At 67.7% G+C, this 54774-nt stretch carries 57 protein-coding genes and 1 riboswitch (2 of these 58 only partly in view); of the genes, 36 read left to right on the top strand and 21 right to left on the bottom strand.

The genetic code is table 11. From position 1 onward, the window contains the following. The 3 genes from EYE40_RS10190 to EYE40_RS10180 all read left to right on the top strand — a co-directional run. Positions 1–534 carry the 3' end of an MFS transporter gene (locus EYE40_RS10190; RefSeq protein WP_130981837.1) on the top strand. 714 nt of this gene lie to the left of the window's left edge, so 534 of the gene's 1248 nt are visible here — the last part of the coding sequence; its start codon lies beyond the left edge, outside the window; the stop codon is at positions 532–534. 149 nt (positions 535–683) lie between these two features. After that, on the top strand, positions 684–1985 hold the full coding sequence (locus EYE40_RS10185; protein ID WP_130981836.1) for an ABC transporter substrate-binding protein: 1302 nt from the start codon (positions 684–686) through the stop codon (positions 1983–1985). Positions 1986–1994: 9 nt separating this feature from the next. Further along, positions 1995–2888, top strand: a complete 894-nt coding sequence (locus EYE40_RS10180; RefSeq protein WP_130981835.1) for a ribokinase — start codon at positions 1995–1997, stop codon at positions 2886–2888. On the opposite strand, the gene EYE40_RS10175 is transcribed toward EYE40_RS10180, so the two are convergent. Then, entirely contained in the window at positions 2881–3693 is an 813-nt protein-coding gene (locus EYE40_RS10175) for a DeoR/GlpR family DNA-binding transcription regulator (protein WP_130981834.1), read from the bottom strand. The two genes, EYE40_RS10180 and EYE40_RS10175, sit on opposite strands and share 8 nt — an antisense overlap. A gap of 100 nt (positions 3694–3793) precedes the next feature. Between EYE40_RS10175 and melA the strand changes: the two genes are divergently transcribed. Together melA and EYE40_RS10165 are read left to right on the top strand one after the other, a co-directional pair. Continuing rightward, entirely contained in the window at positions 3794–5116 is a 1323-nt protein-coding gene (melA, locus tag EYE40_RS10170) for an alpha-galactosidase (RefSeq protein WP_130981833.1), read from the top strand. Continuing rightward, entirely contained in the window at positions 5113–5958 is an 846-nt protein-coding gene (locus EYE40_RS10165; protein WP_130981832.1) for a class II fructose-bisphosphate aldolase, read from the top strand. Before melA ends, EYE40_RS10165 begins: the two co-directional genes overlap by 4 nt. Before the next feature lie 104 nt (positions 5959–6062). Here EYE40_RS10165 and EYE40_RS10160 read toward each other — a convergent pair whose 3' ends face one another. Continuing rightward, positions 6063–7127 carry an amidohydrolase family protein gene (locus EYE40_RS10160; RefSeq protein ID WP_240034787.1) on the bottom strand — a complete coding sequence of 355 codons (1065 nt, stop codon included), beginning with the start codon at positions 7125–7127 and terminating at the stop codon, positions 6063–6065. A gap of 142 nt (positions 7128–7269) precedes the next feature. Here EYE40_RS10160 and EYE40_RS10155 point away from each other — a divergent pair, with 142 nt between their 5' ends. The 10 genes from EYE40_RS10155 to EYE40_RS10110 all read left to right on the top strand — a co-directional run bounded on the left by EYE40_RS10155 (position 7270) and on the right by EYE40_RS10110 (position 18146). Next, positions 7270–8148 carry an SIS domain-containing protein gene (locus tag EYE40_RS10155; protein ID WP_130981831.1) on the top strand — a complete coding sequence of 293 codons (879 nt, stop codon included), beginning with the start codon at positions 7270–7272 and terminating at the stop codon, positions 8146–8148. 55 nt (positions 8149–8203) lie between these two features. Continuing rightward, a complete protein-coding gene (locus tag EYE40_RS10150; protein ID WP_130981830.1) occupies positions 8204–9508 on the top strand; it encodes an ABC transporter substrate-binding protein in 1305 nt (434 codons plus the stop codon). Between the two features lie 24 nt (positions 9509–9532). Further along, positions 9533–10468, top strand: coding sequence for a carbohydrate ABC transporter permease (locus tag EYE40_RS10145; protein WP_130981829.1), 936 nt, complete (start codon positions 9533–9535; stop codon positions 10466–10468). Next, positions 10468–11358, top strand: a complete 891-nt coding sequence (locus EYE40_RS10140; protein ID WP_130981828.1) for a carbohydrate ABC transporter permease — start codon at positions 10468–10470, stop codon at positions 11356–11358. The genes EYE40_RS10145 and EYE40_RS10140 overlap by 1 nt, the downstream gene beginning before the upstream one ends. After that, positions 11355–12278, top strand: a complete 924-nt coding sequence (locus EYE40_RS10135; protein WP_130981827.1) for a carbohydrate kinase family protein — start codon at positions 11355–11357, stop codon at positions 12276–12278. The genes EYE40_RS10140 and EYE40_RS10135 overlap by 4 nt, the downstream gene beginning before the upstream one ends. Further along, on the top strand, positions 12278–13192 hold the full coding sequence (locus EYE40_RS10130) for a 1-phosphofructokinase family hexose kinase (RefSeq protein ID WP_130981826.1): 915 nt from the start codon (positions 12278–12280) through the stop codon (positions 13190–13192). Before EYE40_RS10135 ends, EYE40_RS10130 begins: the two co-directional genes overlap by 1 nt. Further along, entirely contained in the window at positions 13189–14874 is a 1686-nt protein-coding gene (locus tag EYE40_RS10125; protein ID WP_130981825.1) for a hypothetical protein, read from the top strand. The genes EYE40_RS10130 and EYE40_RS10125 overlap by 4 nt, the downstream gene beginning before the upstream one ends. Positions 14875–15029: 155 nt before the next feature. Next, positions 15030–16340, top strand: coding sequence for an ABC transporter substrate-binding protein (locus tag EYE40_RS10120; protein ID WP_130981824.1), 1311 nt, complete (start codon positions 15030–15032; stop codon positions 16338–16340). Positions 16341–16459: 119 nt separating this feature from the next. Next, positions 16460–17299, top strand: a complete 840-nt coding sequence (locus EYE40_RS10115) for a carbohydrate ABC transporter permease (protein WP_240034786.1) — start codon at positions 16460–16462, stop codon at positions 17297–17299. After that, a complete protein-coding gene (locus EYE40_RS10110; RefSeq protein ID WP_240034785.1) occupies positions 17292–18146 on the top strand; it encodes a carbohydrate ABC transporter permease in 855 nt (284 codons plus the stop codon). The genes EYE40_RS10115 and EYE40_RS10110 overlap by 8 nt, the downstream gene beginning before the upstream one ends. Here EYE40_RS10110 and EYE40_RS10105 read toward each other — a convergent pair. Then, positions 18130–19560 (bottom strand): family 20 glycosylhydrolase, encoded by a 1431-nt coding sequence (locus EYE40_RS10105; RefSeq protein ID WP_130981823.1) that lies wholly within the window; start codon positions 19558–19560, stop codon positions 18130–18132. The genes EYE40_RS10110 and EYE40_RS10105 overlap by 17 nt on opposite strands. A 37-nt stretch (positions 19561–19597) precedes the next feature. Between EYE40_RS10105 and EYE40_RS10100 the strand changes: the two genes are divergently transcribed. From EYE40_RS10100 to EYE40_RS10080, 5 genes are all read left to right on the top strand, one after another. Further along, on the top strand, positions 19598–20080 hold the full coding sequence (locus EYE40_RS10100) for a glutaminase (RefSeq protein WP_130981822.1): 483 nt from the start codon (positions 19598–19600) through the stop codon (positions 20078–20080). Between the two features lie 11 nt (positions 20081–20091). Beyond that, a riboswitch (ZMP/ZTP riboswitch) is annotated at positions 20092–20187 on the top strand. An 84-nt stretch (positions 20188–20271) separates the two neighbouring features. Continuing rightward, entirely contained in the window at positions 20272–21534 is a 1263-nt protein-coding gene (gene glyA / locus EYE40_RS10095) for a serine hydroxymethyltransferase (RefSeq protein ID WP_240034784.1), read from the top strand. Further along, the gene (locus tag EYE40_RS10090) at positions 21531–22406 is read left to right on the top strand and encodes a bifunctional methylenetetrahydrofolate dehydrogenase/methenyltetrahydrofolate cyclohydrolase (RefSeq protein ID WP_130981820.1); all 876 of its coding nucleotides are present in this window, start codon (positions 21531–21533) and stop codon (positions 22404–22406) included. The genes glyA and EYE40_RS10090 overlap by 4 nt, the downstream gene beginning before the upstream one ends. Then, positions 22406–22726: a CHY zinc finger protein gene (locus EYE40_RS10085; protein ID WP_130981819.1), complete on the top strand. Its 321-nt coding sequence runs from the start codon at positions 22406–22408 to the stop codon at positions 22724–22726. The genes EYE40_RS10090 and EYE40_RS10085 overlap by 1 nt, the downstream gene beginning before the upstream one ends. Beyond that, on the top strand, positions 22719–23192 hold the full coding sequence (locus EYE40_RS10080) for a YbaK/EbsC family protein (protein WP_130981818.1): 474 nt from the start codon (positions 22719–22721) through the stop codon (positions 23190–23192). Before EYE40_RS10085 ends, EYE40_RS10080 begins: the two co-directional genes overlap by 8 nt. A gap of 68 nt (positions 23193–23260) precedes the next feature. Here EYE40_RS10080 and EYE40_RS10075 read toward each other — a convergent pair whose 3' ends face one another. Next, positions 23261–23866 carry a TetR/AcrR family transcriptional regulator gene (locus EYE40_RS10075; protein ID WP_130981817.1) on the bottom strand — a complete coding sequence of 202 codons (606 nt, stop codon included), beginning with the start codon at positions 23864–23866 and terminating at the stop codon, positions 23261–23263. A gap of 135 nt (positions 23867–24001) precedes the next feature. On the opposite strand from EYE40_RS10075, the gene EYE40_RS10070 reads away from it, so the two are divergent. Then, entirely contained in the window at positions 24002–24835 is an 834-nt protein-coding gene (locus tag EYE40_RS10070) for an alpha/beta fold hydrolase (RefSeq protein WP_130981816.1), read from the top strand. A 75-nt stretch (positions 24836–24910) separates the two neighbouring features. Here the strand turns inward: EYE40_RS10070 and galK are convergent, their stop codons facing one another. Both galK and galT read right to left on the bottom strand, forming a co-directional pair. Next, positions 24911–26071, bottom strand: a complete 1161-nt coding sequence (galK, locus tag EYE40_RS10065) for a galactokinase (protein ID WP_130981815.1) — start codon at positions 26069–26071, stop codon at positions 24911–24913. Next, a complete protein-coding gene (gene galT, locus EYE40_RS10060) occupies positions 26068–27144 on the bottom strand; it encodes a galactose-1-phosphate uridylyltransferase (RefSeq protein WP_130981814.1) in 1077 nt (358 codons plus the stop codon). Before galT ends, galK begins: the two co-directional genes overlap by 4 nt. Before the next feature lie 18 nt (positions 27145–27162). On the opposite strand from galT, the gene EYE40_RS10055 reads away from it, so the two are divergent. From EYE40_RS10055 to EYE40_RS10035, 5 genes are read left to right on the top strand one after another with little or no spacing between them, the layout of a single operon-like run. After that, positions 27163–27987 carry a DeoR/GlpR family DNA-binding transcription regulator gene (locus tag EYE40_RS10055; RefSeq protein WP_193554503.1) on the top strand — a complete coding sequence of 275 codons (825 nt, stop codon included), beginning with the start codon at positions 27163–27165 and terminating at the stop codon, positions 27985–27987. Between the two features lie 56 nt (positions 27988–28043). Beyond that, the gene (locus EYE40_RS10050) at positions 28044–29390 is read left to right on the top strand and encodes a maltokinase N-terminal cap-like domain-containing protein (protein WP_130981813.1); all 1347 of its coding nucleotides are present in this window, start codon (positions 28044–28046) and stop codon (positions 29388–29390) included. Between the two features lie 19 nt (positions 29391–29409). Further along, positions 29410–30510 carry a hypothetical protein gene (locus tag EYE40_RS10045; protein ID WP_130981812.1) on the top strand — a complete coding sequence of 367 codons (1101 nt, stop codon included), beginning with the start codon at positions 29410–29412 and terminating at the stop codon, positions 30508–30510. A 20-nt stretch (positions 30511–30530) separates the two neighbouring features. Next, on the top strand, positions 30531–31433 hold the full coding sequence (locus EYE40_RS10040) for an aldose 1-epimerase family protein (RefSeq protein ID WP_130981811.1): 903 nt from the start codon (positions 30531–30533) through the stop codon (positions 31431–31433). Continuing rightward, positions 31430–32491, top strand: coding sequence for a VIT1/CCC1 transporter family protein (locus EYE40_RS10035; protein WP_130981810.1), 1062 nt, complete (start codon positions 31430–31432; stop codon positions 32489–32491). The genes EYE40_RS10040 and EYE40_RS10035 overlap by 4 nt, the downstream gene beginning before the upstream one ends. A gap of 10 nt (positions 32492–32501) precedes the next feature. Here the strand turns inward: EYE40_RS10035 and EYE40_RS10030 are convergent, their stop codons facing one another. The 4 genes from EYE40_RS10030 to EYE40_RS10015 all read right to left on the bottom strand — a co-directional run bounded on the left by EYE40_RS10030 (position 32502) and on the right by EYE40_RS10015 (position 35181). Then, positions 32502–32780, bottom strand: a complete 279-nt coding sequence (locus EYE40_RS10030) for a hypothetical protein (protein WP_130981809.1) — start codon at positions 32778–32780, stop codon at positions 32502–32504. A 26-nt stretch (positions 32781–32806) separates the two neighbouring features. After that, the gene (locus tag EYE40_RS10025; RefSeq protein ID WP_130981808.1) at positions 32807–33148 is read right to left on the bottom strand and encodes a hypothetical protein; all 342 of its coding nucleotides are present in this window, start codon (positions 33146–33148) and stop codon (positions 32807–32809) included. Positions 33149–33235: 87 nt separating this feature from the next. After that, positions 33236–34123 carry a citrulline utilization hydrolase CtlX gene (gene ctlX / locus EYE40_RS10020; RefSeq protein WP_240034783.1) on the bottom strand — a complete coding sequence of 296 codons (888 nt, stop codon included), beginning with the start codon at positions 34121–34123 and terminating at the stop codon, positions 33236–33238. Between the two features lie 23 nt (positions 34124–34146). Further along, positions 34147–35181, bottom strand: coding sequence for an ornithine cyclodeaminase (locus tag EYE40_RS10015; protein ID WP_130981806.1), 1035 nt, complete (start codon positions 35179–35181; stop codon positions 34147–34149). Positions 35182–35283: 102 nt separating this feature from the next. Between EYE40_RS10015 and EYE40_RS10010 the strand changes: the two genes are divergently transcribed. Continuing rightward, positions 35284–35706 carry an Lrp/AsnC family transcriptional regulator gene (locus tag EYE40_RS10010; RefSeq protein WP_130981805.1) on the top strand — a complete coding sequence of 141 codons (423 nt, stop codon included), beginning with the start codon at positions 35284–35286 and terminating at the stop codon, positions 35704–35706. A gap of 38 nt (positions 35707–35744) precedes the next feature. Continuing rightward, on the top strand, positions 35745–36704 hold the full coding sequence (locus EYE40_RS10005) for a prenyltransferase/squalene oxidase repeat-containing protein (protein WP_130981804.1): 960 nt from the start codon (positions 35745–35747) through the stop codon (positions 36702–36704). A gap of 139 nt (positions 36705–36843) precedes the next feature. Here EYE40_RS10005 and EYE40_RS10000 read toward each other — a convergent pair whose 3' ends face one another. From EYE40_RS10000 to EYE40_RS09960, 9 genes are read right to left on the bottom strand one after another with little or no spacing between them, the layout of a single operon-like run. Further along, complete coding sequence (locus tag EYE40_RS10000) at positions 36844–38349, bottom strand: aldehyde dehydrogenase family protein (protein ID WP_130981803.1); 1506 nt, start codon at positions 38347–38349, stop codon at positions 36844–36846. After that, positions 38346–39542, bottom strand: a complete 1197-nt coding sequence (locus EYE40_RS09995) for a fumarylacetoacetate hydrolase family protein (protein WP_130981802.1) — start codon at positions 39540–39542, stop codon at positions 38346–38348. Before EYE40_RS09995 ends, EYE40_RS10000 begins: the two co-directional genes overlap by 4 nt. 20 nt (positions 39543–39562) lie before the next feature. Beyond that, positions 39563–40351: an enoyl-CoA hydratase/isomerase family protein gene (locus EYE40_RS09990; RefSeq protein ID WP_204742237.1), complete on the bottom strand. Its 789-nt coding sequence runs from the start codon at positions 40349–40351 to the stop codon at positions 39563–39565. Next, positions 40348–41397 (bottom strand): type 2 periplasmic-binding domain-containing protein, encoded by a 1050-nt coding sequence (locus EYE40_RS09985; protein ID WP_130981801.1) that lies wholly within the window; start codon positions 41395–41397, stop codon positions 40348–40350. Before EYE40_RS09985 ends, EYE40_RS09990 begins: the two co-directional genes overlap by 4 nt. Then, positions 41394–42593, bottom strand: a complete 1200-nt coding sequence (locus EYE40_RS09980; protein ID WP_204742236.1) for a CaiB/BaiF CoA transferase family protein — start codon at positions 42591–42593, stop codon at positions 41394–41396. The genes EYE40_RS09985 and EYE40_RS09980 overlap by 4 nt, the downstream gene beginning before the upstream one ends. A gap of 13 nt (positions 42594–42606) precedes the next feature. Continuing rightward, a complete protein-coding gene (locus tag EYE40_RS09975) occupies positions 42607–43659 on the bottom strand; it encodes a Gfo/Idh/MocA family protein (RefSeq protein ID WP_130981799.1) in 1053 nt (350 codons plus the stop codon). After that, the gene (locus EYE40_RS09970; protein WP_130981798.1) at positions 43656–44699 is read right to left on the bottom strand and encodes an MBL fold metallo-hydrolase; all 1044 of its coding nucleotides are present in this window, start codon (positions 44697–44699) and stop codon (positions 43656–43658) included. Before EYE40_RS09970 ends, EYE40_RS09975 begins: the two co-directional genes overlap by 4 nt. A 24-nt stretch (positions 44700–44723) precedes the next feature. Further along, the gene (locus EYE40_RS09965) at positions 44724–45644 is read right to left on the bottom strand and encodes a 2-hydroxyacid dehydrogenase (RefSeq protein WP_130981797.1); all 921 of its coding nucleotides are present in this window, start codon (positions 45642–45644) and stop codon (positions 44724–44726) included. Then, positions 45637–46392: a FadR/GntR family transcriptional regulator gene (locus EYE40_RS09960; protein WP_130981796.1), complete on the bottom strand. Its 756-nt coding sequence runs from the start codon at positions 46390–46392 to the stop codon at positions 45637–45639. The genes EYE40_RS09965 and EYE40_RS09960 overlap by 8 nt, the downstream gene beginning before the upstream one ends. Before the next feature lie 170 nt (positions 46393–46562). Here EYE40_RS09960 and EYE40_RS09955 point away from each other — a divergent pair, with 170 nt between their 5' ends. The 4 genes from EYE40_RS09955 (at position 46563) to EYE40_RS09940 (ending at position 50116) form a co-directional block, all read left to right on the top strand. After that, the gene (locus EYE40_RS09955; RefSeq protein WP_130981795.1) at positions 46563–47915 is read left to right on the top strand and encodes an ABC transporter substrate-binding protein; all 1353 of its coding nucleotides are present in this window, start codon (positions 46563–46565) and stop codon (positions 47913–47915) included. Positions 47916–48025: 110 nt separating this feature from the next. Next, complete coding sequence (locus EYE40_RS09950; protein ID WP_130981794.1) at positions 48026–48868, top strand: carbohydrate ABC transporter permease; 843 nt, start codon at positions 48026–48028, stop codon at positions 48866–48868. After that, entirely contained in the window at positions 48855–49781 is a 927-nt protein-coding gene (locus tag EYE40_RS09945) for a carbohydrate ABC transporter permease (RefSeq protein WP_240034782.1), read from the top strand. Before EYE40_RS09950 ends, EYE40_RS09945 begins: the two co-directional genes overlap by 14 nt. Continuing rightward, positions 49778–50116, top strand: coding sequence for an L-rhamnose mutarotase (locus EYE40_RS09940; RefSeq protein WP_130981793.1), 339 nt, complete (start codon positions 49778–49780; stop codon positions 50114–50116). The genes EYE40_RS09945 and EYE40_RS09940 overlap by 4 nt, the downstream gene beginning before the upstream one ends. Positions 50117–50130: 14 nt before the next feature. Here the strand turns inward: EYE40_RS09940 and EYE40_RS09935 are convergent, their stop codons facing one another. Further along, positions 50131–51270, bottom strand: a complete 1140-nt coding sequence (locus EYE40_RS09935; RefSeq protein WP_130981792.1) for a mandelate racemase/muconate lactonizing enzyme family protein — start codon at positions 51268–51270, stop codon at positions 50131–50133. 114 nt (positions 51271–51384) lie between these two features. Between EYE40_RS09935 and EYE40_RS09930 the strand changes: the two genes are divergently transcribed. Genes EYE40_RS09930 through EYE40_RS09915 form a run of 4 tightly spaced genes read left to right on the top strand, consistent with a single transcriptional unit; the run spans position 51385 to position 54755 of the window. Continuing rightward, entirely contained in the window at positions 51385–52227 is an 843-nt protein-coding gene (locus EYE40_RS09930) for a fumarylacetoacetate hydrolase family protein (protein ID WP_130981791.1), read from the top strand. Beyond that, a complete protein-coding gene (locus tag EYE40_RS09925) occupies positions 52224–52982 on the top strand; it encodes an SDR family NAD(P)-dependent oxidoreductase (protein WP_130981790.1) in 759 nt (252 codons plus the stop codon). Before EYE40_RS09930 ends, EYE40_RS09925 begins: the two co-directional genes overlap by 4 nt. Continuing rightward, positions 52982–53806, top strand: a complete 825-nt coding sequence (locus EYE40_RS09920; protein ID WP_130981789.1) for an amidohydrolase family protein — start codon at positions 52982–52984, stop codon at positions 53804–53806. Before EYE40_RS09925 ends, EYE40_RS09920 begins: the two co-directional genes overlap by 1 nt. Next, complete coding sequence (locus EYE40_RS09915; RefSeq protein WP_130981788.1) at positions 53799–54755, top strand: aldo/keto reductase; 957 nt, start codon at positions 53799–53801, stop codon at positions 54753–54755. Before EYE40_RS09920 ends, EYE40_RS09915 begins: the two co-directional genes overlap by 8 nt. Here the strand turns inward: EYE40_RS09915 and EYE40_RS09910 are convergent. Next, a protein-coding gene (locus EYE40_RS09910; protein WP_130981787.1) for a hypothetical protein crosses the window boundary here: on the bottom strand, positions 54743–54774 show its final stretch. Its footprint extends 187 nt past the window's final position; the window shows 32 of its 219 coding nt (coding positions 188–219); the start codon falls outside the window, past its right edge; it ends in the stop codon at positions 54743–54745. The two genes, EYE40_RS09915 and EYE40_RS09910, sit on opposite strands and share 13 nt — an antisense overlap.

Here is a 54774-nt window from a genome sequence, read left to right as displayed (position 1 = left end):
ACGGTCATGGTCGGCCAGTACAGCTTCTACACCTACTTCGCCCCGTTCTTCGTGCGTCAGGTCGGCATCGACGAGGCCTCGGTGAGTGGCGCCCTGTTCTTCTACGGCATCGTCGGCGCGCTCTCGCTGGTACTCGTCGCCCTGTGGCTCGGACGCCGCCCGCGCGCAAGCCTCATCGTCGGCATGATCGGGCTGTTCGCGGCGATCCTCACCCTCGCGCTGGTGCCGTCGTACTTCCCGGCGGCCGTCGCGGCGACGGTCGTCTGGGCGCTCACGATGGGCGTGCTGCCCCCGCTGTTGCAGACCCGCCTCCTGCACGCGACCTCTGCGCGTATCCGTGATGCCGCGAGCGCGTTCTACACCACCGCCTTCAACGTCGGTATCGGCGGAGGAGCCCTTGTCGGCGCCATCACGCTCGACACGCTGGGCCTCGAGTACCTGCCGTTCGTGTACGCGGGGATCGTGGCGCTCGCCCTCGCTCTGGTGCTCATCTCCGACGCGATCCTCGGCAGAAGGGCCGCAAACAAGCACTAGAACTGAGCGTTCTGCGCTTTTGCTTGCCCTCGCGGTGCCGCTCCCTCCACGATTACCTCACGCACCCGGGGGGATGCAGCATCCTTCGACGGTGCTGACCGGCGCGCTCGCCCGAGACCGCGCCTTCGGCTGAGCGAAGAGGCGCATTCATGAACAGGTTCACCCGTCCCATCTCCCTCCTGGCGGCCGCAGCGGCCGTCATCGCCCTGAGCGGGTGCGGCGGCAGTTCGCCCGGCGCGACGACTCTCGACAAGAACGCCGACGTCACCATCACCTGGTGGACCGGCCAGGACGAGGCCGCCCACAAGACGCTCGAGAGCCTCGCCGAGGAGTTCGAGAAGGAGCACCCGAACGTCACGATCGATCTGTCGCCGGGGGCGTCATCCACCGAGGAATTGCTGCAGAAGATGCTCGCCTCGTTCTCCGGGTACAACTACCCGGACATCTCGTACGCCTTCGGGTCGTGGTCGAGCCAGCTCGAGGGATCGAACCGCACCCTCGACATCACCGAGCGGGTTCAGGATGACGCCATCGGATGGGACGAGTTCTCGGACTCAGCCCGCCAGACGGTGCAGCCAACGGGGGAGAAGACAATCGGCTTCCCCGCGATCGTCGACAACCTCTCGCTCATCTACAACAAGACGGTCTTCGACGCGGCAGGCGTCGACTACCCGACCGAGGACTGGTCGTGGGCGGATTTCCGCTCGGCGGCCAAGCGCCTGACCGACCCCGCGACCAACACCTACGGCTACGGCTACTCGGTGCAGGGAACCGAGGAGACGACCTGGCAGTTCTGGCCGCACCTGTGGCAGGCGGGCGGCAGCATCCTCTCCGAGGATGGCACATCGGTCGAGTTCGACTCAGAGGCCGGCATCAACGCGCTTACCTTCCTGCGCGGAATGGCGGTCGACGACAAGAGCGTGTACCTCGACCAGACCGACACGAAGGCCGGCCAGCTCTTCGCCGCCGACCGCATCGGCATGATCACCTCGGGGCCGTGGCAGCTCTACGACCTCAAGGCCGCGGGCACCTCGTACGGTGTGGTGCAGCTGCCGGGAACCGGCGACGACCACCAGACCGTCTCCGGCCCCGACATCTGGGCCCTGTTCGACCACCAGGACAAGAACCGCGAGTACTGGGCTTTCGAGTTCACGCACTGGCTCACCTCAGCCGAACAGGACCAGCGGTGGAACGTGGCCATCGGCAACCTGCCGCTGCGCACCTCCGAGCTGTCCTCCGACGCCTTCGCGGAGAAGGTGAAGGAGTACCCCGGCCTCGAGGTGATGGCCGCCAACTCGCTCAATGCGAAGACCGCGCGCCCCACCATCAAGGGCTACGTGTGGATCTCCGAGTCCATCGGGCACGCCATCTCCGAGGTGCTGCAGGGCAAGGGCGATCCGAAGTCCGCTCTTGAGGCCGCCGCCGAGGAGGCGAACGGCCAGCTCAAGTAGATTTGCCGCATGACCTCACACCCGGACATCGTCGTCGTCGGCTCCATCAACCAGGACTATTTCGCCTACGTCGACGATTTCCCAGGGGCCGGCGCGACGATCCTCGCCAACGACGGGGCCTCGGGCCTCGGGGGCAAAGGAGCGAATCAGGCGATCGCGGCGCGACTCCTCGGTGCTCGGGTGGCTTTCGTTGGGGCCGTCGGCGGCGATGCCGCGGGCACCGGTGCGCTCGCGGCACTCGAGGCTGACGGGGTCGATGTGACGGGCATCCGAATTCTGAATGCCACGGGCACCGGCGCCGCCTACATCACGGTCAACGGCGCGGGTGAGAACACGATCATCGTGCACAGTGGCGCGAATGCGAGGGTTTCGGCGGATGACGTCCTCTCGCTGGGCGCCTCGGCCGTGGTGCTCGCGCAGGGGGAGCTGCCGGGTGCGGCGATCGACGCTGCCGCGCGCGCGGCGCTCGCCACGGGCGCCCGCTTCGTGCTCAATCTCGCGCCGGTGGTCGAGGTCGACCTCGACACCCTCGCGACCGCCGACCCGCTCATCGTGAACGAGGGCGAGGCCGCCGAGTTGCTCGGTGACTACAGCGACGACCTCGCGGGCGACCTCGCCGCGCGCTTCGGCATCTCGGTCGTCGTCACGCTGGGATCACGCGGAGCCGCCGTGTCCACACCTGGTCGATCCTGGATCGAGCCCTCACCGGTGCCCTCGGCGGTCGTCGACACCACGGGTGCGGGCGACGCGTTCGTCGGAGCGCTCGCGGCCGCGCTCGCCGCTGGGCGGGATCTCGCCTTCGCCGTGCGCGTGGGAGCCGCGGCCGGGTCGCACGCCGTCGAGTCGGCAGGCACCACGACGTCGTATGCGCGCGGGGTCAGTCTCGACGAGCTCGCTAGTTGACTTCTACGACCAGCACACTCACGCCGGCCGCCCGGATCTCGTCGAGCGCCGCCGGGTCCGCGGAGGAGTCGGTGACCAGCAGGTTGACCTGTTCGATCGTCGCGACCTGGGCGAGCGCGAGCCGGCCGATCTTTGAGCCGTCCGCGACGACGATCACCCGCTGCGCGTGGGTGACCATGGCGTGATTGGTGCGCGCCTCGGTCTCGTCGTGGGTCGTGACCCCGCCCTCCGCAGTGATGCCGTCCGTGCCGAGGATGGCGGTGCCGAGGTTGATCGCGTTGAAGGTGTTCTCGGCGAGCACGCCGACGAGTTCAAGTGATTCGGGTCGCAGGATGCCGCCGGTCATTACGACCTTGAGCTGCGGAAACGTGGTGACCAGCTGGGCGATCGTGAGCGAATTGGTCACGATGGTGAGTTCATTGTGCTGCGCGAGCGCCCGGGCGACGTTGGCCGCGGTCGAGCCGCCGCTGAGGGCGACGGCGTAGCGCTGCTGCGGGATGATGTCCGCGACAGCTCGGGCGATGGCACGCTTCGCGTCCGAGAACCGGGTGTCACGCAGGTTGACGGGCAGCTCGTTGCGGGAGTCGATCAGGCGCGCGCCGCCGTGGGTGCGCACGATGAGGCGCTGGTCGGCGAGATCCGCGAGATCCCGTCGCGCGGTAGCGGGGGAGATGGCGAGGGTCTCGGCGAGGTCGGACAGTCCGACGGTGCCGCGCTCGCTGAGCACATCGAGGATGGCGATCATGCGGCGCGACCGTTTGCCGGATGCGGCAGGTGTGCTCCGGGCATCGATGCTCGTGCTCATCCCAGCTTCCCCCTCGTGAATCGCGCAGTACGAATGCTCATTATGAGCTAAATCGCTCATTCTCTTGCGCGGAATGATCATTTCCTTCGATGATCATTGCATGACTCGCGTTGTATTTATAGGGGCCGGAAGCGTCGTCTTCACCAGGCAGCTCGTCACGGACCTCCTGCGCTTTCCCGACCTCCCCACGATCGACCTCGTGCTGCACGATGTGGACGCCGAGCGCCTCGACGTCGCGCGCGGAACCGCGGAGCAGGTCTCGCGCCGCCTGGGCCGTCCCGTCAACCTGACGGCGACCCTCGACCGCAGGGCTGCGCTCGACGGTGCCGACTTCGTGGTGAACATGGTGCAGGTGGGCGGGATCGCGGCCACCAAGGTGGACCTCGAGCTGCCGGCATCCTTCGGACTGCGACAGACGATCGGTGACACAACCGGCATCGGCGGCGTGTTCCGCGCGCTGCGCACTTTCCCCGTGCTGTCGCAGCTCGCCCGCGACCTGCAGGAGCTGGCACCGAACGCGTACTTCCTCAACTACACGAACCCGATGGCGATGAACATCTGGTGGCTCTCCGTGGTGTCACCCCAGCTCAAGGCGGTCGGCCTCTGCCACAGCGTCTACTGGACGGTGAACGATCTCAACGACCTGCTCGATGTACCGCTCGAGGAGACGCACTACCGCGCCGCCGGAGTCAACCACCAGGCCTGGCTCTACGAGTGGACGCACAACGGCCAGGATCTCTACCCGCTGCTGCGCGAGAAGATCGCCTCCGACCCGGAGCTCGAGCGTCGCGTGCGCGTCGAGATCTTCCGCCGCGTCGGCTACTACCCGACCGAGACGAGCGAGCACTCCTCCGAGTACCTGTCCTGGTTCCTGCGCTCCGACGAGCAGATCGAGCGATTCCGCCTCAAGCCGCTCGAGTACGTGGGCATCAGCGAGGAGAACGTGCTCGAGTTCGAGACGGCTAAGACGGCACTCGCCGCCGGCACCGACATCGAGCTGCACGAGGAGGGTGACGCGGCCGAGTACGCGCCTCAGGTCATCCACTCGATCCTCACCAACACCGAGCGCGAGATCCATGCCAACGTCGTCAACCGCGGCCTCATCTCGAATCTTCCGGATGGCGCGGTCGTCGAGGTGCCTACCACGGTCGACGCCGCAGGCATCCGACCGATCGCCGTCGGCGCCATTCCCACCCAGGGCGCGGCCCACAACCGCACCTACCTGTCCGTCGCGGAGCTCACGATCGAGGCGGCCCTCACCGGCAACCGCGACCTCGTGCGCCAGGCCATGCTCGTCGACCCGAACGCGAGCTCGACCCTGACGCCGGCAAAGCTGTGGGAACTCACGGACGCCATGTTCGACGCCCACCAGGCCGTGCTGCCCCGATCCCTCGGCGGCGACGTCGAGCTCTGGCTGCCGTGAGCCTCGCCCGCACCGCCGACCTGATCTCGGACGCCGCCGCGCGCGGACGCTCGGTTGCGGCGTTCAACGTGATCACCCTCGAACACGCGGAGGCGATCATCGATGGCGCTGCGGGAGCGGGGTCGGGCGTCATCCTGCAGTTCAGTCAGAATGCCGTGCGCTTTCACGGCGGCAATCCGCGCCCACTGCTGCTCGCCTGCAGGGAGCTGGCGTCGACCGCGTCGGTGCCCGTTTCGCTGCACCTCGACCACATTGACGACCCCGCGCTCATCGATCTCGGCATCGCGATCGCGGCCGACGTCGGCCTCAGCTCGATCATGGTGGACGCCTCGAAACTCGACTACGACGGCAACGTCGCGGCAACGGCATCCGCAGCCCGGCGCGCGCAGGCCGCCGGACTCTGGGTCGAGGCCGAGCTCGGTGAGATCGGGGGCAAGGATGGCGCACACGCGCCGGGCGTGCGCACGGATCCCGCGCAGGCTGTCGCTTTCGTCGCCGCCACGGGTGTCGACGGGCTCGCGGTCGCCGTCGGCAGCTCCCACGCCATGCGCGACCGCTCCGCTGCCCTCGACCTTGCGCTGATCGGCGTGCTGGCCGCAGCCGTGCCGGTGCCGCTTGTGCTGCACGGGTCCTCCGGGGTGTCGGATGACGCGCTCTCCGCAGCCGTCAGCGCGGGCATCCGCAAGGTGAACATCGGCACCGCCCTCAACCTGGCCGGGATGGCCGCGCTGCGGTCCGTGCTCACTGCCGACCCCTCGCTCGTGGATCCCCGTCCGGGCGCCCGCGCCTCCCGCGACGCGATGGCGGAGACCGTGGCGAGGTTCTGCGCGGCGCTCGCCTGACGCCGACGCTGGTTGAGTAGGCCGCCCGCGGCCGTATCGAAATCTGAGTTGCGCTCAACCGGGTTTCGATACGGCGCTGGAGCGCCTACTCAACCTGCGATATGTCAGAGGCCGAGCACGCGCCGCGCGTTGCCGCGGTAGACCGCCTCAAGGGTGGGCTCGTCGAGGTGCAGCGCGGAGACCGTCCAGCGGCCCTGCGGCGGGATGGGGTCGCCGGGCGCATATTCGAAGGCCTCGTCCGCCGTCTCGAGGAAGCGGAAGTGCAGCCGGAACTGCTCGGGCGAGGCCGGATAGATGTCGGTGCCGAACAGTACCCGGTCGGGGAACCGCTCGAGCAGCTGCCGGAACCGCCGCGGCTGCCGACCCAGCTCAGCCATGCGGCCGCCGATGTCGATCGTGTAGTTGGGGGCCGTGGCGAGCAGGGCTTCGACCCGGTCGAGGTCCTCGGCGGCGCATCCCGCGTGGGCGCCAATGAAGGTTGTGCCGGGGCAGGAGGCGACCAGGGTGGCGTGCGCGTCGAGCAGGCGGTCGAAGGTCGGGTGAACGGAGCGATCGCCGAACCACCACTCCTCCACCTGCAGCAGCTCGTCGAGCCGCTCGTTGTGCTCGTCGAGGGGTTCGAAGAAGGCCTTGGGGTCTGCGGTGTGGATGAGCACGGGCATCCCGAGCTCGCCGGCGTGCTGCACGACCGAGATGACGCGCGGGTCGTCGGGCAGGATGAGCGAGCCGTCCGCGTCGCGGATTGTGAGACCCAGGTTCTTCCAGATCTTGACGCCCCTGGCGCCGCGCGAGTGGCTGTCGTCGAGGGATGCGCGCAGCTCGGCCACGCCATCCCGTGTCGCCAGCAGAGCCCAGTCGAGCTGGCAGAAGGTAAGAAAGCGGCCGGGGTGTGCCCGGTCGTAGCGTTCGACGTTGGCGCTCACCTCATCGCCCCACATACCGTCGAGGTTGACGATCGTCTCGACCCCGCAGGAGTCCATCACGGCGATGAGGGCCGAGACGTCGGGGATCATCCACGCGCCGTCGCTCAGCCAACGTCCGAGGTGGTTGTGCACGTCGATCGCGGGGAACCGCGGCCTCTCGATCGGGGTGGCGGGCAGCTCCAGCTGCGAGCGCGGCGCCCACTCGGTGACGGGCATGGTGCGCAGGGTTTCCCACGATGGTCGCACGGCAACTCCTCTATTGGTGATCAATCCAAATGATCAGTTTGCACAGTTTTCTTGTCAAACGATCACTTCAGAGCCACCATTGCACCACAACTTGCATCACACGGAAACCCCCTCGGCAAGATGATCAAACGGAGAGAGCAGAATGTCGATCACCGCGACAGAAATCGCCACCCAGCCCGCAATGTGGCGTGAAGCGCTCGAAGGCGTCGATCACGCTCGCGAGCTGCTGGCTGGTCCGGGCGAGCGTGTGCTCGTCATCGGCTGCGGCACTTCGGCGTTCGTCGCCGAGTCGCTCGCCTGGCTGCGCGAGAGCGCGGCCCTCGGCGAGACCGACGCCGCCTACGCCTCCGAGCCGCGCGCCTGGCGCGACTACGACCGCGTGATCGCCCTGACCCGCTCCGGCACCACGAGTGAGGTCGTCGCCGCGCTCGAGTCGCTCCCGGTCGGCGTGCGCAAGGTCGTCGTGACCGGCGTCGCCGACTCTCCTGCCGCTCTGCTGGCGGATGACGTGCTGCTGCTCGACTTCGCCGACGAGAAGTCGGTCATGCAGACGCGGTTCCCGACTACATTCCTGATCCTCGCCCGCGCCGCATTTGGTCTCAGCGTTGACGGCCTTCCCGAGCAGCTCGAGGCCGCGCTCGCCGAAGAGCTCCCGCTCGACGCCGGAAGCTACGACCACTTCGTGTACCTCGGCACCGGCTGGACCTACGGTCTCGCCCAGGAGGCCGCACTGAAGATCCGCGAGGCCGCGCAGGCGTGGTCCGAGTCCTACCCCGTGCTTGACTACCGCCACGGTCCGCTGGCCGTCGCCCACGAGGGTTCGCTGGTCTGGATGTTCGGGGTCGCCGATGAGCGCCTGGCCGACGAGATCCGCGCAACCGGTGCCCGCGTCATCCTCGGATCACACGATCCGCTGGTGGAGCTCGTCCAGGCCCAGCGCCTGGCGGTCGCGCTCGCCGCACACCGCGGTCTCGACCCGGATAGCCCGCGTCACCTGACCCGCTCGATCATCCTCGCCTGACCGTCCCGCCCCACAAGCACCTTTCTTTGCCCATATAAGTAGCCAAGGAGTTCTGATGCACAGGTTCACAGCAGCACGACCGATCGCCGCAGTCGCGGCCGTCGCCGCGGTCATCGCCCTCTCGGGGTGTGGCGCCAGCCAGCAGGGCGCGACGACGCTCGACAAGGACGCCAAGGTCGAGCTGACCTGGTGGACCGGCCAGAGCGAGCAGGCGCAGACGATGCTTGAGGATCTCGCCGCCGAGTTCGAGAAGGATCACCCGAATGTAACGATCGACGTCTCGCCCGGATCCTCCTCCACCGAGGAGCTGCTGCAGAAGATCTCGGCCGGCTTCGCGGGCGGCAGCTACCCCGACATCTCCTACGCGTTCGGCTCCTGGGCCAGCCAGCTCGAGTCGTCGGGCCGCACGCTCGACATCACCGAGCAGGTCACGGACCCCGAGGTCAAGTGGGACGAGTTCTCCGAGTCGGCCCGCGGCACCGTGCAGCCGACCGGCGAGAAGACGATCGGCTTCCCGGCGATCGTCGACAACCTCTCTCTCATCTACAACAAGACGGTGTTCGACGAGGCCGGGGTCGAGTACCCGACCGAGGACTGGAGCTGGGACGACTTCCGCGAGGCTGCGGACGACCTGACCGACGAGAGCACCAACACCTACGGCTACGCGTATTCGGTCTCCGGATCCGAGGAGACCGTATGGCAGTTCTGGCCGCACCTCTGGCAGGAGGGTGGCGACATCCTCGACGACGAGGGCCTGGCCGCATTCGACTCCGAGGCCGGCGTGCGCGCACTGACCCTGTTGCAGGAGATGGCGATCGACGACAAGAGCATCTACCTCGACCAGACGGACACCAAGTTCGCCCAGCTGTTCGCGAGCGACCGGATCGGCATGATGACGTCGGGCCCGTGGCAGCTCTACGACCTCAACACGGCCAAGACCGACTACGGCGTTGTGCAGCTTCCCGGCACGGACGGCGACCACCAGACCGTCTCCGGCCCCGACATCTGGGCGCTGTTCGACCACAAGGACAAGAACCGCGAGTACTGGTCGTACGAGTTCACCAAGTGGCTGACCTCCGCCGAGCAGGACGAGCGCTGGAACGTCGCGATCGGCAACCTGCCGCTGCGCTCCTCCGAGGTCGACTCGGACGCGTTCAAGGAGCAGGTCGAGGCCTACCCCGGACTCGATGTTATGGCCGCGAACAACGAGAACGCGATCAACGTGCGCCCGACCATCAAGGGCTACGTTGGGCTATCCGAGTCGATCGGAAATGCAATCTCCGAGGTGCTGCAGGGCCAGGGCGAGCCGAAGGCCGCCCTCGAGGAAGCCGCAGAAAAAGCCAACACCACCCTCAAGTAACACACCAACCAGACGGGTACGACGATGATGACGACTGCTGAGCGAGCAACTGCCACGAGGGGCCCAAAGCCCGCCCAGCGGTCGCGTCGTCGTCTGGTCGAGGACCTGGGCGGATGGCTGTTCGTCCTCCCGGCCTCGATCCTCGTTCTCGGGCTCTCGATCTTCCCGGCCGCGTGGGCCTTCATCCTCTCCCTGCAGAAGTGGGATGGGTTCAGCGAACCCGAGTTCGTCGGCGGCGAGCAGTACGCCCGGCTGATCACGGACGACGACTTCCACGCCGCGATCCTGCACACCGGGGTCTACACCGCGCTGTTCGTTCCGATGTCGGTACTGGCCGGGCTGTTCCTGGCCGTGGCGCTCAACCGCAAGATTCGGTTCATCGGGTTCTATCGCACGGCCATCTTCGTGCCGTTCGTCGCTTCGGCTGCCGCGACGGGCATCCTCTCGACCTATCTGTTCAATCCGCAGTTCGGACTCGTCAACAACGTGCTGCGGGTGATCGGGCTGCCGCAGCAGAAGTGGCTCGAAGACCAGCACCAGGCCATGTTCGTGATCGCCCTGATGTCGCTCTGGGGGCAGGCGGCGTTCACCACGGTCATCTACCTTGCGGCGCTGCAGGATGTCTCTCCCGAACTTCTCGAGGCCGCCCGCCTTGACGGCGCGAACGCCTGGCAGTCGTTCTGGTCGGTGAGCTGGCCGGCCCTGCGCCCCGTCACTGTGTTCGTCGGCATCTGGCAGACCATCGGCGCGATACAACTCTTCGACCTCGTCTTCACCACGACGAGGGGCGGACCACTCGACGCGACGAAGACGATCGTCTACTACCTGTGGGAGCAGGCGTTCCGGCGCCTCGACTTCGGCTACGGATCCGCGGTCGCCTATGCCCTGTTCTTCATCACCCTCGCCATCACCATCGGCGTTGTCATCTACTCGCGTCGTCGCGGCATGGAGGCCTTCTAATGACTGTGCTCGAGACGAAGCCCGTCGCCACCGCTCCCGTGGCCACCGACGCGCCGGCCGTGCCGAGGCGTCGCAAGCGCCGTCGCCCGAGCGGCTGGCACCTGTTCCTCATCCCCGTCGCATTCCTGTTCCTGCTGCCGTTCGTGCAGATGTTCATGGCCTCGGTGTCGCCCGCGGAGGAGCTCGTGAGCTTCCCGCCGCCGTTCATCCCCTCGCGCATCGACTTCGGCGGATTCGTGGGACTCTTCTCCGATACGCCCATCCTGCGCTGGATGCTCAACACGGTGATCGTCTCGACCGTCGCCATTGCGTCGCACCTCGTGCTGTGTTCGCTCGCCGGCTACGGGTTCGCCCGCCTCAAGTTCCGCGGCCGCACCTTCGGCATCCTGGCCATCCTCGGCACGATCATGATCCCGACGCAGCTGCTGATGATCCCGACCTACATCCTGTTCGCCCGTCTCGGCATCATCGACGGGCTGGGGGCGGCGATCGTGCCGTGGCTCGCCTCGGCGTTCGGTATCTTCCTCATGCGGCAGTTCTTCCTCTCGCTGCCGCCCGAGCTCGAGGAGGCCGGCATGATCGACGGCGCCAATCGCTGGCAGGTGTTTATGCAGATCATCCTGCCGCTCGCCAAGCCCGCGCTCGCGACCCTCGCGATCTTCACGCTGCTCAACTCATGGAACGACCTGGTCTGGCCGCTCATCGCGATCAACAACCAGGACTGGTTCACGCTGCAGCTCGGCATCGCGAACTTCCAGGGCACCCGCCGCACGCAGTGGACCCTGCTCATGGCCGCGAACGTCGTCGCGACCCTGCCGCTCATCATCTTCTTCCTATTCGCCCAGAAACAGTTCGTCGCGACGATGACGTTGTCGGGCCTGCGCGGATGACCGGCTCGCCCTACCCCGTCCTCGTCGTCGGGGATGCCAACGTCGATCTCGTGCTGCGCGGCGACGTGGTGCCGCGCTTCGGCCAGGCGGAACAGCTCCTCGACGGCGCCGAGCTCGTGCTCGGCGGCAGTGCCTCCATCGTCGCGTCGGGCCTAGCCCGGCTCGGGGTGCCGACCTGGCTGGCGGCCGTCGTCGGCGATGACGAGTTCGGCCGCTTCACCCGCAGCGCGCTCGGCAAGTCGGGCGTGCAGCTGGACGCCGTGCGCGTCGACCCGATCAACCCGACCGGCATCTCGGTCATCCTGTCGGCGCCCGACGATCGCGCCATCCTCACCCTCGCCGGCACCATACCCATGCTGACGAAGGATGACGTGCTGGCTGCACTCGAGGTCTCGCAGGCTCGCTGGGTGCACTTCGCCTCGCCCTTCCTGATGCCCGCGTTCACCGGCGTGCTGCCCGAGCTGCTCACGGAACTCAGGGTGCGCGGCGTCGGCGTGAGCCTCGACACCAACTGGGACCCGACCGAGGACTGGGCGGGTCTCGAAGGAGTGCTCCCGCTCGTCGATGTGCTGCTGCCCAACCGCACCGAGCTCGAGGCGATCGCCGGCGTGTTCGGGGTGACGCCCGAGGGGCTCGTTGACGTCGGAACACGCGTGGTCGTCAAGGACGGTGCCGACGGCGGATGGTCGCTCGAGGCCGGCGGATCGGTGGTGCGGGCGCCGGGCATCCGTCTCGATGTCGTCGACACGACCGGCGCGGGCGACAGCTTCGATGCGGGTTACCTCGCCGCGATCGCCCACGGCGTGGAGGTCGAGGAGACCCGTCTGCGCTGGGCGACGGTCGCCGGCTCGCTCTCGACTCGAGCGTCCGGCGGCACCGGCGCGCAGGCCGGCCTCGACGAGCTGCGCGAGCACCTTTGATGATCACCGTTCTGCTCCTCAGCCCCTCGCTCGACGTGACCTACCGGGTCGCTGAGGTCACGGTCGGGGAGATCCATCGTCCGCGCGAGGTGCTTCGATTTCCTGGTGGTAAGGGACTCAACCTCGCGCGGGCCGCAACCCGCCTCGGTGCCTCGGCGCGCGTCGTGGCTCCGCTCGGGGGGCATGTCGGCGCGCTCGTGAGCTCCCTCGCCGAGGCTGCGGGCGTGGCCGTGCTCGCCGTGCCCGTCGCGGGCGAGACGCGCAGCTGCGTGACCGTGGCCGGCGACGACGGCCGCCTCACCGAGTTCTACGAGTCGGCCGCGCCGTTGCATCCCTCAGAGGTCGACGAGATACGGCAGGCGATAGGCGGTCTTGACGGTGGTGCGGGATGGACCGCGCTCTCCGGCAGCGTGCCGACCGGGGTGCCCCTGCACGAGCTCGTCGACATGCTGCGTGCCCGAGCGGAAGCGGGCGACCGCATCGCCCTCGACACCCACGGCGCGGCGCTCGACACCCTGGTCTCCGAGCTGCGCCCGCAGCTGGTCAAGGTGAACCGGTTCGAGGCGAGCGAGCTGCTGGGTGTTTCTGCGCCGGCTCGCGAGCTGGCGACGCTGTTGCGCGAGCGCTCGGGCGGCACGGTGATCGTCACCGACGGTGCCGAGGGCTCAGTCGCGGTGGACGAGGACGGCGCGTGGCGCGCGACACTCGAGTTCCGCGGGGCGTTCCCCGTGGGATCCGGCGACAGCTACCTCGGCGGCCTGCTCGCCGTGCTCGACCGCGGGGGCTCGCTCGGCGAAGCACTCGCGGTTGCGACCGGTGCGGCCGCGGCGAATGCCGCCATCCCGGGTGCCGGCGAATTCTCGCTCGAGCACGCGAATGACCTCGCCGACCGAACCGTTGTGAAGCAGTTGTGAAGCGCATCCTGGGCGCGGCCCTGACCCTGACCCTGCTCGGCACCCTCGCCGCCTGCACAACGGAGGCTCCCGTGAACCCACCCGCTGCCGACTCGGACGGCCCGGACTTCGAGTTCGTCGACGCCGGACCTTCGGGTGTCACCGTCGCCGAGGGGGACGACTGGTCGCTGCCCGACTGGGTGCGGCCCGCTCCGAACTCCGGCTACTTTTCGGAGGACGCGTCGGAGAAGGATCGGGTGTTCGTGCGCTCGGTCGACTTCAGTTGGAAACAGCTGCAGCCGAAGAAAGGCGGTGCGCTCGACACGACCTCCACCGGTGACGCGCAGGGGATGAGCTTCGCGTCGTTCGACGACCAGCTCGCCCAGGACGGCGCCTTCTGGATGCGCATCTTCGCGAGCGGCGAGAACTGGGCGCCCGAGTGGGTGCAGGAGGACTGCGGCGTCTCGACTTATGGCCCCGACTACGACGGTGAGAAGCACCTGCCGATCTGGGACGAGTGCGTCTGGGGTCACCTCATGGACACCTACCGCAGCGTCTTCGTCGACGGCGGTCTCGCGGCCGACCCGCGTCTCAAGTTCGTCTACGTGCCCGGTGCGTTCACCTGGGCCGAGTACGACTACGAGATGATCGGCGCCGCGTTCGACTCGGGCGATCTCGATTTCGCGACCTACAAGAAGTGGTACGACCACGCCTGGACCGATCTCGTCGACCTGTTCGGCGAGAACTCGAACAAGCTCGTCTTCACCGGCGAAGACTATCCGTTCGGCCCGTTCGGCGAGCAGGACGACCTGCTCTCAGCCCAGGCCGTCGACGCCGGCATGGGCGTGCGCACCGGCATCACCGAACTCTCCAACTTCCACCTGAGCGAGGCGCCGTCATACGGCTCCCGCATCCTGCCGAACGGCCACATGGTCATCGACGAGTCGCTTCCCGTGCACGACGGCACCCGCGTCGTCGCGACCGAGAACGAGTGCTACAACGACTGCGGCTACGAGACCGACGACCCCTACTACGCCGTGCGGCAGTCGAATCTCAAGGCGCTGCAACTGCGCATGAATTGGATCTATATCGTGCCCGGCCCCTCGTACTCGGCCGAGTTCCCGGAGCACTGGGACTGGGTGCGGCTGTCGATGGGCCAGAAGGCTGACACCTCGCCTGACGCGTGGGCCGCCCTTCGCGACGCCGAGGACCGCTACTGGACGAACAACGAGCTCGGCCGCTTCGCCGACCCCGAGGCGTGGCCGACCCTGCCGTGGGTGCGCAACCTCGAGCGCTGGCTCGTGCAGGTCGACGAGCCCGGCTCCGTCGCGCACCGCTCCGACGCGGATGTGCACACCGAGGTGTTCGAGTCCGACAACGGCATCGCCCACGAGGGTCTCAGCACCTCGGTCGCCGATGGCGACACCGGCTTCGTGTTCGACGTCGACGAGCGGTTCCGGGATGCCGCGGGCTCCAGCCCCCTCATCGCCAAGATCACCTTCCTCGACGAGGGCAGCGGAACCTTCACGGTCGACACCGACAGCGGCGCCTCTGTCCCGGTGCCGCGCGGCGCAACCGGAGGGTGGGTGACGGCTACCGTCGCGCTGCCCGACGGCGCGACATCCCGACTGCGCATTTCACTCGCGGACGGCGCCGATGACCTCACGGTGCGCTTCGTGCGCGTCGTCCGCACCGAGGGCTGACCCAAACTAATCACTCCGAGTGATCAAATCGCTCAACAAAATGTTCATTTGTTGTGCCTCGACCCCAGAAGGGGTCACTATCGACCAACTTCACGCGACGCAGCGAGATGTCGCTTCTCCGAGTCGCCCGTGCACGTCGAGAGGAAGAACACATCATGAACAGCAGCCCCCAACGCAGCGTTCCGCGCCGCGCGCTCACCGGCATCACCGCCGCGATCGGTGTCTCGGTGCTCATCGCCGGTTGTGCCGCCGGCCCCGCTGGAACGACGGGCGGTGACTACACCCCGCCGGACAAGGACCTGAAGGCCGAGATCACGTACGCGTTCTGGGACGCCACCCAGCAGGACGCGATTCAGGCCAACGTCGACGCGTTCAACGAGGAGTACCCGAACATCGACGTCAACCTCGACGTCACACCGTGGGAGGGCTACTGGACGAAGGTGCAGACCCAGGCCACGAGCAACACGCTGCCGGACCTGTTCTGGCTGAACGGCCCCAACTTCCAGCTCTACGCCTCGAACGACAAGATCGAGCCGATCACCTCCCTCGTTGACGGCGATTACATCGACACCGCGAATTACCCCGAGTCACTCGTCGACCTGTACAACCTCGACGGCACCCAGTACGGGGTTCCCAAGGACTTCGACACGATCGCGCTCTGGTACAACAAGGACATCCTCGCTCAGGCCGGTGTCGAGGAGCCGACCGCCGACTGGACCTGGGACGACCTCGCCGAGGCCGCCGAGACCGTCTCGACGAAGCTCGAGGACAAGGGCATCTACGGGGTCGCCGCAGGTATGGACGGCCAGACGACCTACTACAACACCATCTTCCAGGCCGGTGGCGAGGTCATCACCGCCGACGGAGTATCGGGATACGACGAGGCCGCGACGCAGGACGGCCTGCAGGTCTGGACCGACCTGATCGCGAGCGGTGCATCTCCGTCCATTCCGCAGCTGACCGACACCCCGGCCGACCAGTGGTTCACCTCCGGCAAGGTCGGCATGTTCTACAGCGGCAGCTGGTCGCGCGGTGCGATCGGCGATTCGCCCGTCAAGGACGTGGTGGATGTGGCCCCACTGCCGCAGGGCAAGGAGCAGGCCACCGTCATCCACGGTGTATCCAACGTGGTGGCCGCGAGCAGCAAGAACAAGCAGGCAGCACAGGCACTGCAGGCGTTCCTCGCGAGCGAGGCGGCACAGAAGCAGCAGGGTGACATGGGCGCGGTCATCCCGGCCTTCAATGGCACGCAGGCCGCCTTTGCCGAGTCGTACCCGGGCGTGAACCTGCAGGTGTTCCTCGACGCGACTGAGTACGCGAAGCCGCTCCCGGTGTCGAAGAACAGCGCCGCGTGGAATGCCCTCGAGACCAAACTGCTGCCGGATGTGTTCTCCGGAGCGACGAAGGTCGCGGACGTCAGCAAGGATCTCGCCGCCCAGATGACCGCGCTGCTCGCCAAGGAGTAACCATCTCCGTCGAGACCCGCCTCCGTCCCGTCCCCGGCGACGCGCTACCCGAGCGCGTCGCCCAGGACAGGGCGGAGGCGCACGCTCGCAAACGGGACGGACTGTGGCCCTGGCTGTTCGTGCTCCCGCTGCTGAGCGGCATCGCGCTGTTCTACCTCTGGCCCATCCTGCAGACGTTTTACTACTCATTCACCGAATGGGGTGTCTTCGGGGGATCCGAGTGGACGGGCGTCGACAACTACGTGCGGCTTGTCTCCGACCCGCAACTGTACGTCGCGCTCGGCAACACCTTGCTCTATACGGGGATCGTGCTGCTGGGCATCCCGATCGCGGTATATCTCGCGAACCTGCTCAACCTGCCGGGCCTGCGATTCGCGAGCCTCTACCGGGTGCTGTTCTTCCTCCCGTACGTCGCGATGCCGACCGCGATCGCCATGGTCTGGCGCATTATCTTCAATGGCGATTTCGGGATAGTGAACTACCTGCTCTCGCTCGTCGGCATCGACGGCCCGTACTGGGTCAGCTCGCCCGGTATCGCCATCGTCGCCGTGGCGATCGTCGGACTGTGGTCGTCGCTCGGCTTCTCGATGATCGTGCTCGGCGCGGGTCTCAAGAGTATCGCGATCGAGTACTACGAGGCGGCCGAGCTGGATGGTGCGTCCCGCTGGAGACAGTTCACCTCGATCACCGTGCCGCTGCTCAGCCCCAGCATCTTCTTCGTCACCATCATCACGGTGATCTCGAGCTTCCAGCTCTTCGACCTGCTCTACGCGATCCTCGGCAGCCAGAACGCGGTGCTGCCGAAGAGCCTCTCGCTCGTCTACCTGTTCTACGAAGCCGGCTTCATCACGAACGAGAAGGGCTACGCGGCCGCGATCGCCATGGTCATCTTCGTGCTCATCGGCCTCGTGACCCTGCTGCAGTTCCGCCTGCAGAAGCGGTGGGTGAGCGTTGACTGAGGCAGCCGTGCGCACCCGTCGTCGCGCTCGCCGTGGTGGATCCCACGCCTGGGCGCACATCGTGCTCGGCGTCGGCGGGTTCCTGATGGCGTTCCCGTTCCTCTGGCAGATCATCATGTCCCTCTCCACCAACGCGGAGGTGCAGAGCGTCGTGCCGACGTTCTGGCCGGCCGAGATTCAGTGGGAGAACTACGCGACGGTGTTCGAGCGCCTGCCATTCCTCTCTCAGCTGCGTACTTCGATCGTCATCACGATCATCCGGTGTATCGCCCAGATCGCGCTTTGCACGCTCGCCGGCTATGCCTTCGCGAGGATGCACTTCCGAGGCCGCGCGCTGGTGCTCGCCCTCGTGCTCTCGATCCTCATGATCCCGTCGCAGGTGTACCTCATCTCGCAGTACCAGATCGTGCAGGGCTTCGGCTGGCTGAACACCATCGCGGGAATCGTGGCCCCGGGACTCTTCAGCGCCTTCGGCACGTTCCTCATGCGCACGGCGTTCCTCAACCTGCCGACCGAGCTGGAGGAGGCCGCGCGCCTCGATGGCGCGTCACCGGTGCGCACGTTCTGGAGTGTGATGCTGCCGCTCGCGCTGCCGAGCATCAGTGTGCTCGCCATCACGAGCGCCCTCTGGTCGTGGAACGAGCTGCTCTGGCCGCTCGTCATCTCCACCTACCAGGAGCAGATGCCGCTCGCCGCAGGGCTCGCGACGCTGGTCAGCGACAAGAGCAACACGAACTATCCCGTGATCATGGCGGCCAGCATGATGGCGATGGCGCCGATCCTCATCCTCTTCATCGTGCTGCAGCGGAGGGTGATCGACGGTCTCGCGTTCAGCGGTCTGAAGTAGGCAGCCAGTCGACCTCGGGCGCGCGGAAGTAGTGCGTGCCGGCCGCGTCGAGGTGGCGGGCGAAGGCGGCGAGGCGCGGGGCGAGCTCGTCGAAGGGGGCCGTGCGCGGCGACCAGGCGATCTCCGCGATCGCGGCGATGCGGGGGAAGGCGAGCCACTCGACATCCTCGATGGTGGGGAGCGTCTCCGTCCAGATCGGCGCTTCCAGCCCCAGGATGTGCGACTCGGCGAGGTCCGGGATGATCGCGAGCGGGTCCCAGGATGCGGCCTCCTCGAGCGACGTCACACCGCGCGCCCAGTCGACTCCGACGCGGCTGTCGTCCGCGTACTTCATGTCGAGGTAGGCGACGTCGGCGGGGGAGAAGATGACGCTGCCGCCCTGCTCCACGAAGGACGTCGTCGAGGCCGCCGAGTCGTCCTCCGGCGTCGTGAAGCCCCAGTACTGGCCGACGGTTCCTCGAGGAAGGGCGCGGCTGCGCCCAAGCTCGTGCCAGCCAATCACCGTCTTGCCGTGGCTCGCAGCGAGGGCTGCAGCGCGCTCGGCGAAGTAGAGGAAGTCCTCGTCGGTGGTGGACAGCGATTCGTCCCCACCGAGATGCAGGTACGGCCCGGGCGTGATCGCCGAGACCTGGCGGAAAACGTCATCCAGAAATAGATAGGTCTCCTCGCTGCGGATCGCGAGCGAGCTGAAGCCGACCTCGACACCCTCATACGGTTCGTAGCTGCCGCCGCCGAGCGAGGGGTAAGCGACCAGCGCCGCATTGGTGTGGCCGGGCACGTCGATCTCGGGCACGATCGTCACGAAGCGGCTGGCCGCGTACTCCACGATCTCCGTGTAGTCGGCCTGCGTGTAGAAGCCGCCCGGGTCGCCGTTCACCGCGGTCGAGGCGCCGATGGCGGTGAGCTCGGGCCAACCGTCGATCTCGAGGCGCCAGCCCTGGTCGTCGGTGAGGTGCAGGTGCAGGTAGTTCAGCTTGAGCTGTGCGATTGCGTCTATGTAGCGCTTCACGTCCGCCACGGGGAAGAAGTGCCGCGCGACATCGAGCATCGCCCCACGGTAGGCGAAGCGCGGTGCATCGCTGATCGTGACCGGAAGCCCCTCGGGCAGCAGCTGGCGCAGGCTCTGTGCGCCGTAGAACAGGCCGCTCGGGTCATCCGCCGAGATGGTCACGGCATCCACGTCGATGGCCAGGTCGTAGGCTCCGACCCGCTCGCCCGGTGTGATCGTGAGTTGGATGACACTGCTCCCCGCCTCGTCCCCCTCGACCACCGGCAGCTCGAGCAGGTTGCCGAGGTAGCGCGCGACGGGCTCCGCCCCGCTCCCGTGGAACTGCACGCGGGTCGCGGGGCCGAGGCCGAACGCCGCACCCAATCCGGGAGTGGAGCTGACAGGTGCCGGAACGATCAAGGTCATGGGCCACAACCCTAGGCGAGCAGCGCACAATGGAACAGTGACCGCGCTCGCCGACCTCCTCGCCGAGGCCATCGCCGACCTCGAGGGCTTGCCCGACGAATCGCTCGGCGTCTGGAGGCAGTCGCGGGGGATCGGACGGCTGCGCGCCGCGCCCACCCTGCAGCCCGCCGGACGCGCCTGGCGACTGGGGGTGCTGCTCATCGACCGGCAGGGCAACCTCTACGCGACCGGCGAGGTGACCCGGGCGATCGAGCCGCAGATCGCCGTCACCAGTCGCACGCTGCTCGCGGAGGAGCGCCGCGAGATCCGCCGCGCCGCCGCACGCGGCAAGTTTCCGGAAGGCGAGGTCGTGAACCACTCGTACACGCCGATCGACGTCGACGAGTTGGCACGAGCCGGGGCATCCGGACCACTTCTGATTTCGGACGGCATCGTGCGAGTGCGCTGGAAGGCGGGAGACGGAACAAGGCCGCTCGACGCCTACCTGCGCGAGCGGATCGGACTGCTGCGCGAGGGCTGAGGCTGCTATCCTGAACGGGTTGCAACTGGCGTTCAGGTGGGCAACCACCGGGGAGCAACTATGTGCTTATGCACTACACGATTTGGCCGTTCGCCTGGGCCAACCGGATACCTTTGTTCTATCCGTCTGAGTGTCTAGGAGAGCCAGTGTCTTCCACCTTCAATTCCCCCACGTCTTCTTTCAATTCACCCTTGGCTGAAGTCGATCCCGAGATCGCGGCGGTGCTCGAGCAGGAGCTCGGCCGCCAGCGCGGAACCCTCGAGATGATCGCGAGCGAGAACTTCGTGCCACGCGCCGTGCTCGAGTCGCAGGGCTCGGTGCTCACCAACAAGTACGCCGAGGGCTACCCCGGACGCCGTTACTACGGCGGATGCGAATTCGTGGACGTCGCCGAGTCGCTCGCCATCTTCCGCGCGAAGAGCCTGTTCGGTGCCGCGTACGCGAACGTGCAGCCGCACTCCGGAGCCTCCGCCAACGCGGCAGTGCTCGCGGCCATCGCCAGCCCCGGCGACAAGATCCTCGGCCTCGAGCTCGCTCACGGCGGACACCTCACCCACGGCATGAAGCTCAACTTCTCCGGCAAGCTGTACGAGGCGCACGCCTACGGCGTCGACCCGCAGAGCTACCTCGTCGACATGGACGTCGTGCGCGAGAAGGCCCTCGAGCTGCGCCCGCAGGTGCTCATCGCCGGGTGGAGCGCCTACCCCCGCCAGCTCGACTTTGCGGCGTTCCGCGCCATCGCCGACGAGGTCGGCGCCACCCTGTGGGTCGACATGGCACACTTCGCCGGTCTCGTCGCGGCGGGCCTCCACCCGAACCCCGTGCAGCACGCCCACGTGACCTCGTCGACGGTGCACAAGACCATCGGCGGTCCGCGCTCGGGCTTCATCCTGAACAACGACCTTGAGCTTCAGAAGAAGATCAACTCGAACGTCTTCCCCGGCCAGCAGGGCGGACCGCTGATGCACGTCATCGCGGCGAAAGCCACGGCGTTCAAGCTCGCCGGCGAGCCCGAATTCAAGGACCGCCAGGAGCGCACCATCCGCGGCGCGCAGATTCTCGCCGAGCGCCTCACCGCGCCCGACGCCAAGGAAGCCGGCATCGACGTGCTGACCGGTGGCACCGACGTGCACCTCGTGCTCGTCGACCTGCGCAACTCGGCCATCCACGGCCAGGACGCCGAAGACATCCTGCACTCGGTCGGCATCACGGTGAACCGCAACGCGGTTCCCTTCGACCCGCGCCCGCCGATGACCCCCTCGGGCGTGCGCATCGGAACTCCCGCGCTCGCGACCCGTGGCTTCGGCGATGCCGAGTTCACCGAGGTGGCCGACATCATCGCCACCGCGCTGAAGCCTGCCCCGGATGTCGCGGCTCTCCGCGACCGTGTACTCAAGCTCACGGATGGGTTCCCGCTGTACGAGGGCCTGACGTCGCCGGGCTCCTGGAAGTGACGGCTATGCTCCTCGATGGGGTCGCGACCGCGACCGCCGTCAAGCAGGAACTCGCGAGCCGCATCGCCGCCCTCAAGTCGCACGGCGTCACGCCGGGACTCGGCACGCTGCTGGTCGGGGAGGATCCCGGATCCCTCTCCTATGTCGCGGGCAAGCACCGCGACTGCGCGGAGGTCGGCATCGAGTCGATCCGCATCGACCTGCCGGCCGACGCCAGCGAAGCCGATGTGCGGGCGGCGATCGTCTCCCTCAACGAGAACCCGGCGGTGACGGGATACATCATCCAGTTGCCGCTGCCGGCAGGCATCAACGAGAACGCGATGCTCGAGCTCATGGATCCCGCGAAGGACGCCGACGGCCTGCACCCGACCAACCTCGGGAAGCTCGTGCTCGGAGTACTCGGTGAGCTGGATTCGCCGCTGCCCTGCACGCCGGCCGGCATCGTCGAGATGCTCGGTCGCTACGGGGTGTCCATCCCGGGCAAGCACGTTGTGGTGGTCGGTCGCGGTCTTACCGTCGGCCGCCCGTTGGGTCTGCTTCTGACCCGCAAGGGTCTGGATGCGACCGTCACGCTCACCCACTCCCGCACCGTCGACCTCGAGTCGGAGGTGCGCCGCGCGGACATCATCGTCGCGGCGGTCGGCGTTCCCGGGTTGATCAAGCCCGAGTGGATCAAGCCCGGCGCGGCCGTGCTGGACGTCGGAATCACGCGCGTCGTGAACCCGGAGACCGGCAAGGCGCGCCTCGTCGGAGACGTCGATCCCGGTGTGCGTGAGGTCGCGGCGTTCCTGTCCCCGGTTCCCGGTGGCGTGGGGCCGATGACGCGCGCGATGCTGCTCAAGAACGTGGTCGAGGCGGCGGAGCGCCTGTAGTGCAGGTTCTTGGGCAGACGGTGGACGACCAGACCCGGTGCGTGCACTGGAGCGGCCCCACCGACGTCGTCGCCTTGCGCTTCGCCTGCTGCGACGCGTACTACCCGTGCTCCGAGTGCCACGATTCGGCGGGGCATCCAGCGGCACTCTGGCCGCGGTCGCGCTTCGGTGAACCCGCGGTGCTGTGCGGGGTGTGCCGTCACGAGCTGACCGTGGACGAGTATCTCGCGGCATCCGCCTGCCCGCACTGCTCGGCTGCTTTTAATCCGGGATGCGCCCTGCACCATCACCTGTACTTCGAAGGGTTCTCGCGTGGCTGATCACCCCTCGGTCGCCCGAGTTGTCTCGGCGCTGCGTGCCGCCGGTGCAGAGGGCGAGCCACGCTGGTTCGACGACGGGGTGCGCACAGCAGCCGAGGCCGCGGCGGCGCTCGGGGTATCCGTCGGCGCGATCGCGAACTCTCTCGTGTTCACCCTCGACGGCGCACCCATCCTCGTGATGACCTCGGGCGCGCACCGCGTCGACACGGCCTGGCTGGGAACCCGGCTCGGCGGTGTCATCAAGCGCGCGGACGCGTCCCTGGTGCTGTCGGCCACCGGCCAGACGATCGGCGGGGTTTCTCCGGTCGGACATCCCGAACCACTGCCGACCTGGGTGGACTCGGCGCTCGCCGAATTTGATGTGCTCTGGGCGGCGGCCGGGCATTCGCACGCGGTGTACCCGACGACGTTCGAGGAGCTCGTGCGTGTCACGGATGGAACGGTGACCGCGGTAGAGCCGGACTGATCGGACCGGTTTCGATACGCTCGCTGGCGCTCGCTACTCAACCAGCGGTAGGGCGACTCAACCTGCGATCAGGTCAGCGCCGCATCGATCAGGGTGACCGCTGCATCGCGCGCGTAGCCCGCAGCGGCAGGATCGCCGGCGATGGCTGCCGTGGTCTGGGCGCCCTCCGCGAGGATCGCGAGCTGCTGCCCGAGCGCCTCGGTCGCCCCCGCCTCGACGGCGAGCCGCACCACGTACTGCTGGAAGTCGAGCTTGTGATCGCGAACGAGAGTGGCGATGCGCGGGGACGCCGCCCCGATCTCGCCGAACGTGTTGATGAAGACGCAGCCGCGATAGTCGTCGTCGCTGAACCAGCGGCCCAGGTAGTCGTAGACCGCGAGCAGGCGGTCGCGAGGCGTGGTCGCGGATGCCGCGGCCTGCTCGATATCGCCCACCCAGGTGCCGTGCATGGAGTTCAGCACCTCTTCGACGATCGCCTCCTTCGACGGGAACAGCTGGTACAGGCGCTTGAGCCCGATGCCCGACTCGGAGCTGAGCGCGTCCATGCCGACGGCGGAGATCCCGCGCGCGTAGTACAACCGTGTCGCCGTCTCGAGCGCGCGCGAGCGTGCCTGCGTCTCGGAGAGCACGGGGGGTCGGGGCTGGCGAGCCGCGGTCGGGGAGCTGGTGGACATGAGCTGTTTCCTTGGTGGTGAGATGGCGCATTCACAATTCTTCGAATAGGGGTTGCGGTGAAAACGATCGTTATCTAGTGTAGAGGACAAGCGGGGAAAACGATCGTTTTCCTGAGATTCGAAGGAGCAAGGACCATGGCATTCGTTACAGTCGGCCAGGAGAACAGCACAAACATCGACCTCTACTACGAGGACCATGGAACCGGCCAGCCGGTGCTCCTGATCCACGGCTACCCGCTCGACGGGCGCTCGTGGGAGAAGCAGACCGCCGCCCTGCTGGAGGCCGGCTACCGCGTCATCGCCTACGACCGCCGCGGCTTCGGGCTCTCGAGCAAGCCGACGATCGGCTACGACTACGACACCTTCGCCGCCGACCTCAACGCTGTCATCGAGACGCTTGACCTGAACGATGTTGCCCTCGTCGGCTTCTCGATGGGCACCGGCGAGGTCGGTCGTTACCTCGGCACCTACGGCTCGAAGCGCGTTGCGAAGGCCGCCTTCCTCGCGTCGCTCGAACCGTTCCTGCTGCAGACCGATGACAACCCCACCGGCGTTCCCTCCGACGTCTTCGAGGGCATCGAGAAGGCTGCGACCGAGGACCGCTACGCCTGGTTCAAGGACTTCTACTCGAACTTCTACAACCTCGACGAGAACCTGGGATCCCGCATCAGCCAGGCCGTCGTCGACGCCAGCTGGAACGTCGCCGTCACCTCAGCGCCGATCGCGGCCGTCGGCGTGGTGCAGAGCTGGCTGACCGACTTCCGCGCCGATATCGAGAAGGTGGATGTCCCGGCCCTCATCCTGCACGGAACGGCGGACCGCATCCTGCCTATCGACTCAACGGCTCGCGAGTTCACCAAGCGCCTGCCCGACGCTGAGTACGTCGAGATCGAAGGTGCCCCGCACGGCCTCCTCTGGACGCACGCCGCCGAGGTGAACGCCGCACTGCTCGGGTTCCTCGCCAAGTAAGCCCCGCTGGATTGATTCGCACGTTTCGGCTGGCTTCCCTTACGGGCAAGCGGCCGAAACGTGCGAATCGGGGTCTTAGTTCTCGCGGCCGGCGCCATCCGAGGCTGCGACCACGAAAGTGACGGGCTGGCCGAAACCGTGCTCCGCGAAGGCGCCGTCGATCGCGACCTGGATGCGCGACACCCCGCCCGAGGGCACGAGGGCGATGGCGGAGCCGCCGAAGCCGCCACCCGTCATCCGGGCGCCGATAGCGCCGTTCGCCTGCGCGGTCTCGACCGCGAGGTCCAGCTCTGGCACCGAGATCTCGAAGTCATCGCGCATCGACGCGTGCGAGGCATCCAGCAGGTCGCCGATAGCGGCGGGTCCCTCATCGCGCAGGGCGCGCACGGTGTCGAGCACCCGCTGGTTCTCCGTCACGATGTGCCGCACGCGGCGGAAGGTCTCGTCATCCAGCATCTCGCGGGCGCGGGGCAGGTCATCCACCGACACATCGCGCAGGGACGAGACGCCGAGAACCGCAGCGCCCTTCTCGCAGGATGCCCGGCGCTCCGCATAACCGCCGGTGGCGTGATCGTGCGATACCCCGGTGTCGATGATCAGCAGCTCGAGCCCGGCCGCGGCGAAGCCGAGGTCGATCAGCTCGGACTCCAGCGAGCGACAGTCGAGGAACACGGCGGCGTCAGCGCGACCCAGCAGTGAGGCGGACTGGTCCATGATCCCGGTCGGGGCACCCACCGCCTTGTTCTCGGCGAGCTGCCCCACCTTTGCGAGAGTCGGGCGATCGAAGCCGAGTTGCCACACATCGTTCAGGGCTACGGCGACCGCCGACTCGATCGCTGCCGAAGACGATAGGCCGGCGCCCACGGGCACCACGGAGTCGATGTAGATGTCCACTCCCGGCACCGCCGCGAGATCCGCGCCGAACTCGCCGAGCGCCCAGGCCACACCGAACGGGTACGCTGACCAGCCCGCGAGGGCGTCGGGCGCCAGAGAAGAGAGGGGGATCTCCGCCACCTCATCGGCGAACGAGCTGGCGATGCGCAGCACGGCGTCATCCCGCGTGCCCAAGGCGAGCACCGTGCGGCGGTTGATCGCGAACGGCAGCACGAAGCCCTCGTTGTAGTCGGTGTGCTCGCCGATCAGGTTCACACGACCCGGAGCCGACCAGACGCCCTGCGGCGCGTACCCGAACAGCTGCTCGAAGTCGAAGCGGACGTCGTCTCTAATGTCAGTCATGCGCGGGCAATGCCTTCCCTGATAAATGCTGCTGAGGCCTCCGGCGTCACGTCGCCGATCCACGCTCCCATCGCCGCTTCGGAGCCGGCGAGGTACTTGAGTTTGTTGTCCGCCCGGCGCGGCGAGGTCAGCTGCAGCATAAGACGGATCTCGGAGCGGGCAACGTTCACCGGAGCCTGGTGCCAGGCCGCGATGTACGGCGTCGGCGTCGGGTACAACGCGTCGACCCCCCGCAATAATTTCAAGTACAGGTCAGCGAGTTCGTCGCGCTCCTCCGCAGAGGTGGCCGCGAAGTCGGGCACGTGCCGGTGCGGCAGCATGTGCACCTCGATCGGCCAACGTGCCGCGAACGGCACAAAGGCCGTCCAGTGCTCGCCGGAGAGCACGACGCGCTCCGATGAGCGCTCGCTCGCCAGGATGTCCTCGAACAGGGTCGGCACGGCGGCGACCGACTCGACCAGGCGCTGGGTGCGCGGCGTGACGTAGGGGTAGGAGTAGATCTGGCCGTGCGGGTGCAGCAGCGTCACGCCGATCGCCTCGCCGCGGTTCTCGAACGGGAACACCTGCTCGACACCGGGCAGCGCGGAGAGGAACGCGGTGCGATCCGCCCAGGCCTCGATGATCGTGCGGGCGCGGCTGGGCGTCTGCGACCCGAACGAGCCCTCGTGATCGGGGCTGAAGCACACCACCTCGCAGCGTCCGAATGACGGTGCCGTGCGGTTCAGGGCGAGGCCCGAGAGGTCGAGCGAGCCGACCTCCGGACCGAAGGAGGGGGAGCGGTTTTCGAACACCGCCACGTCGTAGTTGCTCGGCACCTCAGAGGGGTTCGCCGGGGTCGTCGGCGCGAGCGGATCCTGGTCGGCCGGTGGCAGGAAGGCGCGGTTCTGGCGAGCCGCGGCGATCGAGATCCATTCGCCCGTGAGCACGTCCTGGCGCATGGTGGCGGTGTCAGGGCGGGGATCGAGGAGCCGGGCATCCAGAGCACGAGCGCCGGTCAGGGTCGAGTCGGCATCGTTGTAGTAGATGAGTTCGCGGCCGTCAGCAAGCGTCGTCGATTCCGAGGTGATGGGCATCCAATTACGATATCGAAAATGGTACTTTCAATTGTGAAAGCTTTTGAAAGGGTGGATGACGCGGCTCCCGCCCTCGCCCGCCGCGACCGCGTGCTGCGCATGATCACCGAGCGCGGGTTTCTGCGGGTGACCGATGCGGCTCTCGAACTCGGAGTGAGCGGAGTCACCGTGCGGTCGGATCTCGCCGCACTCGAGGCCGCAGGCAGTGTCATCCGCGTGCACGGTGGCGCGATGCCGCGGTCGCAGGGGCTCGGGGAGCAGTCGTTCGAGGCGTCCCTCGAAGAGCACGCGGCCGCCAAGCGCGCGATCGGGCGCCGGGCAGCCGGGCTCGTGCAGCGCGGGCAGAGTGTGCTGCTCGACGTGGGCACCACGGCCCTCGCGGTCGCGCACGCGCTCGTGGAGCGTCGCGACCTCGACGACGTGCTCGTGGTCACCAACGGGCTCACCATCGCGCTCGCCCTGGAGGCGGCGATGCCCCGCTTCACCGTCGTCGTGACCGGCGGCACCCTCCGCCCGCTGCAGCACTCGCTCGTGAATCCGTTCGCCTCGCCGTTCCTCGAAACGCTGCGCGCCGACCTCGCGTTCATCGGCTGTAACGGCGTCGACCCGGATCGCGGCGTCACCAACGTGAACCTCCCCGAGGCCGAGGTGAAGCGCCGTATGGTGCTCTCCGCCGAGCGCCCCATCCTCGTCGCCGACGCGTCGAAGCTCGGTCGGGCGCGGCTCGGCAGCGTGGGACCGATCTCCGACTTCGACACACTCGTCACGGCGAGCGACGCCCCACCCGAGATCGTCACCCGCCTGCGACTCGCCGGTCTTAGCGTCGTACTTGCTGACGATTAGGAGTTGCTGACGATTGGGGCCTCGCGTTTTCAGGGCCGGGCGATAGGGTGCGCTTTATGAGCATTGATGCGGAATTCCTGAGCGATTGGATGGCGAAACAGCGCTGGTACTCGGCGAAAGGCCGCTCACCGCAGTTGCGCGTCAAGGGAACCCTGCTCGACGAGATCGACGGTGTGCAGGTCACGAGCTATCTGCTCATCGATGAGGCGTCCGCCAGGCCGGTGCTCTACCACGTGCCCGTCACCACCCGTGATGAGCCGCTCGCCGGGCTCGAGAACTCGCTCATCGGTGAGGTCGACGGTCGCTTCCACTACGACGGTCCGCACGATCCCGCCTACGCCAAGAGCCTGCTGCGCGCAATCGGCGAGAACCGCGAGCTCACCGGCCACGACTCGACCGCGCGGGGGCATGCGCTGTCGAGCCCGGGGCGCATCCTCTCGTCGAGGGTGCTGTCGGGCGAGCAGTCGAATACCTCGATCATCTGCGACCTCGAGGGCGGTTCGGTGCCCTCGGTCATTGCGAAGGTGTTCCGCGTGCTGCACCACGGCGAGAATCCGGATGTCACGACCCAGGCCGCGCTGACCTCCGCCGGTTCCCATCGCGTGCCCACGTCATTCGGGTCGCTCGAGGCGAGCTGGCCCGACTCGGGCCGGGAGGACGGACGAGCCATTGGCCACCTCGCCTTCGTGCAGGAGTTCCTGCCCGGACTCGACGACGCCTGGCGGGTTGCACTCAGCGCTGCGGCCGCGGGCGAGGACTTCACTGAGCAGGCGTACGGTCTGGGCGTCGCGACCGCCGAGGTGCACGCCACCCTCGCCGAGGCGCTGCCCACTGTCGAGGCCGGACCGGACGAGATCGAGGGCGCCATGGTGAGCATGCGCCGTCGCATCGACTCGGCCGCTCGCGAGGTGCCGCGCGTCGCCCCCTTCGCCGACCGCATCCGCGAGATTTACGCAAGCGTCGAGAAGGGCGCATGGCCGCGGCTGCAGCGCATCCACGGCGACTACCACCTCGGCCAGACGCTGTCGTCGCCCGAACTCGGCTGGGTGCTGCTCGATTTCGAGGGCGAGCCGATGCGGCCCATGCCCGAGCGGTCGCGCCCCGATTCGATTCTGCGCGACGTCGCCGGGATGTTGCGCTCGTTCGACTACGTGGCCGGCGCCCTCGAGCACAACAACCCCCCGGTCGATGCTCGCGCCTGGGCGTCCGCGGCCCGCAAGTCGTTTGTCGACGGCTACAACGCGACGGCGGGTGTCGACATCCGCGAGCAGCGCGCCCTGCTCGACGCCTTCGAGATCGACAAGGCCGTCTACGAGTCGCTGTACGAGGCGCGCAACCGGCCCGACTGGCTGGACATCCCGCTCGCGGCGATCGAGCGGCTCGTAGCTCGCTCGACCGCCTGACCCCGCCATACTTGGGGACATGACTTCTGCTCAGCCTCCGCTCGTTGTTCACATCGATCGGGCGAAGGCCGCGAAACTGCGCAAGCGGGAGCGGACCGTTCGCTACGTCGGGGGCGCGGTGCAGATTCTGTTCGGCCTGCTGTTCCTCGGCGTGATCGCCAGTTTCGTCATTCCGAGCATCGATGTCGTCAACCTCGGATCGATCGTGCTGAGTTTCGGCTTTGCGGTAGTCATCTCGGTCGCGCTCATCGCCCTCGGCATCGCGTCCTTCGTCTACGTGGCCAAGAAGGACGACGCGTACTGGTCCGCCGAGAACCTCCCTCTGACGGCGTTCACCGTGCACGAGAACGGGCTGACCCTGCCCGACCTCGACGGTGGCGGGAGCTTCGAGATCCCGTGGGAGTGGGTGAAGGGGGATGAGCGTGAAGTACGCGATGATCCGGTTCCGAGTGGACCCCGCCGCACTGCCGGCGAAGTACTGCGGCCAGTACGCGTTCGGACGCACAATGCTCGACCAGGTGCCGCAGACGATCAGCACAGCGATGCGGGTGCTCAGCGGCGGACGGGTGTCGTGACCGAGTATCTCGAGGTGCGCGTCGACAAGGCGAAGATCGCCCGATGGCGTACAAGCGAACGGCGCAGCAAGCGGGTGTCCGCCTACCTCTCGATCGCGCTGGGCCTGTTGCTTGTCGGCAGCTCGGCCGTGTTCGCCATCTACTTCGCGCAGAACGCTCCCGAGAGCGTGCAGTGGGTCTACGTGCTGTTCGCCCTCGAGTTCGTCGCGGGCCTGTACCAGTTCTGGGTCGCCCGCCGCGAGTTCCGCGCGATCGCCGCAAAAGCCGCCTACTGGGACAGCGATGATCTGCCGGATGTCGCGTTCCGCCTCGACACCGCAGGCATCGAGCTGCGCGATCCCGCCGACGCGCACCCGATCCTCGTGCCCTGGGCCGCCGTTCGGGGTCTACGGGCGAACGCCCTGATGCTGACCTTCTCGGTCGAACGGGGAATGTTGCCGGCCCGGTACCGCAACCGCATCCAGTTCGGGCTAGCCGTGCTCGACACTCCGCTCCACACGATCCGCGCCGCCAGCCGCGACTTGAGCGGCGGCACGGTCGGTTAGCTGCTGGATAGGCTTGCACTATGCGTGCTCCCACCGGTCAGCAGTTCACCCTCACCCGCGGCACGTCTCGCGCAATCATCACCGAGCTGGCAGCGGGCATCCGTCACTTCTCGATCGACGGCGTGGACCTGACCGAGCCCTTCGATGAGCAGGATGGCCCGCCCATGGGCTGCGGCATCGTCCTGGTCCCGTGGCCCAACCGCATCGCCGAGGGCGCATGGTCACTCGACGGCAAGCGCCAGCAGCTCGACCTCACGGATCCCGGCCGCAAGCAGGCCACCCACGGCCTGCTGCGCAACACTCCCTACCGGGTCGCCGAGCAGAGCGAGTCGGCCATCACGCTGTCGGCGGGAGTGTTCCCGCAGCACGGCTACCCGTTTCTGCTCGACACGAGCGTGCGCTACGAGCTCGTCGACGGCGGTCTCGCGGTGACGCACACACTGTTCAACGCGGGTACGGCGAAGGCGCCCGTGGCGATCGGCGCCCATCCCTACTTCCGTATCGGGGATGTTCCTTCCGCAGATCTCACGCTGACCGTCGGCGCGTCCACCCGCTTCTCGATGAACGACCTGCTGCTTCCGGTCGACGAGGTGCCCGTCGACGGCGACTTCGACCTGCGCGGCGGTCGTGTGCTCGGCGAGATCGACCTCAACGTGACGCTCGGCGGGCTTCCGGCGGGCGAGACCAGCAGCGTGCTCAGCGCGCCAGACGGTCGCAGCCTCGAGGTCTGGCAGGACGAGAGCTTCGGATACCTGCAGGTCTACACGCCGCGCGACTTCCCCAAGGATGGCGGCACCGGCGTCGCCGTCGCCCTCGAGCCGATGACCGCCGCGCCCGACGCGTTCAACAGCGGCAAGGGCCTGCGTTGGCTGGAGCCCGGGGAGACCTGGGTCGCCCGCTGGGGCGTGCGGTACGCCGCGTGAGCGCGCCCGCCTCCGCAGCCACCCTCCGCAAGTGGCGCAGGTACCTCGCGGACGAGCGCGCGGAGGCCGCCGTGTACCGGGACCTTGCGAGCCGACGCCAGGGGGAGGAGCGGGACATCCTGCTCGCCCTCGCAGACGCGGAGGCCCGCCACGAGTCGCACTGGCTCGGACTGCTCGGCGATCGGGTCGGTCGCCCACAGCGCGGGGATATCCGCACGCGTATGCTCGGTTGGCTCGCCCGTCGCTTCGGATCGGTCTTCGTTCTCGCGCTCGCCCAGCGTGCCGAGGCGCGATCGCCCTATGAGGATGACGTCGACGCGACCGCGACCATGGCGGCCGACGAGCAGATCCACGAGGAGGTCGTGCGTGCCCTCGCCGCCCGCGGGCGCCAGCGGTTGTCGGGCACGTTCCGGGCGGCGGTGTTCGGTGCGAACGACGGGCTCGTGAGCAACCTTGCGCTGGTGCTCGGCATCGGCGCGACCGGGGTGTCGACTCCCGTCATCCTCGCCACCGGCATTGCCGGCCTGCTCGCGGGCGCCCTCTCGATGGGCGCCGGCGAGTTCGTCTCGGTGCGTTCGCAGCGGGAACTGCTCGCGGCATCGAACCCCAACCCCGACGCGCAGAAGGCGCTCGAGTTTCTCGACGTCGACGCCAACGAACTCTCGCTCGTCTACCGCGCTCGCGGCATGAGCGAGGAGGAGTCGAAGGCGCACGCCGCCGAGGTCATGCGCGACCTCAGCATCGAGCGCCCCGCGGATGCGGTCGCTGAGCACGAGGAGATCGGCTCGGCGATGGGCGCGGCCGTCTCGAGCTTCCTGTTCTTTGCCTCGGGCGCGATCATCCCCGTGCTGCCCTACCTGTTCGGCGCGACCGGGTTCTCCGCGGTCATCATCGCGGCTGCCCTCGTGGGCATCGCGCTGCTCGGCACCGGTGCCGTCGTCGGGCTGCTCTCGGGCGGACCGCCCCTGCTGCGTGCCCTGCGGCAGCTCGCGATCGGCTTCGGAGCCGCAGGCGCGACCTATCTGCTCGGGCTGCTGTTCGGCACGAGCATCGGTTAGAGCGCAGCCGCTAGGCGAAAGGTGTAGGCGTCGCCATCAGCGTCAGGGTGACCAGGCCGATGGCCATCGCCAGGATCGAGAGCAGTCGGCGCAGGCCGCGACGCTGACCTTCGAAGAATCCGACGAACCCCGCGAAGATCGCGATGGCGCTCAGGTTGAGGGTGAGTGTGAGTTGCCCGCCGAGTCCGGCGACCAGCGCGGCGAGGGCGAAGCCGAACGCCCATGTGCCGATGAGGTTGCGGCGGCGGCCCTCGGCCGGGTCGCTCGGGGTCGCTGTTGAGTCGCTCATTCGCGCACTATCTCACAGCGACCTGATCAGCGGCTCACCCTTCCACCGTTGGGCGGGCCGGGGTTGCCGTAAGTCGACAGCAGGTTGTTGTGGGCGGCGGCGCACGCGGCGCGCAGGCTCCGGAAATAGCCGATCAGCTGCCGGTCCTCGCTCTTCTCCGCCCAGGTCACGGCGCGGTAGCCTGCCTCCCCGCGGATCCGCAGCAGCCGGATCACCCCGTAGCAGCGGCCGCGCCCCTCGTCCACCATCAACCACGTGCCCGGCTCGCCCTCGACAGCTGCGAGCACGGGATGCCACCCGCTCACGTGACCGGATCTCGCACGCTCGGCTGCCGCCGCACCATCCACAACAGCATGCTGCATGGCCATTCTCGACTCCTCGCCCCTCGAGCAGCCGGCCCTGCATGTCGCTCCAGCCTAGGACGAGGCCCCGACCTCAGCTAGCGCTGCCCTCGGCTAGCGGCGGTCGAGGTGGATGCCGGCGAGCATGCACCGCACGGAGCCTCCGGCCAGTTCGATGGTCGGCACGTCCAGTGGCACGAGCCGCGCGTACTGCTCGATGGTCCCGATCTGCGCGGGATCGAGGCTGCGGTACGCCCGCGACGACAGCGCGAGCACCCGGCCGGCGCTCCCACGCAGCTCGATCGCGTTGCCCGCAAAGTTGCGCACCTGGTCTTCACGCAGGGTGATGATCTCGCGGCCGGGTGCCGCGATGCGGTCGAGCACCTGCTGGCGGCGACGCTCATCGGTCAGCAGCTCGGCACCGATCAGGGCGAAGTCGGTCGCGATGCACATCAGGACATTGGTGTGGTAGATCCGCACTGCGTCGCTGTCGGCAGCATCGAAGACCATCGGCTCGTAGCCGAAGTTGGTGCAGAAGCGCTCGAGGGCGATGGGGTCCGCGCGGTTGGAGCGCGCCGCGTAGGCGATGCGCGAGGCGTGGTCGAGGACCATGGCACCCGTGCCCTCGAGGAACACATCGTCGTACTCGAGCCCCGAATAGTCGATGACGTCCTGCACGCGGTAGTCGTGCTTCAGCAACTCGATGACGTCACTGCGCCGCTCGGTGCGCCGACTGGGGGAGTGCATGGGGTAGATCGCAACGTGTCCGCCCGAGTGGGTCGAGAACCAGTTGTTCGGAAACACGCTGTCGGGGGTAGTCGTGTCCTCGTCCTCGAAGAGGTGCACGGTGATCCCGGCGTCGGCCAGCGCGACACTCGCGGCCGTGACCTCGCGGTACGCCTCGGCTGCGAGCAGGCGTGAATCGTCGGCCGGGACATCCACCTGGAATGCATTGTCGGCAGCGGTCGCCGGGTTCGGGGTGAAGTGGTGCGGCCGGATCATGACGACCGCGGAGGGCGCCTGCATCAGGCAGGGACGGGGGCGTTGCTGCCCGCGACGAGGCCGAACAGGTCTTTTGGGTCGTCGGGGTCGACGACGAGGTCGATGTCGCGCGCGAAGGCTGTGCCGACGATGCTGTCGCGCAGGTAGCGCAGCATGGTGAAGTCCTCGATGGCGAACCCGACCGAGTCGAAGACGGTGATCTGATCTCTGGATGACCGGCCCGCCGCGTCCCCGGTGATGACGTTCCACAGCTCGGTGACGGGAAAGTCGGGGGACACCTGCTGCAACTCGCCCTCGATGCGGGTCTGCGGGGTGAATTCGACGAAGACGCTGCCTGGCACGAGGATGGTGGCGTCGAGCTCCGTCTTGCCGGGGCAGTCGCCGCCGATCGCGTTGAGGTGCTGGCCGGGCTGAACCATGTCGGCGGTCACGATCGTGGCGTTCGCCTTGTCGGCCGTGCAGGTGGTGACGATGTGCGCGCCGTCGACCGCCTCGGCCGCGCTCGCCGCGGTGTGGATCTCGAAGCCCAGCGGCTCGAGGTTGCGGCGCAGCTTGGCGACGGCCGCAGGATCGGTGTCGAACACGCGCAGAGTGTTGATCCCCAGAACGGTGCGGAAAGCGATGGCCTGGAACTCGGCCTGCGTGCCGGTTCCGATGAGGGCCATGGTCGTCGCATCGGGGCGGGCCAGGTACTTCGCGGCCAGAACGGATGTCGCGGCGGTGCGCAGCGCGGTGAGCACCGTCATCTCGGCTACGAGCAGGGGGTAACCGCTGGCGACGTCGGCGAGCACGCCGAAGGCCGTCACGGTCTGGAGTCCGCGAAGCGGGTTGGCGGGGTGCCCGTTGACGTACTTGAACGCATAGAGCTCGCCGTCGCTCGTCGGCATCAGCTCGATGACCCCGACATCGGAGTGACTCGCGACCCGCGGAGCCTTCTCGAACGCGGGCCAGCGGCGGAAGTCCGCCTCGAGGTACTCGACCATTCCCTCGAGGATCGTCTCGAGGCTCGTCGCCTGCACCCACTTCACGACATCGGTCACGCCTGCGAATAGCACCATTGCACCAGCGTAGATATCGGCATTGTGCAGCCACAATCGCAATCACCGATCATTTAGTGGTACCAAATTTGCAGTCTGCTCGGTCAGAAGTACACTCTGATCATGGACGATCTCGATCGACGGCTCATTGCGCTACTGCGAGTGGATGGCAGGGCCCCCGTGTCCACGCTCGCGAGCCAGCTCGCGGTGACCAGGGCGACGGTCACCCACCGCATCGACCGACTGGTGAGCTCAGGTGTCGCGCTCGGGTTCTCGATCCGGATCCGCGAAGAGCTCGACCCGGACACGATCCGCGCCATGACGCTCATCGAGGTGGAGGGGCGGTCGACGGACGACGTCATCCGCAAGCTGCGTGGTTTTGCGGAAGTGCATGCCCTGCACACGACCAACGGCGGCTGGGATCTCGTGGCCGAGCTGCGCTGCGAGAGCCTCACGGCGTTCGACCGGCTCCTCGGCCAGATCAGGTCGATCGAGGGTGTCGTCAACAGCGAGACGAGCCTGCTGCTGAGTTCGGTGCTGCGGTAGTGCTCGCCAATGTCGGTGCGCGGGAGTAGCCTCCCCGCATGAACGATGTCGTCGATTATCTGCTGAGCGGTGACCCTGCGATTCGCTGGCAGACCCTGCGAGATCTCACCGACGCGCCGCCGGCCGCGATTGCGGAGGCACGGGCCGAGGTCGCGATGTCGGGATGGGGTGCGCGGCTTCTCGGCGAGCAGGCGGAAGACGGTCGCTGGGATGGCGGCACCTACCGCCCCGGCTGGGTCGATGACGAGAAACCGTTCTTCGACGCCTGGACGGCCACCCACTTCTCCCTGCAGTCGCTGGTGGAATACGGCGTTGACCCCGCGGCCGAGCCGGTGCGCGTCGCGATCGACCGGGTCGCACGCCAAGTGACCTGGCAGTACCACGACACGGGCTACTTCGAGGGGGAGACCGAGTCGTGCATCAACGGGATCGCCCTCGCCATCGGCGGCTACTTCGGGCAGGACTCATCGCGCATCGTGCAGACCCTCCTCGCCGGCCAGCACGCCGACGGTGGCTGGAACTGCTGGAGCGAGGAGGAGCCCGGAGCTCCCTCGTCGTTTCACTCCACTCTCGCGGCGCTCGAAGGGTTGTTCGCGGTTCCCGATCCGTCCGAGGAGGTCACCGCTGCGCGTCTTCGCGGGGAGGAGTACCTGCTCGAGCGCGGACTGCTCTGGCGGGTCTCCGACGGCGAGTTGACGGATGTGCGCTTCACGCTGCTCGCCTCGCCCGTGCGCTGGTATTACGACGTTCTGCGCGCGCTGGATTACTTCCGGCTCGCGCGCCCCGAGCGGGACCCGCGGCTCGGTCGCGCGATCGACCTGCTGCGCGCCAAGCAGTTGCCGAACGGAATGTTCCCGCTCGAGTACCACCACGAGGGGCCGACCCTGTTCGAGCTCGAGGCGGAAGGCGAGGGCCACCCGAGCCGCTGGGTCACCCTGCGCGCGCTGCGCGTGCTGCGCTGGTGGGAGGACGCCGCGCCCGTGGCGCTGACCCCCTAGTCGCGCGCTGGGCCGCCCCGACCCCAGCGTTCTGGTCCCAAATGCAGGACCGTTTTCCGCTAGTGCGGAAGCTCAAGGGTGGCTGGCGGTCGTGAGCCGTTTCATCCTGCATTTGGGAACACAGTACGGGCGGGACGAGTCAGGCCGGCGTGCCCAGCGTGAGCACGCCGTCGACTCGACGGGGGATCGCGAGGAAGTCGTCGCGCAGCTCGACCGGCAGCAGTTCGGCGGGAGCCCCCTGCCATGCGAGCGGGCGCAGGAAGCGACGGATCGCCGTGACGCCGACCGAGGTGTGGGCGCTGTTCGTCGCGGGCCAGGGGCCGCCGTGGTGCTGGCCCCAGGAGACGCGCACGCCTGTCGGGTAGCCGTTGAACACCAGCCGGCCGGCGCGATCCTCGAGGTCGGCGACGAGCGGAGCGAGTGCGTCCCACTCATCGTCCTCGGCGTGCACGGTGGCGGTGAGCGAGTCGGGTACGCCCGTCAACGCAGTCGTTACCTCGGCGATGTCGTCGTACAGGGCGACGACGAGCAGCGGTCCGAACGCCTCCTCGGCGACGGCGTCGGTGACGTCGGCCGCGTCGATCGCGAGCACGGCGGGGGTGAGGGTGAAGCCGTCGTCGCCCGAGTGCGGCTCGACGAGCGAGGTCGCGCGACCATCGGCGATGAGACGCCCGCGGATATCGCCGAACGCGTCGAGAATGCGCGAATTGAGCAGAGGTTGCGCGGCGGCGGCGGAAGCCTTCGCGACGATCGCGTCGACCAGGCCGGTTGCGCCCCGCGGCAGGAACGCGATGCCGGGCTTGGTGCAGAGCTGGCCGGCGGATCCGGTGAAGGAGAGGAACAGGCCGTCGGCGAGGGCCTCCGCCCGCGCGTCGACGGCACCCTGCGAGATGATGAGCGGATTGAGGCTGCTGAGCTCGCCGTAGAACGGGATCGGCCGCTCGCGCTTCTCGATGATGGCTAGCAGGATGCGCCCGGTCGCAAGGGATCCGGTGAAGCCGACGGCGGCGACGGCGGGGTCCGCGACGAGGGTCGCGCCGGCCTCCTGGCCATAGACGATGCCGATGGTTCCGGCGGGGGCGCCGTAGGCGAGCGCCGCAGCGTTGAGCGCCTCGAAGGATGCCTTCGAGGTGAGCGGGTGCGAGCCGTGCGCCTTGGCGATCACGGGGTTTCCGGCCGCGAGGGCCGACGCGGTGTCGCCGCCCGCAACCGAGAATGCGAACGGGAAGTTGCTGGAGCCGAAGACCGCAACCGGTCCGATCGGCACGAGCATGCGCCGGATGTCCGGGCCGGGTCCCATAGGCGTGTCGCCTGCCCGGTCGATCGTCGCTTCGAGGTAGCCGCCCTCTTCGATCGCCTCGGCGAACAGCCGCAACTGGAACGCGGAGCGCGTGAGTTCCACGTCGAGTCGGGGCGAGGCCGCGAGTCCTGTCTCGGCCGAGGCCGTGGCGGTGAGGTTCGCGCGGTCGGCCTCGAGGCCGTCGGCGAGGGCGCGCAGCAGGCCGGCCCGCCACTCGCGGGTCGAGGTGCGCAGCACGTGGAAGGCGGCCGTTGCGGCAGCCGTGATCTCGGCGACGTTGGTCGTCGCGGAAATTCCGGTGTCGGTGACGGTGCCGGTCGCGGGATTGGTCGAGGTGAGGGTCATGAGCGTGCTCCTGTGTTGAGTAGGCCGCGGACGGCGAGGCTGGTCATCAGCGCGTGAACGCCGTACTCCCACGGCTCGACGTCCTCGGTGTGCTTGACGCGATTGACCAGGGTGCCGAGGGCGGGGGATCCGATGCGGACCACGTCGTCGATGTGGTGGGTGAAGCCGTGGCCAGGTGTGTCACGGTCGGCGGTCGGGGCGAACATCGTGCCGAGGTACAGCACGAGGCCGTCAGGGTACTGGTGCTTCGCACTGAGCGCCTGGGCAGCCAGGTCGGCGGGGTCGCGGCTGATCTGGGCGAGGTGCGATTCCCCGTGCATCACAAATCCGTCGGCGCCCTCGACGCGCAGGGTCACGGTCTCGGCGCGCAGCACATCCAGGTCGAAGTCCGCGTCGAACAAGCGTATGAACGGGCCGACCGCAGCGGATGCGTTGTTGTCCTTCGCCTGCCCGAGCAGCAGGGCGGAGCGCCCCTCGATGTCGCGCAGGTTGACGTCGTTGCCGAGCGTTGCGCCGACGATGCGACCGGTGGAGTCGATGACGAGCACAACCTCGGGCTCGGGGTTGTTCCACTCCGAGTCGGAGCGGATGCCCACGTCGATACCGCTGCCGACCGTGGCGAGCACGGGCGCCTTGGTGAAGATCTCGGCGTCCGGGCCGATGCCGACCTCGAGGTACTGGCTCCAGAGGCCCTGTTCGACGAGCACTCTCTTGAGGTTCATGGCTTCCGGGGACCCGGGGACGAGGTCGTTCAGGTCGCTGCCGAGCGCCGCGAGCACCTGCGCGCGGATGTCTTCGGCGGCGTCCGCCTCGCCGCGGGCCTTCTCCTCGATGATGCGCTCGAGCATCGACACGGGGAAGGTGACACCTGCAGCCTTGACGACCTGCAGGTCGATGGGGGAGAGCAGCCAGGGCTTCGACGCATCCCGCGAGTCGGCTGCCGTGTTGGCGAGGAGCTCGTCGACGGTCGCCAGGGTCGGGCCGGTGGCGGCAGCGACGCTCGCGGCCGGATCCACGCTCTCGGTGACGTCGCGCATCGTCGGGAAGGTGCGGCTGATGTCGTGTGCCGCACCATCGCGGATGGCGACGACGATCGGGCCGCCGGCCGCGGCATCCCACACCCGACCGACGAGGGTCGCCCGCTCGGCGTCGAGAGGCAGCGCGGCGGGGGCGCCGCCGGTCCAGTCAGTCATGGTGCTCCTTGGGTTGTGGTTCAGCGACGGTGGAAGACGCCGGGCCGCTTCTCGGCAAAGGCCGCGCGTCCCTCGTCGGCGTCGGCGGTGGCGAAGGTGATGCCCTGCAGTTCGCGCTCGTAGGCGACGGCCTGGGCCAGCGGCAGGTTGTAGGCGGCGGTGAGGTTGGCCTTCGCGGTCTCGGCCGCGATCGGCGGACGGCTCGCGATGGTCGCCGCGAGCTCGAGCGCGCGCGGCAGCAGTTCGGCGGGTTCGAGCACCTCGCTCACCAGCCCCCAGGCGAGCGCACGGGCCGCATCGATCGAGTCGCCGGTCATGGTCATCAGAGCCGTGTTGCTCGCGCCGATCGAGTTTGCGAGCAGCGCGGTCATGCCGCCGCCGCCGATCCAGCCGAGCTTGATCTCGGGGGCTGCGAATGTCGCGGTCGCCGACGCGATGCGGATGTCGCAGGTCAGTGCCGTCTCGAGGCCGCCGCCGAGGGCGTAGCCGTTGATTGCGGCGATGATCGGCTTGCGGAGTTCGCGCAGCGCGTCGCAGTAGTCGCGGCGATTGCGGAAGTCCCACGGCGTCTCGTACGAATCCAGGGTACGGATGTCACTGCCCGCGCAGAACGCGCGCTCGCCGGCACCGGTGAGCACAATCGCGCGCACCTCGTCGGCGTCGTTCGCCCAGGCCGCGAAGGCCTCGAGGGCCGACGACATCTCGGGTGTGACCGAGTTGAGCTTCTCGGGGCGACTGATGGTGACGAGCGCGACGGCGCCGTCAAGGGACACGGTGATGTTCTCAGAAGATGACGCGAATGCGATCACGAGCGGGCCTCCCGGTAGGTGGATGCAAGCAGGTCGATGGTTGCGGGGTCGGTGATGCCGTCGCGGATGATCTGCGACGCAGTCGACTGGAATGGGATGTAGCCGGGGAAGCGCGGACGCACCCAGGACTGCTCGATCGTCTCGAGGGTCTGCGAGTAGAAGCTGCCCGCGGCTTTGTCCACCGCAGCATCAGTCCACGCGGAGCGTGCGCTCGGCTGCCCTGAATGCTGCGGGATGAAACCACTCTGGCTCTCGGCGGAGAGCAGCCAGCGCAGGTGGTCGAGCAGCTCGGGGCTCGGCTCGCTGCGGCGGGTCACGGCGATGCCGGTGCCGCCGATCGTGGAGCCGAGTCGCTCGCCGGCAGGCGGGGCACCGAACGCGACTCGCGGCGAGTACGTGACGTAGCCGTAGACGAGAGGCACGTAGGTGAGCTCGTCCGTGGAGCTCATCAGCTCCAGCAGGCCGATCGGGTTCAGTCCGTGGGTGGCCGCGGGCGCGCGGCTCGCGAACTCGGCGAGGATCTCGAGCGCTTCGACGGCGACCGAGCGCTCGAAGAACTCGTCGCCGAGGTCACCGCCGAGGGACACGGCGATCGAGCACAGGCTGAGGAAGGCGTGCGGGCCGGCCAGGCTTGGCGCGATCGGGACATCGAGGGCGAGCGCGTCAGTCCACGAGACAGGGGCGTCGGCCAGCAGGTCGGGGCGGCGGGCGGAGACCTGAGTTGCGGCATCGAGCGGCAGCGCCCAGGTATGACCGTCGACCGTGTACGACGCGAAACTCGGGCCAACCGCGTCGGCGGCGAAGCCGGCGAGCTCGGCGGGGGAGAAGAGTTCATCCAGAGGCCGCAGGCAATCGACGGCAAGGGCATCGCCAAGGTGCGGGTGGTCCAGCACGATCAGGTCGTAGCGCTCGGCGAGTTCGTCGATCGGGCTCGACTCGAATCCCTCGAGGGAGTGCACGTCCCAGGAGAGGTCGGCGAAGGGGGCCGCCTGCAGGGCTTCGCGGCCGCGGGGGTGGTCCCAGGTGAGTCCGAGAAAGCGCGTCATTCTCCCGCTACCGCACCCGACTCGAACAGTCCCTCGATGCGCTCGGCGCTGACACCGAGCTCGGCGAGCACCTCGCGGCTGTGCTGGCCCACGAGGGGAGCGCCGCGATCGATGCGGGGCGGGGTGGCCGAAAACTTGTACGGGAAGCCGGGCGTCTTGACGCGGCCCTCGGTGGGGTGGTCGTATTCGACGAAGGTGCCATTGTGGGCGATCTGCGGGTCGTCGACGAGGTCCTGGTAGCCGTAGACGGGGCCTGCCCAGATTCCGACCGCGAGCAGCTTCTCGAGCCAGTTCGCGGTGGTGTCGGTGTGCAGTCGGGCTTCGGTCTTCTCGTACAGCTCGTCGCGGCGGGTCCAGCCGTCGACCTCGGGCACCATGCCGGCGAAGCTCGGTTCGCCGATCACATTGCCCAGGGTCTCGAGGTCGGCGAAGCCGAGCGCGAGGTAGCCGTCACTCGTCGCGAATATGCCGTACGGGGCGCGGATATAGACGTGCGCGTTCGGCTGCTCACCGCGCTGCTGGGGCACCTTGCCCACGGTGAAAACCGAGAGCTCCTGCATCTGCAGGGTGGTCAGGGCGTCGAGCATGTTGACGGTGACCAGCTGGCCCTCGCCGGTGCGCTCGCGGTGCAGCAGTGCAGCCAGAACACCTTCGAACGCGGTGGATGCCGTAATCGCGTCAGCGAGGTACTGCCCGGCGGGACTCGGCGGCTCGCCGTTGCGTCCGGCCGAGAGCATCGCGCCCGACATGGCCTGGAGCAGCAGGTCCTGGCCCGGGCGGTCCTTGTACGGGCCGTCCTCGCCGTAGCCCGAGATGGACACGTAGACGATCGACGGGTTGATCGCCTTGAGCGATTCGTAATCCACACCGAGTCGAGCGGCGACGCCGGGTCGGTAGTTCTGCAGGAAGACGTCGGAGGTCGCAACGAGCTCCTTCAGCACGTCCTTGCCGTCCGAGGACTTCAGGTCAATGGCGAGCGAGCGCTTGTTGCGGTTCAGGGACAGGAACGAGACGTTGATCTTGTTGCCGTTCGCGCCGCCGGCGGAGGCGAAACGCTGCCACTCACCCGCGGTCGGCTCGACCTTGATCACGTCGGCGCCGAGGTCGCCGAGGCGCTGGGCCGCGAAGGGCCCCGCCATGGCGATCGTGCAATCGAGCACCCGGTATCCGGTGAGCACTCCGCGGGGTTCTGACACTGTTTCTCCTGAGTCAGTCATGGACGCGTACCTCGGCACCATCGGCGGCCGAGGAGCGCAGAAGCCCCTCGATGAGCTCGACGGAGCGCGCAGCGACATCCACTGTGCTGTTGTTCTGAGTGCTCGCACCCGTGATGAGTTCAACGAATCGCACCGGGGGCACGAGGCACTCGTACTCGCCCTCGCTGGCCGGGATATCGACATTGATGTTCTCGCCGTCGTAGCGGCTGAGCGAGACCCGCTCGCGCTCGACGTCGATCATGAGCACACCCTCGGTGCCGAAGATGCGCAGGTCGACCTGGTACTTGTCGCCGTCGGCGAGGGTGGCCGCGCCCGAGAGCGAACCGAGCGCGCCGTTGTCGAAGCGGATGACCGCTGCGTCGAACAGGTCGACGGCGGAGCCTGCGTTCGCCACGCGTCCCGCGACGGTCGCCGCGCGCATGCCGGTGAGCCAGAAGAACAGGGCCGAGGAGTGTGAGACCTGCCCGTGGGCGTAACCGCCGCCGTGCTTCGGGTCGGCCCAGGTGCTCAGCTCGGGCTTGGTGTCCGAGTCCCAGCGCTCGAGCATGTGGGTGGGGTCGCCGCCGAACAGTCCCCGCGTGGGTGATGCCATGTGGCAGAGCGCGAACTGGATGTCGCCGACCAGCCCCGCGTCGAGGATGCGCTTGGCCTCGACAGTGAACGGCTTGTAGTTCCATCCGTAGGGGACGAGGAAGTGGGTGCCCGCACGCTCGACCGACTCGGCGAGGCTCCACGCCTCATCGGCACGTAGCGTCATCGGCTTCTCGCACAGCACGTGCAGGCCGCGTTCGAGGGCGCGGGTGGCGACGTCGAAGTGCAGGTCGTGCGGGGTGGTGATGACCACGGCGTCGAGGCCCGAGTCGAGCAGCTCGTCGACCGACTCGGTCGCCAGGCCGAAGCCGAACTTGTCGCGCACGTCGCCGAGACCCGGGCCGAGGCCGCAGACTCCGACGAGCTCGACGTCCTCACGGTTGGCGAGCAGCGGGAAGTGATTACTCGTCGCCCACCAGCCCGCGCCGACCGCGCCGATGCGCACGCGGCTCATGCGCGTGCCCAAACACGCCGGCCGTCGCGCGAGGAGACAGTTGCCGCCCCGCGAGCGACGAGGCGTTCGAGATTTCCGGTGACGGGGAAGATCAGGTACTCGCTCGCCAAGGCGTCCCACGGGCCGACACTCGGCGCTATGCGGTGGATGATCTCGAGCGTGCTCTGCCCGGTTTCGTCGAGGGCCGCGGTGATCGCGACATCCAGAGTCTCGGTGTATTCGGCCGACTCGTCGAGGAAGGCACCAACGGCCGCGCCCTCGTAGACCGGGTAGTGCGCGGTAAGCAGCAGCTCGGCGTCGAACGCGCGGAACTGCTCGATGCTCGCGAGGTACGGGTCGGTGTCGCGGTAGGTCGGCGGGAAGGCCGGCTCGCCGTCGGCGCCCGGCACGGTGGTGCCGAGGGTCGCGTCGGCGATGAGGAGGGCGGAGTTGGCGGCATCCCAGAGCGAGAGATGGCCGTCGCTGTGACCGGGGGTGTGCAGAACCCGGATGACGCGATCACCGAGATCGAACTCCTCGCCACCGTTCAGCGGGCGCGCGATCGGCGTCACGGCCGCAACGTCACGGATGTACGCGGTCAGCTCGGGGGCATCTTCGAAACCGTCGTCGTCGCGGAACTCGGCGTAGCGCTGCTCGATCAGCACCTCGAGATCTTCAGCGAGCGGCACGTCGAGCGCACCGGCCATGATCTCGACGTGCGGGGCGGCAGCCAGGATGGCGGCGTTGCCTCCGGTGTGGTCCCAGTCGCAGTGCGAGCTGACCACCCAGGAGAGTTTCGCCAGGTCGAAGCCGATGGTCTCGAGGTAGGGCAGCAGGGTCTCGCGAACACTCTCGGTGATGCCGGTGTCGAACAGCAGCGCGCGTTCGGAGCCCACGAGCAGGTACATCGCAATGAAGCGCTCGCCGAGGGGCGCCTGGATGCGGTGGAGTCCGGGGCGCAGCTCCATCAGCTGGTACCCGTCGGCCGGGTGCGGTAACGCGTCATGATCAATCGCCTTTGATGAGTGCACGGTCAGCGGAAGCCAATCCGCAAACAGCATACATCACACGATTGATTCGAGGGATTACGTTCGCACAACCACGTTCTTCGGCGGTGACCCGTCGAGCAGCAGCGCTACCTGCTCCCGTACGAGCCGGTCCATGCGCCGACTCATCGACCCGACATCGCCGCCGACGTGAGGGCTGATGAGCACTCCGGGCAACGTCCACAGCGCGTGTTCGGGCGGGAGCGGTTCTGGATCCGTCACGTCCATCGCGGCACGAACCCGGCCCGCGGTCACTGCGCGCGTGAGCGCCGCGGTGTCGACGACCGGGCCGCGGGCGACGTTCACGAGCAGCGCGCCGGGGGCCATCGCTGCAAGGAATGAGTCGTCCACCAAGCCCCTGGTCGAGTCGTCGAGCGGCACTGCGAGCACCACGATGTCCGCCTTGGGCAGCAGTTCGTCGACGTCGTCCCAGGCGTGCACGGTTCCAAGGTCGTCGGTGCGGGCGCTGCGCCCGACCCGCAGCAGCTCGACGTCGAACGGGGCTAGCCGCAGCGCGACCTGCCGGCCGACACCACCCGTGCCGAGTAGCAGGACCGTCTGCATCGCGAGCCCCGGGTAGCGCTCGTGCGCCCACTCGCCGTCACGTGCTGCCGTCACGAACTCCGGGATGCCGCGCTGGCTCGCGAGGATGAGGGCGAGCGCGAGCTCACCGGTCGCTGCCTCGTGCACGTCGACGGCGTTGCAGTAGACGTTGCCGGCGGGGAGGTGATCCGCGACCCCGTCGTAGCCGAGCATCTGCGCCTGCACGACTGCGGCGTCCTGCCCGGCCAGCCCGCCGAGCGAGGGGGCACCGATCATGTACGGCAGCACCAGCAGGTCGAACCGTCGATCGGAGGGCGGCGAGCCAAGTGCCCAGACGACGAGTTCAACGCCGGGCGGGGGAGGGCTCAACCGATCCCGCATCGCCGCATCGGGCACGGCGACCAGCAGGTCAGGCATCGCGGGGGAGTTTGCGGCGCTCCCAGGCGCGCGTGATGTGGTCGCGCATGGCTGCGGAGGCCTTGTCCGGGTCGCCCGCCTCGATGGCGTCGAGCACAAGCGCGTGCTCCTGCAGGGTGAGCGCGTATGCATCGGGGCCGGGCGCGCCGTGGAAGCGCTGGTTGTCGCTCGCGCGCTGCACGAGCGTGCGCGCGATCGCCTTGGCGAGAGCGTTGCCCGACTTGCTCATGATGAGCGAGTGGAAGTCCTTGTCCGCCTCGGGGAACACCTCGGGGTTGTCAGAGGCGCGACGCATGGCCTCAAGAGACTCGCGGATCTCCTCGAGATCGGCGGGGCTGCGGTTGGTCGCGACCGCCGCAGACATCGCGGACTCGAGTTCGCTGCGCACCACGGCGAGCTCGTCGAGGATGCCGAGGGTCTGGTCGTTCTCGATCATGGTCGAGATAACGACCTTGTCGAGGATGTTCCACTCCGAGGAGGAGCTGACCTCGGTGCCGCGGCCCTGGCCGACGGTGACCATGCCCTTCTCCTCGAGCCTTTTGACCGACTCGCGGATGACCGTGCGGCTCACACCGAAGTGAGCGGCGAGCTCGCCTTCGGGCGGCAGCAGCTGGCCGGCGGCGACCGACCCGGTCACGATCATGGCGACGAGATCGTGCACGACCTGCACTCCGAGACGGGCGGCCGGTGCCCGCTTCACGGCGCCACTGAAGACGGCGGAAGGGTCGGAGGCGTGCGGGAGTGACATGCGAACCATTGTAGGGAGCGGGCGGCGTGGGGCAATGCATTCACATCTGGGAGGCTTGTGGAACCGGGGCCACCTCGCGGATTGCGAATACGTCACATGTATGATCTACTAACCCCGACGCCTAATTAGGCGCTCAGTCGTCAACGACGTCGACAAGAAAAGGACGCGAAATGGCATCACAGCACCGCCGCTTCACTGGCACTCTCGCCCTCACAGCAGGACTCGCAGTAGTGGGACTGCTGGCCGGATGCTCGGCAGACGCCGGCCCGACCTCGGACAACGGCTTCGGATTCGCCGCCGCTGAGCAGGATCCGGACAGCTCCATCACCGTATGGGTGGACGCCGCGCGCGAACCCATCGCCAACGCTTTCAAGGAAGCGAACCCCGACACTCCGATCTCGATCGAGACCTACGACGGCAATGCCGGCGGCAGCGACTCGTTCAAGACCAAGATCGCGCTCTTCGACCAGTCCGGTGAGGGCTGGCCAGATGTGGTCTTCTCGACCCAGACGAACGACACCTCGTGGGCCGCCAAGGAGCTCAACGGCACTCAGGCCTTCGCCGCACCGCTCAACAAGGGTGTCCTCGACGACGACTTCCTCGAGGGCTTCACCGCGGGAGCGAACGACCCGATGACCGTCGATGACGCCGTCTACGGACTCCGCAACGACCTCGCCCCCGTAGTGCTCTGGTACAACCAGAAGCTCCTCGACCAGTTCGGCTACGACATCCCGACCACGTGGGAAGAATACGAAGCCCTCAGCGATGACCTCGCCGCCGACCACCCCGGATACATCCTCGGCTCGGTGGGCGACAGCTTCGTCGGAACCTACGTCTACTACTGGGGTGCACAGGCACCGATCTTCCAGCTCAAGGGCGACACGTTCTCGACCGACTTCGCCGACGACCACTCCACCCGTATGACCGATCTGCTCGACCACATGGTCGACAACGGCACGCTCATCCAGGACAGCGTCTTCAGCGCCGGATTCGTGGACTACGCCGACAAGCTCGTCGCAACCCCCGGACCGGCCTGGTACTCGGGTGCTGTCTTCCAGAACCCGGATAACCTGAACGTGCCGGCCGGCGAGATCGGTGCAGCGGCTCCGCTCTACTGGGATGGCGAAGACAAGGTGACCGGCAACGTGGGTGGTGGCGTCTGGTACGCATCGAGCCACTCCAAGAACCTCGACGCCGTCTCCGACTTCCTCGAGTTCGCCATCAGCTCCGACAAGGCCATCGAGCTCGCCTCCGGCCTGCCGGCCTACACCGACGCGTCCGACGCGTGGCTCGCCACGCAGGCAGAGGGCGGCTACTTCGTCGGAGACTTCGAGGGAAGCGTCAACACCGCCGCCGGAAGCGTCTGGAACGGATGGGGCTTCCCGAGCTTCAGCCCCGAGACGGCCTACGCCAGCGTTGTGGTTCCCGGCCTCGCCGCAGGCAAGTCCTTCGCCGAACTCGTCCCCGCGTGGGAGACCGAGATCAAGAACCAGGCCCAGGTCTCGGGCTACACGGTCAAGTAAGGACTGCTCTCATTTCAACCAGCACTACGACCCGGCCTGTTGCCGACTCCTCACGGGGTCGGCAGCAGGCCCCGTCGGGTCGTCGCCGCCCCGACCGGTCCCAGACGATCATGGGCTACACCTTCTCGAGCGGGTACACCGTCCTGCTCCTGGCCTTCGGTGTGCTCCCCACCCTCTACGCGATCTTCCTCGCCTTCACCAAGGGCGGCGCGTTCGTCGGCTTCGACAACTTCGCCAAGGTGTTCGGCGACTATCGCTTCTTCCCCGCGGTGCAGCACGTGGCGATCTACCTGGTCGTCTACCTGGTCTGCCTCACGCTGTTCGTGGTGCTGCTCGCTCTCGTCGTTCATGCGATCAAGGTGCGCTGGATCTCCACCAGCATCCGCTTCCTCTACTACATCCCCGGTGCACTGGCCGGAGCGTCGAGCGTTCTGCTCTGGCTGTTCCTGCTCGACCCGAGCGTGTCGCCGGTGGCATTCCTGCTCAAGGCGATGGGCCTCGAGTCGTTTGTGCAGACCGTCTCGATCGACAACCTCCCGGTGATCTTCACCGTCATCGCGTTCTGGACGGGCGCGGGTGGCTGGATCGTCATCATGTACGGCGCCCTCAACAACATCAGCAATGACGTGATGGAGGCCGCGCGCATCGACGGCGCCGGTCCGATCAACACGGCTCGCTACATCCAGATCCCGATGCTACGTAAGTGGATCTCCTACATGGGCATCATGTCGCTCGCCGCCGGCACCCAGTTGTTCGTCGAGCCGCGAGTCTTGTCCCAGGCCAGCAAGGGCGTTGTTCCGCCCGACTACTCGCTGAACCAGCTCGCCTACCTGTTCGCATTCCGTCAGGGCGACTTCAACGGCTCTGCCGCCATCTCCCTCATCCTGCTCGTGGTCGCCGTCGGTCTCGCTGCATTCTTCGTCTTCCGTGGAGGCCTCTTTGAGCGCGACTAATCTGACCGAGACGCCGGAGGTCACGGCGGTTCGCGACAAGGACATCTCACCCGGCCGTTGGCTCGGGCGTGCACTCGCCTTCAGCGTCACGGGTCTCTTCCTCGTCTTCTTCGCCCTGCCGATCGTCTGGCTGCTGCTCGCCCCGACGAAGACCGCGCGCGAGCTGCTGCTGAACAACCCGTTCAGCTTCGGAGCGTTCTCAACTCTCGCCGACAACTGGAATCAGCTCACCGGTTTCCAGAACGGCATCATCTTCACCTGGCTCGGCAACTCGGCGTTCTACACGGGCGCCGCGCTCATCATCGCGCTCGTCGTGACGATCCCTGCCGGCTACGCCCTCGCCATGACGGACTTCAAGCTGCGTCGGCCGCTGCTGATCCTGACCCTCATCGTGATGCTCATCCCGAACACGGCGCTGGTGCTGCCGATCTTCCTCGAGCTGAGCGCGGTAAAGCTGATCGGTTCGCCGCTGGCCGTCATCCTGCCATTCTCGTTCTTCCCGTTCGGCGTCTACCTGACCTACATCTACTTCTCGACGGCGGTCTCCAAGGACCTCCTCGACGCGGCGCGCATCGACGGCGCCGGCGAGCTGCGGGTGTTCTGGAAGATCGCCATGCCGCTCGCGACGCCGGTGATCGCCCTCGTCGGATTCTTCAACCTCACCGGCAACTGGAACAACTACTTCCTCCCGTTCGTCACCGAACCGGGGCGTAAGTCGCCCGTGCAGGTGGGGCTCGCCGAGCTGCTCTCCAACGTGCCACTCTTCAACCCGACCTCTGCGGGATCGGTGACCATCGACCTGCCCGTGCTCGCGCTCGCGACCCTGGTCTCGATCGCGCCCGTGCTCATCATCTTCCTGTTCTCGCAGCGCTTCCTGGTGACCGGCATGACCGCCGGCGGCACCAAGGAATGACGGCCGTCGCACCGCTCCGGTTCGGGATGGCGGCGCGCCTCCGCCCCGAGAAGCGGGTGGAGTATCTCGACCTGCACGCGGCCGCATGGCCGGGCGTGGAGGCGATGATCACCGAGTGCGGCATCCGGAACTTCACGATCTATGTGCTGGGCGACGTGATCTTCGGCTACTACGAATATGTCGGAGACGACTTCGAGGCTGACCAGGCGAAGATGGCGGCGGACCCCGAGACGCAGCAGTGGTGGGCGCGCACGGCGCCCTGCCAGCTGCCGTTCGAGCCCGACGCGGCCGAGCCGAACTGGCAGATCATGACCGAGGCCTGGCACCTCGACTGAACTGGACTTTCTGCTTATTCAGCGACGAGGCGCAGGCCGGCCCGCTGGGACCGCACGTGAGGCCCGTCATGGGTGATCCACGGCGCGGTGAGCTGGTTGGCGATGATCGCGTCCTCGTCGATCGAGATGCCCGAACCGGGCTGGTCGCCGAGCACAATGCCGCCGTCGGCGTACTCCTCCGAGATGGTGACGCCGAACGGTGCGCCGATGTCCTGCACCTCCGCAGACAGGTGATTCGGGATGGCCGCCGCGGCGTGGCCGACGGCCGGGTTCGCCGTGAGGCCCACCGGGCTCATCGGCAGGTGTCGCGAGTGTGCCGCGTACGCGACCCGGAGGAAGTGCGTGATTCCCCACACCGCACCCGTCTGCACGATATCGATGGCACCCTCGTCGAAGAGCGGGGTGAACTGCTCGAGACCGGTGAGATTCTCGCCGGTCGCGACGGCGGCCTTGATGCTCGAGCTGAGGCGGGCGTGGCCCGTTGCATCCCAGCGACGCAGCGGCTCCTCGATCCAGGTGAGGTCGAGCTGCTCCTCGATCGCCGAGACGTAGCGCACGGCCTGCTTGAGATTCCAGGACTCGTTCGAGTCGAGCATCAGGGCCGGGCGGGAGGTGTTGCGCCCCAGCTCGTCGGCGATGATGCGCAGGCGGCGGATGTCGGTGTCGACGTCCCGCCCGCCCTTGAGCTTGCCGGCGGTGAAGCCGCGCTCGGACATGGAGCGGTAGAAGGTCGCGAGCGCCTCGTCGTCGAGCGCGATGTCGAGGCCGGATGCATAGCCGGGCACAAAGCGATCGCGGGCACCGAGCAGGCGCCACAGCGGTTCCCCCGCGGCCTTCGCCTTGAGGTCCCAGAGCGCGGCGTCCAGGGTGCCGATGCCGCCGAAGACCGCGCCTGAGTGGCCGGACTTGAAGACCTGGGAGAGCATGCGGTCGTAGAGCGCGTTGACGCTGCGCGGATCCTCGCCTTCGATGGCGGGGAAGAGGGTGTCGATTCCGCTGTCGGACCCGATGCCGACGCCGGTGATGCCGATGTCGGTCTCGAGCAGCACGACGGGCACCTCGGTGACCCCGGATCCGATGAATCCGTTGACGTCACCCACGGGGCGGCCCCAGTCGCGGTAGGTGCGCAGGCAGCGGTAACCGGTGATCTTCATATCGTCCTTGATGCGTAGCAATTTCCGGAAAGTTCAAACAACATACATCATATGTCATTGACGTATGATTGTCCCCAGGGTCTCGAATCGGTGGGACACGTTCAAGGAGGAACTGTGAAACTGGCACGTCTGGGCGACCCGGGAAGCGAAATCCCGGTACTGCTTCACGAAGACCGCTATCTCGATCTGCGCGGAGTCGTCACCGACATCAACGCTGACGCCCTGTCGAACGAGGGGCTCGCGAGAATCGCCGCATCCGTCGACTCGCTCCCCGAGCTCGCCGACGCTGCATCCCTTCGGGTCGGCGCCCCGGTCGTGCGCCCGAGCGCGATCATCTGCGTGGGTCTCAACTACGCGGCTCATGCCGCCGAGTCCGGCGCACAGCCGCCGGCGTCGCCCGTGATCTTCCTCAAGACGCCGAACACGGTCGGTGGCCCCAACGACATCGTCGACATTCCCCGCAAGAGCTCGAAGACCGACTGGGAGGTCGAGCTCGCCGTGGTGATCGGCGAACGCGCTCTCTACCTCGACTCGCCCGTTGACTCGCGCAAGCACATCGCCGGCTACACGGTCGCCAACGACCTCTCCGAGCGGGAGTTCCAGATCGAGGTATCGGGCGGACAGTGGAGCAAAGGCAAGTCGGCTCCCGGCTTCAGCCCCCTCGGCCCGTATCTCGTCACGGCCGACGAGGTCGACTCGACCGACCTGCGCCTGCGCAGCTGGGTCAATGGCGAGATCCGACAGGATTCGTCGACCGCAGACCTCATCTTCAACGTCGACTTCATCGTCTGGCACCTGAGCCAGTTCCTCGCTCTCGAGGCCGGGGATGTCATCATGACGGGGACGCCCGAAGGCGTCGCGCTGTCGGGACGCTTCCCGTACCTCACGGAAGGCGACGTCGTGGAGATCGAGATCGAGGGACTCGGCCGCCAGCGCCAGGTCATGGGCCAGGCATGAGCGGCGACTTCGACGGCCTCGTAGCGGTCGTCACCGGCGGTGCTGCCGGAATCGGTGCCGCGGTCGTGACACGCCTGCTCGAGGGCGGCGCGCGCGTGGCCATCCTCGACCTGAACATCGACGGCGCGAACCCGTCGGCCTTGGCCGTGAAGGCGGATGTGTCCGATCTGGCCTCCGTCACCGCGGCAATCGAGTCGGTCGCCTCCGAGCTCGGCGGCATCGACATCGTGGTGAACAACGCGGGCATCGGTGCCCAGGGCTCTGTCGAGACCGTCGACGAGGCGGAGTGGGCCCGGGTGTTCAGCATCAACGTCACCGGAATGGCCCGTGTTGCGAGCGCGGCGCTGCCGTACCTGCGCGCGTCGTCGAACGCGGCGATCGTCAATACGTCATCCATCGCCGCCACGGCGGGACTTCCGTTGCGAGCCCTGTACAGCGCGTCGAAGGGCGCGGTGCTGTCCCTGACCCGCGCAATGGCCGCCGACCACCTGCGCGAGGGCATCCGCGTCAATGCGGTCAACCCGGGAACCGCCGACACCCCGTGGGTGGGCCGACTGCTCAGCTCGGCCAGCGATCCGTCCGCCGAGCGGGCTGCCCTTGCCGCGCGCCAGCCGCACGGGCGCCTCGTCGACCCGATCGAGATCGCCGAAGCCATCGCCTACCTCGCGAACCCGCGCAACAAGTCGACCACCGGCACGAGCATCGCCGTCGACGGCGGTATGCAGGAACTCCGTCTGCGCCCGATCGCGGACTGATGACCATTCTCGACGCGCACGCCCACCTCTGGCAGCGTGCGCGCACGCCCCAGGACTGGATCGACCCCGCGTCGATGCCGGCGATCGACCGGGACTTCTGGGTCGACGACCTCATCGCCCTGCAGTCGGCCGCGGGGATCGACGGCACGATCCTCGTGCAGTCGGTCAACACCGCCCAGGAGACGCTCGACCTGCTGGCCGCCGCCTCTCACCCGTCCGTGGTCGGCGTCGTGGGATGGATCGAGCTCGAGGGCGATGTCGCGGGCCAGCTCGCCTCGCTCCGCGCGCTGCCCGGCGGCGAGAAGCTCGTCGGCATCCGGCATCTGGCGCACGTCGATCCCGATCCCTCGTGGCTGACGCGGCCGACCGTCGATCTCGACGCCCTCGATGTTCCCTTCGACCTCGTGGTGCACGCGCCGCAGCTGAAGTCGGCGGCCGCCGCCGCTGCAGCACATCCCTCGGTCACGTTCGTTCTGGATCACCTCGGCAACCCACCGATCGCGAGCTCCGACCTGGCCGCCTGGCGTCGCGACCTCGCCCTGCTCGCCGAGCTGCCGAATGTGGTCACCAAGCTTTCCGGCATCACGCTGCAGACGAACTGGAGCGACTGGACCATCGACGACCTGCGCGGGTCGGTCGAGTACGCGCTCGACCTGTTCGGTGCGCAGCGTCTGCTGTTCGGAACCGACTGGCCGCTGCTGCTGCTCGCATCGAAAGCGCCGAGCTGGATCGAGATCGTGCGCGAGCTCATCCCCACCGAACACCATGCCGCCGTGCTCGGTGGAAACGCTGCCCGCGTCTACCTGGGGGATCAGCATGCGTGACCGGCTGGTTCACGGCACCGACATCCGGCTCACCGAAATCGCCTTCGGGGGAGCGTCGCTCGGCAACCTCTACTCGGTGACCAGCGACGAGGACGCCGCGGCCAGCGTGGCGCAGGCGTGGGAGAGCGGCATCCGCTACTTCGACACAGCCCCGCACTACGGCCTCGGCCTCTCGGAGCGTCGCCTCGGCGCAGCGCTGTCGTCGCACGCGCGCGGCGACTACGTGATCTCCTCCAAGGTCGGGCGCCTGATCGTGCCGAACGAGAACCCGACGGAGTTTGACGACGACGGCTTCATCGTGCCCGGGGATCTACGGCGCGAATGGGACTTCACGCGGGACGGCGTCCTGCGATCGGTCGAGGCCTCGCTCGCGCGTCTCGACACCGACTACATCGACATCCTCTACCTGCACGACCCCGACGCGAGTGAGATTCCGGATGCCGCGGCCACGGGTGCCGCGGCGCTCATCGAGTTGCGCGACCAGGGCGTGGTGCGTGCCGTCGGCATCGGATCCAACTCCGCCTCCGCGGTTGCGCAGCTCTTCCGCGAGTCGGACGTCGACCTCGCCATGCTCGCCGGCCGCTACACGCTGCTCGAGCAGCGCGGGGCTGATGAGGTCTTCGAGGCGGCGGGGGAGAAGTCGATCGTCGCGGTCGGCGTCTTCAACTCGGGGCTGCTCTCGGCCGACCGACCGAAACCCACGGCGATGTACAACTATCTGCCGGCAACGGCAGACGTGATCGCTCGGGCCAATCGCCTCGCCGATAGTGCCGAATCGCACGGCGCAACGCTACCGCAGGCTGCCCTGGCCTTCCCACTGCGCAACTCGCAGGTGGTCAGCATCGCCATCGGGATGCGCAACGCACAGCAGGTGACGTCGAACGTCGAACTGTACGAGCGCGGGGTCAATGAGGCGGCGTGGGCCGAGCTCGAGGCTCAGACCTTGTAGAAGGAGTGCTGCGCGTCTT

It is taken from the genome of Glaciihabitans arcticus, assembly GCF_004310685.1.
In the GTDB taxonomy this organism is placed as follows: Bacteria; Actinomycetota; Actinomycetes; order Actinomycetales; family Microbacteriaceae; genus Conyzicola; species Conyzicola arctica.
This window is presented reverse-complemented; position numbering and strand designations above follow the sequence as displayed.

What these genes read in the sequence shown, in the direction of transcription:
- EYE40_RS09915 (WP_130981788.1), top strand. Translation starts at nt 53,799, where the DNA reads ATGCGTGACCGGCTGGTTCACGGCACCGACATCCGGCTCACCGAAATC.
- EYE40_RS10005 (WP_130981804.1), top strand. Translation starts at nt 35,745, where the DNA reads ATGAACGATGTCGTCGATTATCTGCTGAGCGGTGACCCTGCGATTCGC.
- EYE40_RS10150 (WP_130981830.1), top strand. Translation starts at nt 8,204, where the DNA reads ATGCACAGGTTCACAGCAGCACGACCGATCGCCGCAGTCGCGGCCGTC.
- EYE40_RS10025 (WP_130981808.1), bottom strand. Translation starts at nt 33,148, where the DNA reads ATGGCCATGCAGCATGCTGTTGTGGATGGTGCGGCGGCAGCCGAGCGT.
- EYE40_RS10075 (WP_130981817.1), bottom strand. Translation starts at nt 23,866, where the DNA reads ATGTCCACCAGCTCCCCGACCGCGGCTCGCCAGCCCCGACCCCCCGTG.
- EYE40_RS09985 (WP_130981801.1), bottom strand. Translation starts at nt 41,397, where the DNA reads ATGACGCGCTTTCTCGGACTCACCTGGGACCACCCCCGCGGCCGCGAA.
- EYE40_RS10010 (WP_130981805.1), top strand. Translation starts at nt 35,284, where the DNA reads ATGGACGATCTCGATCGACGGCTCATTGCGCTACTGCGAGTGGATGGC.
- EYE40_RS10140 (WP_130981828.1), top strand. Translation starts at nt 10,468, where the DNA reads ATGACTGTGCTCGAGACGAAGCCCGTCGCCACCGCTCCCGTGGCCACC.
- EYE40_RS10185 (WP_130981836.1), top strand. Translation starts at nt 684, where the DNA reads ATGAACAGGTTCACCCGTCCCATCTCCCTCCTGGCGGCCGCAGCGGCC.
- EYE40_RS10155 (WP_130981831.1), top strand. Translation starts at nt 7,270, where the DNA reads ATGTCGATCACCGCGACAGAAATCGCCACCCAGCCCGCAATGTGGCGT.
- EYE40_RS10015 (WP_130981806.1), bottom strand. Translation starts at nt 35,181, where the DNA reads ATGGTGCTATTCGCAGGCGTGACCGATGTCGTGAAGTGGGTGCAGGCG.
- EYE40_RS10070 (WP_130981816.1), top strand. Translation starts at nt 24,002, where the DNA reads ATGGCATTCGTTACAGTCGGCCAGGAGAACAGCACAAACATCGACCTC.
- EYE40_RS09940 (WP_130981793.1), top strand. Translation starts at nt 49,778, where the DNA reads ATGACGGCCGTCGCACCGCTCCGGTTCGGGATGGCGGCGCGCCTCCGC.
- EYE40_RS09960 (WP_130981796.1), bottom strand. Translation starts at nt 46,392, where the DNA reads ATGTCACTCCCGCACGCCTCCGACCCTTCCGCCGTCTTCAGTGGCGCC.
- EYE40_RS10045 (WP_130981812.1), top strand. Translation starts at nt 29,410, where the DNA reads ATGACTTCTGCTCAGCCTCCGCTCGTTGTTCACATCGATCGGGCGAAG.
- EYE40_RS10040 (WP_130981811.1), top strand. Translation starts at nt 30,531, where the DNA reads ATGCGTGCTCCCACCGGTCAGCAGTTCACCCTCACCCGCGGCACGTCT.
- EYE40_RS10030 (WP_130981809.1), bottom strand. Translation starts at nt 32,780, where the DNA reads ATGAGCGACTCAACAGCGACCCCGAGCGACCCGGCCGAGGGCCGCCGC.
- galK (WP_130981815.1), bottom strand. Translation starts at nt 26,071, where the DNA reads ATGACTGACATTAGAGACGACGTCCGCTTCGACTTCGAGCAGCTGTTC.
- EYE40_RS10180 (WP_130981835.1), top strand. Translation starts at nt 1,995, where the DNA reads ATGACCTCACACCCGGACATCGTCGTCGTCGGCTCCATCAACCAGGAC.
- EYE40_RS10120 (WP_130981824.1), top strand. Translation starts at nt 15,030, where the DNA reads ATGAACAGCAGCCCCCAACGCAGCGTTCCGCGCCGCGCGCTCACCGGC.
- EYE40_RS09995 (WP_130981802.1), bottom strand. Translation starts at nt 39,542, where the DNA reads ATGACTGACTGGACCGGCGGCGCCCCCGCCGCGCTGCCTCTCGACGCC.
- EYE40_RS09970 (WP_130981798.1), bottom strand. Translation starts at nt 44,699, where the DNA reads ATGCTGTTTGCGGATTGGCTTCCGCTGACCGTGCACTCATCAAAGGCG.
- ctlX (WP_240034783.1), bottom strand. Translation starts at nt 34,123, where the DNA reads ATGATCCGGCCGCACCACTTCACCCCGAACCCGGCGACCGCTGCCGAC.
- EYE40_RS09975 (WP_130981799.1), bottom strand. Translation starts at nt 43,659, where the DNA reads ATGAGCCGCGTGCGCATCGGCGCGGTCGGCGCGGGCTGGTGGGCGACG.
- galT (WP_130981814.1), bottom strand. Translation starts at nt 27,144, where the DNA reads ATGCCCATCACCTCGGAATCGACGACGCTTGCTGACGGCCGCGAACTC.
- EYE40_RS10135 (WP_130981827.1), top strand. Translation starts at nt 11,355, where the DNA reads ATGACCGGCTCGCCCTACCCCGTCCTCGTCGTCGGGGATGCCAACGTC.
- EYE40_RS10145 (WP_130981829.1), top strand. Translation starts at nt 9,533, where the DNA reads ATGATGACGACTGCTGAGCGAGCAACTGCCACGAGGGGCCCAAAGCCC.
- EYE40_RS10105 (WP_130981823.1), bottom strand. Translation starts at nt 19,560, where the DNA reads ATGACCTTGATCGTTCCGGCACCTGTCAGCTCCACTCCCGGATTGGGT.
- EYE40_RS09955 (WP_130981795.1), top strand. Translation starts at nt 46,563, where the DNA reads ATGGCATCACAGCACCGCCGCTTCACTGGCACTCTCGCCCTCACAGCA.
- EYE40_RS10130 (WP_130981826.1), top strand. Translation starts at nt 12,278, where the DNA reads ATGATCACCGTTCTGCTCCTCAGCCCCTCGCTCGACGTGACCTACCGG.
- EYE40_RS09935 (WP_130981792.1), bottom strand. Translation starts at nt 51,270, where the DNA reads ATGAAGATCACCGGTTACCGCTGCCTGCGCACCTACCGCGACTGGGGC.
- EYE40_RS10050 (WP_130981813.1), top strand. Translation starts at nt 28,044, where the DNA reads ATGAGCATTGATGCGGAATTCCTGAGCGATTGGATGGCGAAACAGCGC.
- EYE40_RS09950 (WP_130981794.1), top strand. Translation starts at nt 48,026, where the DNA reads ATGGGCTACACCTTCTCGAGCGGGTACACCGTCCTGCTCCTGGCCTTC.
- EYE40_RS10000 (WP_130981803.1), bottom strand. Translation starts at nt 38,349, where the DNA reads ATGACCCTCACCTCGACCAATCCCGCGACCGGCACCGTCACCGACACC.
- EYE40_RS09920 (WP_130981789.1), top strand. Translation starts at nt 52,982, where the DNA reads ATGACCATTCTCGACGCGCACGCCCACCTCTGGCAGCGTGCGCGCACG.
- EYE40_RS10175 (WP_130981834.1), bottom strand. Translation starts at nt 3,693, where the DNA reads ATGAGCACGAGCATCGATGCCCGGAGCACACCTGCCGCATCCGGCAAA.
- EYE40_RS09965 (WP_130981797.1), bottom strand. Translation starts at nt 45,644, where the DNA reads ATGCCTGACCTGCTGGTCGCCGTGCCCGATGCGGCGATGCGGGATCGG.
- EYE40_RS09925 (WP_130981790.1), top strand. Translation starts at nt 52,224, where the DNA reads ATGAGCGGCGACTTCGACGGCCTCGTAGCGGTCGTCACCGGCGGTGCT.
- melA (WP_130981833.1), top strand. Translation starts at nt 3,794, where the DNA reads ATGACTCGCGTTGTATTTATAGGGGCCGGAAGCGTCGTCTTCACCAGG.
- EYE40_RS10055 (WP_193554503.1), top strand. Translation starts at nt 27,163, where the DNA reads ATGGTACTTTCAATTGTGAAAGCTTTTGAAAGGGTGGATGACGCGGCT.